The organism is Clostridium sp. D5 (assembly GCF_000190355.1).
Classification (GTDB): Bacteria; Bacillota; Clostridia; order Lachnospirales; family Lachnospiraceae; genus Faecalicatena; species Faecalicatena fissicatena_A.
The window spans coordinates 191,342-249,012 of sequence record NZ_GL870809.1; the positions used below are offsets into that span (position 1 = coordinate 191,342).

Consider the following 57,671-nt stretch of genomic DNA (forward strand, 5'->3'; position numbering starts at 1 on the left):
GTACACAGAATAAGGGATCAGCAAATCAGGGAATTAAGACAGGAGACGCTGCAATAGTATTTGTGCCGATCATCGGGATCATGCTGAGTTTTGGCGCAGCAGCTGTGGCTGTCAGTATGTTTTTCAGACGGAAACGCAGATAAGAAAGGATACTAAAAGCCAAAATAAATGAACCAACTACTAAAAAAACAACCCCTGTGTTAGAATTGTATTCATTATAATTTATATTAACAAATAACGGACCGAAGATCCGCCGCAATTGTGGCGGATCTTTTTGCCAAATATAAAGGCATATAGGTAATAAAAGGGAAATTCCATATATACCAAGAGCAAAGGCAAAAGAAAAAGGTGGAGCATTCGCTGTAAAAGCTGGAAAGGAGGGCGCTATACAGGCAACTTGTCAGAGAATGAAAGATACTGTCAAGGCTGAGGATGTCACAGCGATGCCCCTTTTTATAAATAAAGTGAAACATTGCAGGAGGATGGGAATGAAGAAAAAGAAAGCACTCACAAAAACAGCAGCGGCGGCTATGGCCTGCTGTATGCTGGGCAGTACGGTCTTTTCGGGCGCAGGAATAGGTACAGTCCGCGCTGAAGCAGAGGGTGATTCAGAATGGAATGAAATTCAGTCAATCGTATCACGGTACTATGGGGAATGGAATGACACCAATTACAGCGGAGCTATTTCGGATCATATACCTGATACAGCGTTGCTTGGGAATGGAGATGTTGGCGTTACATCTGCAGGAAATGGGGACGAGAAAAGTTTTTACATATCCAAAGGGGATTTCTGGACATATGAAGGAACGCCTCTCACAATCGGTAAGGTAAGGATTGGCGCCAGTCAGAAGGTGATTGAGGAAGAGACAGGGAATCTTGCACCTTCATTCAAAGAGGTAACTGTGAGCAGCCGGGATATAAATCCGGATTTTAAACCAGAGGATGCTGTCAGCGGAAAGGCGGAACAAAATAGCAATGGTTACGGCTGGGTGTCCAGTATTCCTGCCTGGAATGATCAGGACAGAAATGATTACTGGATGAAGCTTGAATTTGAGAATCCCATTACAATCGGGAGATGGGCAGCAAAGTGGGACGGGTATGTACGGCCCGGTCAGGAACAAAATAACCCGAAAAGCTTTACCCTGCAGATTAGCGATACCGGAAACGAATGGCAGGATGTAGATACGGTTGAAGAGAATACAGCAAGTGTATCAGATCGGAATCTGGAAGAGGCGGTAACGGCAAAATTTGTAAGGCTCCATATTCCGTATCCGGAACAGAATGATGGCGACTATGCCCGTGCAAGAGTCGGACAGTTTGAATTGTATACAGAGCCGAAAGAAGCAGCAGAAGAACCTTCGGATAATCTGGCATTTCATAAACCGGTAAAGGTGTGTTCTTCATTTACGGACCAGGGAGTACTGTATCCGGGAGAAAACATTGTAGATGGAAAAGATTCCACAAAATGGTGTTCACTGCACGATAATGAATCTACTCATTGGGCAATCATTGATCTGGAAGCGGTGGAGACCATAAGCTATTATGATTTGGTACATTCAGGAATTATAGGGGAAACTGACCATAATACGGTAGACTACCAGCTTCAGTACCTGGATTCGGCAGAGGAAGACTGGGAAACAATCGAAACCCTGGATGACAGCCTCTGGAAGGATATGGACACAGTAACAGGCAATACCGCTACGGTTACCAGTAAAGTTCTGGAGAATCCCGTCAGTGCAAGATATATTCGTCTGTATATAACAAAGCCTGCCTCAGGAAATAAAGCAGCAAGGATTCATGAACTGGATTTGAGAGCAAAGGCTCCAGCAGCATTTTACGAAAAGCAGGATATTTTAAATGCAGAAATCCAGACAACTCAGGAACTGGCGGAGGTTCCGACTGAGATGAAGACCTGGCTTTCTTCCGATAAAAACATTATGGTAACGGAGCTTAAGTCAAATGGAGCACAGGACGCAACATTCCAGGTAGAAACATCTGCAAGTGATAAGAATAAAGTGAATACTCCGATCACTGCTGAGAATACTGACAGCAGCGTAACTGTTACCCGTTCAACCCAAAACAAAGCACCGGATAATCCGCAGTCTCATGTATCAAAAGCTGCGCTTTCCACAAAGATTATCGGCGCTGACGATGTTACGGCTGCTTCTGATAATGAAGCGGGAAAAGGGAATCTGGAATTTACTTTAAAAGCAGGACAAACAGTGTATATCGTGACTTCAGTTGGAGGCGGCGGCAGAACTTACCACAACGATATGACCTTGTGGGACGGTGTTGCAGAACCGGTTGAAGATGCACAGGAACTGCTGGCCGGTGTTGCTGATGAAAGTGCAGTGTCAGCGCTGAATGACGCACGGCAGACATGGTGGAAAGATTTCTGGAGTGCATCTTATGTGGATCTGGGAACAGAGGATGAAAACCTCTCCAAGGTTCAGAAATACTATTACGGAGCCCAGTATCTGCTGGGAAGTTCCACGAAAGAAGGCGAGGTTGCACCGGGAATCTATGCACTCTGGCATACAACAGATTCCGGATGGTGGAATTCCGATTATCATCTGAATTATAACTTTATGTCTGCATTTTATGGAACGAATACAAGTAACAGAACGGAGCTGTCCTTACCGGGAATCAAGGCATTGCTGGAATTTGTACCGGAAGGTCAAAAGCGTGCAGGTTCTATCGATGAACTAAAGCGAATCAAGTCAGATTTTGTGGAAGCAAAGATTGCCAAAGGTGATATAGATCCGGAAAAAGGGATTGAAAATGCATTACTTTATCCTGTAGGAATCGGTCCATGGGGTATGACGCTCGATAATAATTATCATAATGAAGCGCTGAATGCTTCGTATAATTCATATTTGTTTACACAGTATTACGACTATACGATGGATGATGAGTTCCTGGCAAATGATATGTATGAATACTTGAAGCAATGCGTGGCATTTTATGAGTCATGGCTGGAAAAAGAGGGGGATGAATATGTATTGTATGCAGGTTATAACGAAGGATCCTGGGCAAAGAATCCAGCGGTAGAGCTTGCATCATTAAAACATTGCCTTAAAAATCTGATTCAGGCAAGCGAGGCATTAGGGAGAGACGAAGACAGGAGAGCAGGCTGGAAGGAGATTTATAATGGCTTAAGCGCGCAGCCCACAACAGTTGTAAATGGGAAAACGGTTCTTGCACTGGGCGAAAAACAATGGGACGGAAGCAACTGGATAGACCTTCCAAGCCCAATTCCAGGGGACGGAAATGCACTTCCTTTAGATTCAATCATTCCTGGCGGCGTTTATAATTATTTTTCATCACCAGAGGATCTGCAGATGGTACAGGATACGATTGATGTGTTCTCACAGAGAGGTGGCTGGTCACAGGCAAATAACTTCCCGAGACTGTTTCCGGATGCTGTGAAAGCCAGATATGATACGAATACAATAGTAACAAAGCTGGTGGATGTGATTAACAGACAGATGCAGCCAAATCTGAAAATTAAAGATGGAATGCATGGTATTGAAAAATCCGGTTCCACGGAAACGATCAACAGCATGATGCTGATCAGTGAAGAGGGAATAACAAAAATTTTCCCGAACTGGTACGCAGACAAGAGCGCAAAGTTTGCACATCTTCGTGCAAAAGGAGCATTTACAGTATCGGCGGAATATGATGGAAGCGCACAGGAAGCAAAGAATGTTATAGTTACAAGTGAAAAGGGCAAAACAATGACACTGGTATCTCCATGGGCTGAGGGCGCTACTGTCCGTGATTCCGCAGGAAATATTGTGAAAACGGCAGATGGAACAGTTCCCAACTGGGAAGACGAAAAAACAATCACTTTTGATACCGTAGCAGGCGAAGCCTATACGGTAGAAAAAGGTGAGGCTCCGGTCGAGCTTGATTACGAAGCAATTGATAAAGTAATCTCAGAGGCGCAAGCAATTAAACAGGACGGATACACACAGGAGAGCTACCAGACACTGCAGGATGCATTAAAGAATGCAATGGATGCGCGCCAGAATGCAACAACCCAGGACGAACTGAATCAGAAAAAAGATGGACTTCGTGCAGCAATCGATGGCTTAAAGGGAAGCAAGAACGTATTGGAAACCTTCCTGAACAGAGCGAAGCAGCACGTAGCGAATGGCGATGTAGAAGGCCTGGTTGAATCTGTGCAGAAGCTTTTCACCGAAGCAATTGCCGAGGGTGAAGCTGTTATGAATAATGAGAATGCCAAAAAGGAAGATGTGCTGAAAGCAAGCCTGAAGCTGATGAAGGCGATTCAGGCATTGGATATGAAGGCAGGAGATAAGGCGGATCTTGGAATGGCACTGGAATTGACGGACATGATTGACCTTACGAAATACGTTGAGGCCGGACAGAAAGAATATCTGGAAGCGAAAACAGAAGCAGAGCATGTAATGGAAAATGGAGATGCGATGCAGCCGGAGGTTGACACAGCCTGGGAGACACTGGTAGAAACCATGATGAACTTAAGGCTGAAAGCGGACAAGTCCACACTGTCAGATTTATTAGACAGTGTAAAGAATCTTGACCTGGACAAGTATACTGATGAAACAGCTGCAGTTTATAAGGAGGCCTTAGCAGCAGCGATGGCTGTCATGGAAGATGATACTTTGTCCCAAGATGACCAGACGAAAGTGGATGAAGCAGTTATGAACCTGATGATTGCAAAAGCGGACCTGAAAGAAAAAGAAGGCGGCGGGAACAATAACGGCGGAAATAACAACGGCGGGGATAATAACGGCGGAAACAACAACGGCGGAAATAACAATGGCGGGAATAATAACGGTGGTAACAGTAATGGCGGAAGTGGTAGTCAAAAGGGGAACAGTACTATAAAGACAGGCGATACGGTACCTCTGTTCATTCCGGTATTAGGCATTCTAATGAGTATGGGTGCTGCAGTTATTATTGGAGTAGCCGCTTATAAAACTAAACGCAGATAAAATTTATAGTACCGGATCTTTCATTTTTAAGAGATGAAAGATCCGGTATTTTTTATATCTAAATACAAAATTATATGTGTTATATAAATTCGCCATACCAGGTAAAAAAAACCAAAATAATTGAACCAACTGCTAAAAATTCCCACCCTGAATAACCAGAGCATTTACTATAATCTATTTAATATATAACTGAACGGAGGGCCGCTGCTATTGAGGCGGCCATTTTGGTAAATTCTCCATACAAAACAAGTAAATATAAAAAAGTATCTTGTCTGGAAGTACAGGAGGCGGGGAAAAAGGGAGGAGTATCAGCAGCCAAAGCTGGTAAGGAGGGACGAGTATCCTCAGTCAGAGCTGGAAAGGAGGGCGTTATACTGCGAATTACTGAAGGATACAGTCAAGGCTGTGAATGCGATGTACCTTTTTGATAAAAATAAGATTTATTTGAGGAGGAAAGGAATGAATAAAAAGAAAGTACTTGCTAAAATGGCCGCGGCAACAATGGCCTGCAGTATGCTGGGAACTACTATTTTGCCGGGAATAAGCATGAAAGATGTCCAGGCGGAAGAGACAGCTGTTTCGGATTGGGATAAGGTTCAGTCTATTGTATCTCGGTATTACGGAGAGTGGAAGGATACGACCTATTCAGGGGTAAAGTCAAATACACTGCCCAATACTGCACTTTTAGGGAATGGTGATGTCGGAATTACTTCAGCAGGAAATGCAGATTCTAAAAGCTTTTATATTTCAAAAGGAGACTTTTGGACCTACAATGGCAGTCCAATGCCGATTGGAGGGGTAACGATTGAAAAGCAGAAAGAAGAAGTAATCGAGACAGATGAGAACCTTGCTCCTAAGTATAAGGCAGTGACAGTGAGCAGCCAACATAAGGATTTCCCACCGGAGGCAGCAGTAAGTGGAGAAATGCAGCAAAGCCCATCAGGGTATGGCTGGGTAACACAACGTCCGCAGGATCCGGAACAAAATGGTAATAAGGACTTCTGGCTTCAGTTGGAATATGAAGAGCCAATTTCAATTTCAAGATATGTAGTGAAAAGTGACGGGGCTGTACGTCCTGCATATGGAGCTGAAAATAATACAAAAGACTTTGAACTGCAGATAAGCGAAACGGGAGTGGAGGACAGCTGGATTCCGGTTGATACAGTGACCGGCAACACAGCAGATATTTTCGACAAGAACCTGGATGAAGCAGTGAGTACGAAATTTGTACGTCTTTATATTACAAAAGCGACACAGGAAACAACGGCTGACTCCAGAAATAATCCGCGTGCAAGAATCGGACAGTTTGAGCTGTATGCAGAGCCAAAGGCTGAGGGAGAAGTGCCGGCAGCAGATTCTAAAAATCTGGCATTAAATAAGCCGATCAAGGTCTGTTCCTCCTACATAGACAAGGGAGTAGATTATGTCGGAAAATTTGTTGTAGATGGCGATACTTCCACAAAGTGGTGTTCTCTGCACGACAATGAGTCTACTCATTGGGCAATTATAGATTTGGGAGACGCAAAAGATATCGGATATTATCAGCTGACCCATTCGGGAATTGTCGGAGAGACAGTGCATAATACTGTAGATTACCAACTCCAGTACTTAGCTTCAACGGAAGAAAAAGACTGGGATACGATTGAAAATGAAACTGAATGGCTTGATATGGATGCTGTTACAGGAAATAAATCGACGGTAACCAGCAAGGCATTTGAGAATCCGGTGAATGCCAGATATGTCCGTCTGTTAATTACGAAGCCTGCATCAGGAAATAAAGCAGCAAGAATCCATGAATTGGAGCTGCGGGAAGAAGCACCGTTTGCATTCTATGAGAAGCAGGATATCCTGAATGCGGAAATCCAAACGAGCCAGGAATTGGCAGAGGTTCCGACAGAGATGAAAACCTGGATTTCAGACAGCAAGAATATCATGGTAACAGAGCTTACCTCTAATGGTACTCAGGATGCAAATTTCCAGGTAGGGGTCTGGGCAGAGAATAATGACAGGGCTAATAAACCTATTACGGCGGAGAACGATGAGAGTTCTGTCACAGTTACCCGCGCTACTCAGAATACGGCTCCGGACGATACTAATGCGCATGTATCCCAGGCAGCCATATCCACCAAGATTATCGGCGCAGACGGTGTGGCTGCGGCTTCTGATGAAAATATCGGGAAAGGTACTCTTAAGTTTACATTGGGTGCAGGCCAACGTGTCTATATTGTTTCGGCGATTGGCGGCGGTGGAAGAACCTATCATAACGATGGCAGCTTATGGGCTGACACAGAACCGGTTCAGGATGCTAAAGGATTACTTGCCAGTGTGGCGGATGCATCTGTAATTGAGAGTTTAAATGCAGAGCGCCAGGCATGGTGGAAGGATTACTGGAGCACATCGTATGTAGATTTTGGAACAGAAGATGAACAACTGAACAAGGTACAGAAATACTACTATGGTGCACAGTACATATTAGGAAGTACGGCGAAAGAAGGCGAGGAGGCACCGGGTCTGTATGGTATCTGGCATACAACAGATACACCCAATTGGAAGTCTGACTTTCATTTAAATTATAACTTTATGTCTACGTTCTATGGCACAAACTCAAGCAACAGACCGGAAGTTGCACTACCGGCGATTCAGGCACTTCTGGATTTTGTGCCGGAAGGACAGCGAAGGGCTTCAGATATCAGCGAAATCAGAAGGATACGTGAAGATTTCGTAAATGAAAAGATTGCAAAAGGTGATATCAGTGAGGAGAACGGCATCCCAGGCGCCATTTTGTTCCCGGTAGGTATCGGGCCGTGGGGAATGACACTTGATAATAAGTACCATAATGAGGCATTGAATGCCTGCTATAACGCATATTTAATGACACAATATTATGAATATACCATGGACAAGGATTTCCTGAATGCAGGCGCTTATGATTATATGAAACAGGCTGTTGCATTTTACGAGTCATGGCTGGAAAAAGAAGAAGGCCAGTATGTTCTTTACGCGGGATACAATGAGGGGTCATGGGCGAAGAATCCGGCAGTGGAACTGGCAGCATTCAAAAATACGCTCAGAAACGTAATTTCTATGAGTGAGTTTTTGGGAGTAGATGAAGATAAGAGAGTGAAGTGGAAAGATATCTACGAGAATCTGGGCGACCAGCCAACAACTGTTGTGAATGGGAAAACGGTTCTCGCATTAGGTGAAAAGCAGTGGAACGGCAGCTCATGGGTGGATCTTCCAAGCCCAATTCCTGGAGATGGTAACGCATTGCCATTGGATGCAATGATTCCTGGAGGCGTGTATACCTATTTCTCATCACAGGAAGACCTGCAGATGATACAGGACACGATTGATGTATTCTCACAGCGGGGAGCATGGGGGCAGATTAACAACTTCCCAAGATTATTCCCGGAGGCTGTGAAATCCAGATATCCAATTAATACAGTTGTAACAAAGCTAGTAGATGTAATTAACAGACAGATGGCAGCAAACCTGAGAATCAATGATAATACACATGGAGTAGAAAAATCAGGTTCAACAGAGACAATTAACAGCATGATGCTGATTAGTGACGAAGGAATCACAAAGATCTTCCCGAACTGGTATGCGGATAAGGATGCAGAATTCGTAAATCTTCGTGCAAAAGGTGCATTTAGTGTTTCTGCTGTCTACGATGGAACAGCTCAGGAAGCAAAAAATGTAGTAATCACCAGCGAAATGGGACAGCCAATGACATTGGTTTCACCATGGGCTGAGGGTGCATATGTGCGTGATTCTTCAGGAAATGTAGTGAAGGCAACAGCAGGAACAGTCCCGAATTGGGAAGATGAAAAAACAATCACTTTTGATACTGTTGCAGGCGAAACCTATACGGTAGAAAAAGGTGAGGCACCGGTTGAACTGGACTACGAAGCAATCGATAAAGTAATCGCAGAGGCAGAAGCGATTAAACAGGACGGATACACACAGGAGAGCTATCAGGCACTGCAGGATGCATTAAAGAACGCAAAGGATGCACGCCAGAATGCAACGACTCAGGACGAACTGACTCAGAAAAAGGACGAGCTTCGTGCCGCAATTGACGGGTTAAAAGGAAGCAAGAATGTCCTGGAAACCTTCCTGGACAGAGCAAAACAGCATGTAGAGAACGGAGATGTGGACAAGCTTGTTGAGTCCGTACAGAAGCTCTTTGCCGAAGCAATTGCAGAGGGCGAAGCAGTCATGGAGAACGGGAATGCTACGAAAGACGATGTGCTGAGGGCAAGTCTGAAACTAATGAAAGCGATCCAGGCACTGGATATGAAAGCTGGCGATAAGGCAGACCTTGGAATGGCCCTGGAACTGACGAATATGATCGACCTTACAAAATATGTGAAAGCAGGACAGACGGAATATCTGGCTGCGAAAGCAGAAGCTGAGGGCGTGATGGGCAACGGAGATGCAATGCAGCCTGAAGTTGATGCAGCGTGGACAAAGCTGGTGGATACGATGATGAACCTGAGATTAAAGGCAGATAAAGCAGCACTGGCTGATCTTCTGGAAAGCCTTAAGGATCTGGATCTGAATAAGTATACAGAAGAATCTGTAAAAACTTACAACGACGCACTGGCCCTGGCAAATACGATCATGAATGATGACGGTTTATCCGTTGATGATCAGGCGAAAGTAGATGAAGCAGTTGTAACACTTATGGCTGCAAGAGATGGGCTGACAGAAAAGAAAGGTTCCGGCGACGATAATAAAGACGATCCGAACGGAAACGGCGGCCAGAATGGCAATGGTCAGAATAATAATCAGAACGGAAATGGCCAGAATGGAACCAGCCAGAATGGAAACAGCGGAAAGCAGACCATAAAAACAGGCGATACGGTACCTCTGTTCATACCAGTATTAGGAATCGTGTTAAGCTTAGGTGCAGCAGCGGTAATAGCAGGTGTTGCTCTTAAGAAAAAGCGTAGATAAAGACTATTTGGGGCTACTGCACAAAATAATGTGCGGTGGCCCTGGATTTTTTTGTGCTTTATGATAAGATTCCACTGTCTGTATTCCGTGTTATTGCATGATTTTGGGGGATATAAACAAATTATTTGCGTAAAAACAAAAAAAAATGAACTAACTGCCAAAAAGAGTATCCCGGCGAAACGGGGATATAAATTACAATAAAAAGGACAACGGATTTAGTAGAATACTCCGTGTAAAAAGGAAATCTTTTATCGTTATTTTGGGCTTTGTGATATGAGCGATAAAAAGCGCCGTGAGCGCTGGAAAGGAGGCAGTAGGATATTTTGTACAAAGCCTTGAATGAAATATACATTTTGGAGGAAAAGGATGAGGAAGCAGAAAACGTTAATCAGAGCAACGGCAGCGGCCATGACCTGCTGTATGCTGGCCGGACCGGTCTTTTCTGGCGCGGGGATCAGTACAGTCCGAGCCGAAGGAGAGGGGGATTCCGAATGGAACCAGATTGAGTCGGTTGTATCCCGGTACTATGGGGAGTGGAATAACACGACCTATAGTGGGGCGGTATCAGACAAAATGCCAAATACCGCTCTTTTGGGAAATGGAGATGTCGGTATTACTTCAGCAGGAAATGATTTTTCTAAGAGTTTTTACATTTCAAAAAGTGATTTCTGGACTTATGGGACAGGAAACTATTCTTCACCATGTCCACCAATCCTTATTGGTGGCGTAACGATTGGGGAACAGACAAAAGATCAGAAACCGGAAATTGAAACAGATGTTAATCTTGCACCCACATACAAAAACGTCACAGCAAGCAGCTGGCATGATGCTTTTACGCCGGATAAGGCAGTGAATGGAGCTATGGAGGAAAGTTCCAGCGGCTATGGCTGGGTATCAAAACGTCCGCAGGATACTGAAGAAGGCGGAGTGGCAGATGTGCAGGATTTCTGGCTGCAGTTAGAATTTGAAGAAGCCATTACCATTTCAAGGTATGTTGTAAAAGGTGATGGTGCGGTAAGAGATACCGATGAAGGCAGAGGAAATAATCCGAAAGCCTTTGAACTGCAGGTAAGCGAAAATGGTATAGACGGCTGGACATCAGTTGATACTGTGACAGATAATTCAGAAAGTGTTTTTGACAAGGATCTGGATTCTGCCGTGACGACAAAATTTGTCCGCTTATATATTACAGAGGCTACACAGGGACTGGATGAAAATTCCCGGAAAAATCCCCGTGCCAGAGTCGGACAGTTTGAGCTTTATGCGAAGCCAAAGGTAGAGAATCTCGCCCCTCTTCATGAAGAAGTCACAGCAAGCAGCTATCATGATGCATTTGCTCCTGACCTTGCAGTTAACGGAATCATCGAAGATAACGCAAATGGAAATATGTGGGTGTCTAAAGTTCCGGCCCAACAGGGGAATGAATACTGGTTAAAGTTAAAATTTGCAGAACCTGTTACCATCGGCAGATATGTAGTGAAGAGTGATGCTTTTGTAAGAGGTTCAGCACAGGACGAAAACACTTCAAGTAATTTCGAATTGCAGGTAAGTGATACAGGGGAAGATGGAAGCTGGAACACAGTAGATACAATTGAAGGCAATAGTGAGGCCAACTTTGATACGAATCTGGATGAAAAGGTACAGACCCAATGGGTGAGACTGTACATTACACAGCCGCATCAGGGACATACAGGTAAAAATGATGAACGTGCACGAGTGGCAGAGTTTGAACTCTATGCGAATGCAAAAGATGCAGCTGAGGAGCCGCCGGTAGAAGAACCGGAGTCAAAAAATCTGGCATTAAACAAATCGATTCAGGAAAGCGGTTATATTAATAATCCGGGAACTCCTTACCATTCACCTGGTACAATGCTGATTGACGGAGACGCATCCACAAAATGGTGCTGTACGAAAAACGAAAATGCAGACGGATCAGAGAGATACTGGGCAATGCTTGACTTAGGCGAAGCAAAAGATATATCACGCTGGATTGTAAAACATGCCCAGGCGGGCGGCGAGGGCTCAGGCTATAATACGAAAGCATTTAAGCTGCAGTATACAACAGCAGAGAATCCGGACCCGGCTAATGACGAGATATGGGTAGATGCAGATGCGGTAGATAATAATTCGGAAGCAATTACAGACCGGAATCTGGAAACAGCGGTTAATACGCGTTATGTGCGTTTACTTGTTACGCAGGCGGAGCAGAATTCGAGCAAAGCAGTCCGTATTTATGAGCTGGAGTTATATTCCGAGCCAAAAGACCCGAATACCGTATTCTATGAAAAACAGGATATCTTAAATGCTGAGATCCAGACAAGACAGGAACTGGTGGGAACTCCTACCGAGATGAAGACCTGGTTATCAGCAGACAAGAATGTTATGGTAACAGAATTAAAATCAAATGGAACCAACGATGCAGCTTTTCAGGTAGATACCTGGGCATCACTGAATGATAAAGCAAACAAACCGATTACAGCTGCAAATGATGATACAAGTGTAACTGTGACACGATGCACCAGGAATACAGCACCGGATAATGAAAAAGCCCATGTTTCACAGGCAGCATTGTCTACAAAGATTATCGGTGCAGACGATGTAACGACATTTTCCAATAATGAAGACGGAAAAGGTAACTTAAAGTTTACATTGAAAGCAGGAGAAACTGTATATATTACAACAGCCATTGGCGGAGGCGGAAGAACCTATCATAATGACGGGGTTACGCTGTGGGATGACACAACAGCGGTACCGGCTTCTGAAGCACAGGAATTATTGGCAGGGGTTACAGGTGTGGATGCTGTAGCAGAACTGAACAGTGCCCGTCAGGATTGGTGGAAAGGATTCTGGAGCGACTCTTATGTTGATTTTGGGACAGAAGACGAAAAGCTGAATAAAGTACAGAAATATTACTATGGTGCGCAGTACTTATTGGGAAGTGCTTCCAAAGAGGGGGAACTGGCTCCGGGACTTTATGGAATCTGGCATACAACAGACAATGCAAGCTGGAGTTCCGATTATCATCTGAATTATAACTTTATTTCTACTTTCTATGGAACCAATTCAAGTAACAGACCGGAGCTTGCACTTTCAGGAGTACAGGCACTTCTGGACTTTGTGCCGGATGGACAGAGACGTGCAACTTCTACAGATGAGCTGAGAAGAATCAATAAAACTTTTGTAGATCAAAAAGTTGAAAAAGGCGATATTGATGCTACAAATGGTATCGAGGGCGCAATTTTATTCCCTGTAGGAATCGCTCCATGGGGTATGACAACAGATAATGTATATCTGAATGAGGCGCTGGATGCAGCATACAACTCTTATTTGATGACACAGTACTATGATTACACTATGGATACCGAGTTCCTTGAAAATGGTGTTTACGATTATATGAAGCAGTCGGTTGCATTCTATGAAGCATGGCTGGAAAAAGAAGACAGTGACAGAAATGAAGACGGATATGAATATGTACTTTACGCAGGCTTCAACGAAGGATCCTGGGCAAAGAACCCTGCAGTAGAGCTGGCAGCATTAAAGAATACAATCAAACATCTGATTCAGTTTAGCGAAGACCTGGGAAAAGACGAAGATAAGAGGGCAGACTGGATTGATATTTATGAACATCTTGGAGACCAGCCTACCACAAACGTGAATGGAAAGTCGGTTCTTGCATTAGGTGAAAAGCAGCAGAGCGGCGGTAACTGGGTAGACCTTCCAAGCCCGATACCGGGAGATGGCAATGCAATCCCATTGGATGCCATGGTTCCAGGAAACGTATATAATTACTTTTCTTCTCCGGAAGATTTACAGGTGGTTCGCGATACCATTTCTGTATTTTCAGACAGAGGTGCATGGGGACAGATTAACAACTTCCCGAGACTGTTCCAGGAGGCTGTAAAATCAAGATATGACATTGATACAGTTGTGACAAAACTGGTAAATGTAATCGACAGCCAGATGGCGGCAAACCTGAGAATCAACGATAATGTACACGGAATTGAAAAATCAGGTGCAACAGAAGCAATTAACAACATGATGCTGGCAAGCGAAGACGGAATTACAAAAGTATTCCCGAACTGGTATACTGATAAAGATGCAAAATTCGCTAACCTGCGTGCAAGAGGTGCGTTTACGGTTTCCGCTGAATTTGACGGAGCTGCACAGGAAGCAAAGAACGTTGTGATTACAAGCGAAAAAGGCAAAACAATGACATTGGTAACACCTTGGGCTGAGGGCGCTACTGTCCGTGATTCCGCAGGAAATGTTGTGAAAACGGAAGCAGGAACAGTTCCGAACTGGGAAGACGAAAAAACAATCACATTTGCAACTGCAGCAGGCGAGACTTATACTGTAGAAAAAGGTGAGGCTCCGGTTGAACTGGACTACGATGCAATCGATAAAGCAATCGCCGAGGCAGAAGCAATTAAACAGGACGGATACACACCGGAGAGCTGGCAGGCACTGCAGGATGCAATAAAGAATGCAAAGGATGCACGTCAGAATGCAACGACTCAGGACGAACTGACTCAGAAAAAGGACGAGCTTCGTGCCGCAATTGACGGGTTAAAAGGAAGCAAGAATGTCCTGGAAACCTTCCTGGACAGAGCAAAACAGCATGTAGAGAATGGTGATGTGGACAAGCTTGTTGAGTCCGTACAGAAGCTCTTTGCCGAAGCAATTGCAGAGGGCGAAGCAGTCATGGAGAACGGGAATGCTACGAAAGACGATGTGCTGAGGGCAAGTCTGAAACTGATGAAAGCGATCCAGGCACTGGATATGAAAGCCGGCGATAAGGCAGACCTTGGAATGGCCCTGGAACTGACGAATATGATCGACCTTACAAAATATGTGGAAGCAGGACAGACGGAATATCTGGCTGCGAAAGCAGAAGCTGAGGGCGTGATGGGCAACGGAGATGCAATGCAGCCTGAAGTTGATTCAGCGTGGGCAAAGCTTGTAGATGCGATGATGAATCTGAGATTAAAGGCAGATAAAGCAGCACTGGCTGATCTTCTGGAAAGCCTTAAGGATCTGGATCTGAATAAGTATACAGAAGAATCTGTAAAAACTTACAACGACGCACTGGCCCTGGCAAATACGATCATGAATGATGACGGTTTATCCGTTGATGATCAGGCGAAAGTAGATGAAGCAGTTGTAACACTTATGGCTGCAAGAGATGGGCTGACGGAAAAGAAAGGTTCCGGCGATGACAATAAAGATGATCCGAACGGAAACGGCGGTCAGAATGGCAATGGTCAGAATAATAATCAGAACGGAAATGGCCAGAATGGAACCAGCGGAAAGCAGTCTATAAAAACAGGCGATACGGTACCTCTGTTCATACCAGTATTAGGAATCGTGTTAAGCTTAGGTGCAGCAGCGGTAATAGCAGGTGTTGCTCTTAAGAAAAAGCGTAGATAAAGAGCCTTTGGGGCTACTGCACAAAATAATGTGCAGTGGCCCTGACTTTTTGTGCTTTATAAGGAGATTTCCTGTTTGTATTCTGGAATATTGCAACATATTTTAGGATGTAAACAAAATATGAATAAAAAAACAAAAAATATGAACTAACTGCCAAAAAGTGTGACCCGATAGAAAGTGGAGATAGATTACAATAAACAAAACAATAGATTCAGAAGAAAGCTCCGTAAAAGGAACCTATTCAATCGTTATTTTTGGCCTTGTGATAAGAAAAATAAGGAGCGTCGTGAGTGCTGGAAAGGAGGATATGAAATATTTCGCACAAAGCCTTGAATAAATATACTTATTGGAGGAAAAGGATGAGGAAGCAAAGAAAGTTAGCCAGAGCAACTGCAGCAGCCATGGTCTGCTGTATGCTTGGAAGCATGTGCTTTTCAGGTTTGGGCATGAGTGAAGTACAGGCAGAAGGGCAGGAGGATGCAAAGTGGAATGAAATCCAATCGGTGGTATCACGCTATTATGGAGAATGGAATGATACTTCATATTCGGGTGCAGTCTCTGATAAGCTGCCTAATACGGCTTTATTAGGAAATGGAGATGTCGGTATCACCTCAGCTGGAGACGGAAATTCCAAAAGTTTTTATATATCTAAAGGAGACTTCTGGGCATATAACGATAAACCGCTGCTGATTGGTGGTGTTACCATAGGGAAACAGAAGGAAGAAGCAGCAGACAATAGTACGAATCTTGCCCCAAACTATAAAAATGTAACGGCAAGCAGCTATCATGACAGTTTCAGCCCGGATACAGCCGTAAATGGAGAGATGCAGGAAAGTTCCAGCGGATATGGCTGGGTATCCAAGCGGCCGCAGGATACTGAGCAGGGCGGAAATCCAGAATTTTGGCTTCAGCTGGAATATGAAGAGCCGATTACCATTGGCAGGTACGTAGTAAAAAGTGATGGAGCAGTCAGGCCGCAATATGCTTCTGAAAACAATACAAAGGATTTTGCACTGCAGATTAGTGATACAGGAGAAGTGGATTCGTGGCAGTCTGTTGATACAGTGACAGATAATACGGCAAGTGTCTATGATAAGAATCTGGACTCTGCGGTAAGTGCAAAATTTGTTCGCCTGCTTATTACAAAGGCAACCCAGGAAACAACAGAGGATTCCCGAAGTAATCCGCGTGCCAGAATAGGGCAATTTGAACTTTATGAAGAAGCAAAAGTAGAGGAATCCGAGAATCTGGCATTGAATAAGCCCGTAAAAGTATGTGCAGCATTAACAGACGGAATTGAGCATGCTGGTTCACATATCGTTGATGGAGATAATAATACGAAATGGTGTTCGTTACATGATAATGAATCAACACATTGGGCAATTGTCGATTTAGGCGAGAAGAAAAATATTGGCTACTATTCATTAGTTCATTCTGGAATTGTTGGAGAGACCGAACATAATACTGTAGACTATCAGCTCCAATATCTGGAATCTGATACAGAAGAGTGGAGCAGTATTGAGAATACAGATGAATCTGCATGGTTGGATATGGATGCGGTTACAGGAAATACAGAGACAATTACCTCAAAAACATTTGAGACGCCTGTCAGTGCCCGTTACATCCGCCTGTTGATTACCAATCCTGCACCGTCAAATAAAGCAGCAAGAATCCATGAGCTGGAGCTTCGTGAAAATGCTCCTGAGATACCAGATGAAGGAGAGCCGGGCTCATTCTATGAAAAACAGGATATTCTGAATGGAGAGATACAGACAACCCAGGTATTGGCAGAGGTTCCGACGGAAATGAAGACATGGCTTTCCGCAGATAAGAATGTGATGGTAACGGAATTGAAGTCTAATGGTTCAACTGATGCGCTGCTCCAGGCAGATGTATGGGCATCAGCAAATGACAAGGCGAATAAGCCGATTACGGCAGAAAATAGTGCAGATACTGTAACAGTTACCCGTACTACACCGAACAAAGACTCAGGCAATCCCAATTCGCATGTATCAAAAGCTGCAGTATCGATGAAAGTTATCGGAGCAGATGATGCAGCAGCGGTATCGGACAACAAAGCCGGAAAAGGAAACTTAAAGTTTACGCTGAAAGCAGGCCAGAGTGTTTACATTGTGACCACAATAGGCGGAGGCGGAAGAACTTATCATAATGATGGCACCACTTTATGGGAATGTGAAAAAGAGCCGGCTCAGGAAGCGCAGGAATTGCTGGCAGAAGCAGCAGATGAAGCAAGCGTTGCAGCGTTGAATGAGGCCCGTCAGGCATGGTGGAAAGATTTTTGGAGTACATCTTACGTAGATTTTGGAACAGAAGATGAAAATCTGAATAAAGTCCAGAAATATTATTATGGAGCACAGTACATACTGGGAAGTACCGCAAAGGAAGGGGAGCTTGCCCCAGGTCTGTATGGAGTCTGGCATACAACAGACAATGCTACCTGGCATTCAGACTATCATTTAAATTATAACTTTATATCTACCTTCTATGGTACAAATTCAAGTAATAGGCCGGAAATAGCGATGCCGGGAATCCAGGCACTTTTAGATTATGTGCCAGAAGGGCAGAGAAGAGCCTCAGACATTAATGAAATCAGAAGGATTAATTCGGATTTTGTAAACAAGAAGGTTCAAAAAGGCGACATCAGTGAAGAAAATGGAATACCAGGAGCTATTTTGTACCCGGTAGGTATCGGACCATGGGGTACGACAACGGATGATGTCTACTTAAGCGAAGCGCTGGATGCAGCGTATAACGCCTATTTGATGACACAGTATTATGACTATACGCTGGATGAAGAATTTTTAAATGCCGGTGCATACGATTATATGAAACAGGCAGCAGCATTCTATGAAGCATGGCTGGAAAAAGAGGGCGATGAATATGTACTTTATGCAGGCTACAATGAAGGCTCCTGGGCAAAGAACCCGGCAGTTGAGCTTGCAGCAGTGAAGAATCTGTTGAGACATCTGATTTCTGCCAGTGAAACATTAGGCAGGGATGCAGACAAACGTGAAACATGGACAGACATTTATAATCATTTAGGGGATCAGCCGACAACAGTAGTGAATGGAAAGAAAGTTCTTGCACTGGGAGAAAAACAGTGGAACGGCAGCAGCTGGATCGATCTTCCAAGTCCGATTCCGGGAGATGGCAATGCACTGCCTCTGGATGCAATGATTCCGGGAGGAGTATACAATTATTTCTCAACACCAGAAGATTTACAGATGATTCAGGATACCATTGATGTTTTCTCGGAAAGAGGAGCATGGGGACAGATTAATAACTTCCCGAGATTGTTCCCCGAGGCTGTAAAATCCCGGTATCCGATCGATACCGTTGTAACAAAGCTGGTAGATGTAATAGACAGCCAGATGGTAGCAAATTTAAGAATTAATGATGGTGCACATGGAGTTGAAAAATCAGGCTCTACAGAAACAATCAACAGTATGATGCTGATCAGTGACGATGGAATGACAAAAATATTCCCGAACTGGTATGCAGACAAAGATGCCACATTTTCCGGACTCCGTGCAAAAGGCGCGTTTATTGTATCCGCATCCTACGATGGAGCTGCACAGGAAGCAAAAGATGTAGTAATCACCAGTGAAAAAGGGGAGACCATGACATTGGTAACACCTTGGGCTGAGGGCGCTACTGTCCGTGATTCCGCAGGAAATGTTGTGAAAACGGAAGCAGGAACAGTTCCGAACTGGGAAGACGAAAAAACAATCACATTTGCAACTGCAGCAGGCGAGACTTATACTGTAGAAAAAGGTGAGGCTCCGGTCGAACTGGACTACGATGCAATCGATAAAGCAATCGCCGAGGCAGAAGCAATTAAACAGGACGGATATACACAGGAGAGTTATCAGGCACTGCAGGATGCAATAAAGAATGCAAAGGATGCACGCCAGAATGCAACGACCCAGGATGAACTGACACAGAAAAAAGACGAACTGCGTGCAGCGATTGACGGATTAAGGGGAAGCAAAACCATACTGGAAACCTTCCTGACCAGAGCAAAACAGCATGTAGAGAACGGCGATGTGGACAAGCTTGTTGAGTCCGTACAGAAGCTTTTTGCAGAGGCAATTGCAGAGGGCGAAGCAGTCATGGAGAACGAGAGCGCTACGAAAGACGATGTGCTGACGGCAAGTCTGAAACTCATGAAGGCGATTCAGGCGCTGGATATGAAAGCCGGAGATAAGGCGGACCTCGGAATGGCACTTGAGCTGACGAACATGATTGACCTGGCACAGTATGTAGAAAAGGGACAGGCTGAATATCTGGCAGCAAAAGCAGAGGCAGAGCGTGTAATGGGCGACGGGGATGCTATGCAGCCTGAAGTTGACGCTGCATGGGCAGAGCTGGTAGACCGGATGATGGACTTAAGGCTGAAAGCGGACAAGTCCACATTGTCAGATTTATTAGACAGTGTAAAAGACATTGACCTGAGCAAGTACACAGACGAATCTGTAAAAGTATTCACGGATGCGCTGGCAAAAGCAAATGCAGTAATGGATGATGAAACCTTATCTGTAGAAAGCCAGGCAGAAGTTGACAAGACTGTAAAATTACTTGCAGATGCGCGTGACGGACTGACAGAGAAAAAAGGTTCTGGCGGAAACAATAATAACGGAAACCAGAATGGGAATAATGGAAACCAGAACGGCGGCGGTCAGAATGGAAATAACGGAAATGGTACTAACAATAATGGATCGGCAAACCAGGGAATTAAGACCGGGGATGCAGTCAGAGTTTTTGTACCGATTATCGGACTTGTGCTGAGCCTTGGCGCAGTGGCAGCAGTTGTCGGTGTGTTCTTAAAGAGAAGACGCAGATAGTGATGATCTAAAGGCAGTATTGAATAGTTACATATTTAAGAAGGACAGTCCCGAATGATTTCAGGACTGTCCTTTTTGGGAAGCTTGTGTTAGAATGATAACCAAAGTTGCTGCTTATAATATCCTCTATATTATACGTATCTTTGATGTTCTTCTGAGTCCCTGCCAGACATACTCCAGAAGACGTACCGGCTTATCCGGAATAAAACTCAAGGTGTTATGAAATGAAGAATAAAAATTTGAGAAAAACTAGCCTGAATACCATGCAGAAGATTGCTGTTGGATTTCTGGGTGTGATTCTGCTGGGGGCGGTACTCTTATGGCTTCCCATCAGCAACCAGCAGCCAATTGCATTTGCGGATGCACTGTTTACTGCTGTTTCTGCCGTATGCGTGACCGGGCTTGTCACAATTACGCCTGCGGTACAGTTTACCGTGATTGGCAAGGGAATACTGCTGGCGCTGATACAGATCGGCGGGCTGGGCGTGATTGCCTGTATGGTTGCTTTCTTTCTTATTATAAAAAAGAAGATTACGATGAAGGAGCGGGTGCTGATCCAGCAGACTTACAATCTGGATACGCTGACTGGAATGGTACAGTTTGTGATCCGCATTCTGCGGGGAACATTTCTGGTGGAAGGAATCGGAGCGCTTCTTTATTCAATCAGATTCATTCCGGAATTCGGACTGGTCGAAGGAATCTGTTATTCGGTCTTCCACGCGGTGTCGGCGTTCTGTAATGCCGGAATTGATATTCTGGGAAGCAGCAGCTATATGGCATATGTGAAATCTCCGATTGTCAGTTTAACGACCATATTTTTGATTGTAATCGGCGGCCTGGGGTTCCCGGTATGGCACGATATTTACACAAATACGAAGCGGGTTATAACGGAAAGGCAGCCGGCAAGGCGTCTGTTTATGCGTCTGAAACTGCAGACGAAGATTGTGCTGACAATGACGGCAGTCCTTCTGATCACCGGTTTCCTGGGATTTTTTATTCTTGAATACAAGAACCCGGAGACTATGGGTGGACTGAATTTCTGGCAAAAACTTATGGCATCCGGCTTCCAGTCCGTGACAACCAGGACGGCGGGATTTGCCAGCGTGTCCCAGGCAGGGCTGACATCGGGTTCCAAACTGCTGGCATGTATTCTGATGTTTGTAGGAGGATCTCCGGCGGGAACGGCCGGTGGTGTAAAGACAACAACGGTGGCCATGCTTCTGCTTACCTGTTTGGGAGTGCTCAAAGGAAAGCGGGATACGGAATGCTTCGGCAGAAAAATTGAGCCGTCTATAGTACGGTCCGGAATTGCGATTATCCTGCTGACATTTTTATTCTGGCTGTCGGGAGTGACACTGATCACCGTGCTGGAGCCCCAGGTGGATTTCCTGCGGATTATGTATGAGGTTACGTCGGCTATGGCAACGGTAGGGCTGACTGCGGACCTGACGCCCGAGCTGGGCCGTGCAAGCCAGGCGGTGCTGATGGTTCTGATGTATGTGGGGCGTATCGGTCCGATTACCATGGCGCTTGTATTCGCAGGACGTGCCAATTCGGGCACACAGCTGCGGGATCTGCCGGAAAAACGGATTATGCTGGGATAGTAATTGCTGGACTGAGGCAGAGGCGCGGTAAAGCGCAGCTCCACAGAGAGATTAAAGTTAAGACAGGAGAAAATAAAATGAAGAAGCAGTATGCAGTATTTGGCCTGGGGAGTTTCGGGCGCAGTGTGGCGCTGACGCTGGAAAGCCTGGGCAGTGATGTGATTGTGGTGGATAAATCTTATGAAAAGGTACAGGAGATTTCTGATTCCGTATCCTATGCCATGCGCGCCGATGTGGCGGACCCGGATGCCCTTCTTTCTTTGGGCGGAAGGAATCTGGACGGCGCTGTGATTGCGGTCTCCGAGAGCCTGGAGGCCAGTATTATGGCGACGATAGCATGCAAGGAGATGGGGATCCCCTATGTACTGGCGAAGGCGAGGGATGAGCTGCAGGGTATGATCCTGGAGAAGATCGGGGCGGATGCCATTGTGTATCCGGAGCGTGATATGGGCAGCAGAGTTGCCAAGAGCCTTGTCTCTACTGCATTTTCGGACTGGATAGAGCTGTCTTCGGAGTACAGTATGGCTGAGACTGTGATACCGGACAGATGGGTAGGGAAGAGCCTTGCGGAATTGAAGGTGCGTGAACATTATGGCATTAATGTGGTCGGAGTTATGCAGCGTGAGGAAGTGGATGTTACGTTCGATCCGCACAAACCGCTGCCGCCGGAATGTATCATCATTGTAATCGGTGCGAACTCCGTACTGGCAAAGTTTCACGACAAGCAGTTTTAGTATAGCGGGCGGGAATCTCCGGTTACTCAATTGACGGAGATTTGATAATAACGATGATAAGGAAGTTATGGTGAATTGAGATGATTACAAGTACAGGCAATCAAAAGGTAAAGGAGCTGCTGCAGCTTCAGAAGAAGAGCAGGATCAGGAATCAGGAGGGCGTTTTTATAGCCGAGGGAAGCCGTATGGTGGGGGAGACTCCGAAAGAGAGCCTGGTCAGGCTGTATGTATCGGAAACTTATTACAAAAAGCATGAAGAAGAATTAAAAAAATACAACAGACAGCCGGAAGTGCTTACAGATACCGTATTTGCGTACGTGTCGGACACGAAGACTCCTCAGGGGATTCTGGCAGTTGTACGGCAGATGGAATATACGATGGAAGAGATTACGGGAAAGGGGAATCCGCACATTCTGGTGCTGGATAACCTGCAGGATCCGGGTAATCTGGGAACCATATTCCGGACGGCCGAAGCCGCCGGAGTTACGGGGATTCTGATGAGTGGGGACTGTGTGGATATTTATAATCCCAAAACGATCCGCTCTACCATGGGGGCAGTATATCGGATGCCATTTCTTTATGTGGAAGATATGATAGAGGGGATTGACAACCTGAAAAAGAATAATATCCGTGTCTATGCTGCCCATCTGGATGGGAAAAATTCATATGATAAGGAAGATTACTGCGGCGGGACTGCATTTCTGATTGGAAATGAAGGGAACGGGCTGCGGCCGGAAGTGGCAGAGAAAGCGGATGTCTGGGTGAGGATACCGATGGAAGGGCAGGCGGAATCTCTGAATGCTGCTGTGGCGGCCGCGGTACTGATGTTTGAGGCGAGCAGGCAGCGGCGGTAAAAACGAAAGAATATCCGGCACTTGCCTTTAGTTATACTTTGGATAATTATGTATTATATAAGCTATATTATGTGATTATAGCCATTACAATGAATAATTCTTGATTATTCATCGTAAAAGCTATATAATTAGGTCAAAGGAGGTGCTCTATGTTTTTTATCTTCAAATATAGACCATATATAGCTATTATAGGCGATATAAAGGGTTCCAAAAAACTTTCAGACAGAAAAAAGATACAGGAGAAATTGAAAAAAGTTTTGGATGATATCAATGAAACATATGCCGTGGATATTGCATCTAAATTTATGATTACTTTAGGCGATGAGTTCCAGGGACTGCTAAGTAAGGGGAATCATGCGCTGAAGATTATTACAGAGATAGAAAATAAGATGTATCCAGTAAGAATCCGCTATGGGATTGGAATAGGAGAGATTATTACTGATATTAATGCTGAAATGGCAATTGGCGCAGACGGACCGGGCTATTATAAAGCGCGGGAAGCCCTGGAAGTATTAAGAGAAAACGAAAAGAAAAAACAGACGGATTCAGCCGATATACGCCTTGGGGTTGAGGGCGGGAATGAGTCGTCAGTAATGATGCTAAACACAATTTTAACTTTGATGACAGCTATTAAAGATTCCTGGAGTGACAGGCAGCGAGAAGTTATTTCAGATACACTGGAACATCAGGACGGCCAGGTGAATGTGGCGCGGCGTATGAGTATTCAGCAGCCCACAGTGCAGCGTATCTTGGCTAAAGGAAGATATTATGCATATAAAGAGGCTATGGATATAGTAGGAAGGGCATTAGGGGAAATTACGCAGGATGATATTTAGAGAATACTTTATATTATTATTGTTATCTCATGTTATTGGGGATTTTTATTTCCAGACAGAAATGATGGCTGATAAAAAGGCAAACAGTCTGAAATGGGTTTTTATACACTGTCTGAGTTATTGGGGGGCCATTATGCTGGTTTCCGTATTTGTAATATCCTGTGAGATATTACTATATGGGACTGTTGCTGCAATTGTACATATGATAATAGATCTGATAAAGTACTACTATAATATTAGAATTAAAAATAAAGAATCAGTAACTATATATCGTGAACAGAAACTCTTTTTAGCAGACCAGGCTTTACATATCATTGGCCTGATTTTCATTGCATATCTCTTTACAGCGTATGGGGGCACATTAAGTTTAGTTTCCGGTATGGCCAGATTCACTGAGATTACAAATGTGTCCGGAATAGCGTTTGCGTCGTGGATTACAGCAGTGCTTATCATACATAAGCCTGCTAATATTGCGATATCTAAAATGTTAGCGGTTTACAGGCCGAAAGATAAAGAACGGGGAAGAAAACAGGATAATAATGCCGGAAGGTTCATTGGAACAATAGAACGTATCATTATGTTGATTTTCTTATCCATAGGGCAGTATTCAGCAATAGGGCTGGTTCTGACAGCCAAGTCGATTGCAAGATACGATAAGATTGCGAAGGAACCGGAATTTGCGGAGTATTACCTATTGGGAACCTTATTAAGTACCTTGGCTGTGGTGATCACTTCTTTTATCATTTAATTAACTTAACTTTACATAAGAAACACTCTTGCGTGATCCATGTCTTATTGGCATTTAAGGATTTATGCAGGGGTGTTTTTTATGATACAGGACATTCCTCTGGAATGTCCTGTCAAAAAAACATATGGAGTTGAAAGCGGTGTGCCTGCTTTGTTCTTTGAACGGAGTTATCAAAATTGTTAAAATGTTAGAAATTAAACAATAAAATCGAATAATGTTAACAATTCAACTAATTTTATGAAATAAACCGGTCATTTAAAGGCAGAATAAATGTAATAAAAATAACAAATGTTATTGACAAAACAAAAAAGGCGTGATATATTAACATTGTAACAAACAATATATTGAATATGCGCATCAATATAACAGAACACCTCTGTCACTGAGGTTCTAAAGGATCATAATCTGAGCAGACAGGTGTTTTACATTATTAGGAGGAGAGACAATGTTAACAGTAAATGAGTTTGCGAAACATTTGGATTTGGCCTATCTGGCACCGGACTTACAGAAGGAAGATATCATCAAAGCATGTGATATTGCAAAGAAATATAATGTAAATGCGGTAAATGTGAATTCCTGCTGGGCAGAACTGGTTGTGGAAGAATTAAAAGGTACAGATGTAGGGCCGAGTGCAGTTATTGGATTCCCATATGGCGCGATGTGCACGGAAGCAAAGTTGTTTGAACTTGAGAAGATGGTAGAGCTTGGTTGTACCGCATGCGATATGGTGGTAAATATCGGAGCTATGAAGGATAAAAATTATGAACTGGTACGCCATGAGATCAGTGAGTTTGTGAGGATCTGCGGCGAAGGCTGTGATACAAAGCTGATTTTCGAAGTGGGATTTCTTACAGATGAAGAGATTGCAGAGCTGACCAGAATCTGCTGTGATTGTGGGGTTACCTATGTAAAGACTGCCACCGGTTCACAGGCATTTCCAACTTTGGATCAGGTGCAGATAATGAAGGACAATCTGTCAGGTGATACGAAGATTAAAGTTTCCGGAGTGCCGAGAACATTTACGCTGCCGGCTGCGCTGTATATGTTTGAACATATGGGTGTAAGCCTTGTGGGGACAAGAAGCGCAGGCAAACTGGTAGAAGAATATAGTAAGTACTTAGAAGAAATCGTATAGGGAGGATGTTATGCAGACAGTGAATTATAGTTTAGCTTCCCTGGTGGGCAGTGAGATTCAGATTATTTCTTGCGATGCGGGGTATGTAAGAAGAGCCCTCCATCTGAATATCAGTCTTGAAGAATATGAATTTCTGCAAAAGGCCGTGAAATACATAGGCGTAAGTGACAGATTTAAAGATGTCATTGATTTATTCAAGGTTCCAGAAGGGGAGACCCCGGCAGGCTTCAAGATTGAGTACAATATGAAAGAGAATCAGATATTGGAAATTGACCTGGTGAGAAATATATCGTACGATAAAAACGGTAAAAAAAGGCCGACAAAGTTTATCTTTTCAGCCGATACTGCGAATCCATATGAAGTCGAGCCAATCAAGGATTTAATTGGTAACCTGACCTGCAACCCGGGAATCATTTATGACCTGTTTATCAACAACCCACAGGCAAATATAGGGAAGAAGTTCAAGACGAGAAATGAAGTCATGGCAGAGATTTCGAATATCCTGGGACCAGGCTGTGATATCAGCGTGGAAGTAAATGATCCGTTTGCTGATTTTAATAAGATACTGGAAGAGGCAGAGGAATTCAGAGAGATGTTTTCAGATTACCGGATGGTTATTAAAGTTCCCCATACAGGTCCGGTCAATGCAGGCAATGTGGGGGAATTGCTTTCCGGGGACAAGAAGCTGTCCACACGCTGGAATCAGGCTGCTACAAGGGACTATCTCTATGGTCATAACCTTGCATTAAAATTAAAGGAACATGGATTCAGGGTGAATTACACACTGATGTTTGAGCCGTGGCAGACGGGGATGGCATTGCAGGCTAAACCGTACTTCATTAATAGTTTTGTGCGTCAGCGTTTTGGTGTGACTACATATATTAATGGGTTGCTGAATGCATATCAGCAGACATATGATGACAGATTCCTGCAGGATCTCCGCAGCTTTATGATTGAATGGGATTTTCTGTCTAAGAATGACCAGGATGCGGACTTACATATGGTTGAGAGAATCGCCCGTGAGACGGTAGAATATAGAAAAATCAATGAACGCGAAGGATTTGACGGCATGGATGGTGTAAGGCATAATTTACGGATGCTGCGCAACTCCAATTTAGAGGACACCAGATTGATTATTTGCAGCATTGAAGGCTCCAGAATGTATCCGGAACTTGACAAACTGATGGCAGAGGATGAGTTTAAGGATATGACAGACAAGATTGTTATAACAACAGAACCGAGTTATTTAGCACAGAATACATCAGCACCGCAAGTTATTACATATCAAAGAAGGTTTATGAATGCTGCCAATGGTGAGAAGTAATGTGGGAAGGAGGCACCAGAGCAGAAAGGGTGCCTCCTTTCTGATATTTGCAGTCTTTGTAGGGGTGCAGTCCTTTCTGCTGCAGCTGGCGGACCAGCTGATTGGCACACGGCTTGTAGCCGGGGGGCACAGTGGGTTTGTATTTATAGCATTCCAGGGCTGGGCGTTGTATTTTCTTCTGGGAAGCAATCTAAAAGGTGCGGTAAAAGGTTTCTGCGGATATGTGCTGGGTATCATTTTTGCGGTAATCATGATCAGGTTGTCAGCTTTGATTCCTGGGATTGGGATATGGACGGTGCCGGTTGTTGCACTGATTGTTGTCCCATTTATGATGTGTTTTGAATTAGCTCCGTGGTGTATCAGCAATGTGGCTGTGTTTTTTGTAGGAGCAGGTGCATTTTTCGGAATTAACAGCTATGTGGAGGGGATCAGGATGATCCAGTCAGCAGGAGTTGTCCTGATGTATTGTGTATTCGGGCTGGCAAGCGGCTGGATGAGCATTGTTTTCAGAACATGGCTGGAAGAAAAATTTTTAGTGGGAAAGGAAACATAAATGAGTAAATTAGAAAAGCTTACAAAAATAAACGATATCTGCTTATTTGTTAAGGACTTTCAGGGCGCACTTCAATTTTATACGGAGAAATTTGGGTTTAAGGTAAAACGTCTCCAGCCGGATGCGGAGCACGCGAACTATGCGGAATTTGAATTCCATGGGACAGCCATAACGCTTTGGGATAAAAAAGGGCTGTGCGAGGTTGTAGACCACAAATATATTGACGGGGACGGCCATCATTTTATGATTGCGGTTAAGGTTCCGGCGATACAGGATGTGGATGATATTGCGAAAGAGCTTATAGACAACGGGGTGAACTGCATTAAAGAGCCGTATACCTATGTGTTTGGCTCCCGTGCTGCGTATTTCCAGGACTTTGAAGGAAATGTGTGGGAAGTGTTTGCCTGGGAGGAAGGAAACGGACCGGGGCTTTTGGAGGAAAAGTAACATAAGCAGATGAGGTGAAAAATATGCCCAGATTTACGATAATTGTGTTGGACAGTGTGGGAATCGGCGAATTACCGGACGCGGACGAATTTGGAGATGCCGGAACCAATACTTTAAAACATGTGAATGATTTCCGGGGAGGGTTAAATATCCCCAATTTGAAAAAGCTCGGAATCTTTAATATCAGAGGAACCGGGCTGCCTGCTGTCGATGATCCCCAGGGGTGCTTTGGCAAAGCGGCAGAACGTGGAAAGGCAAAGGATACTACAAATGGGCACTTCGAGATTGCAGGTCTGACGGTTAAGACTCCGTTTAAAGTCTTCGGAGAATCATTTCCGCCCCGGATTATAGAAGAACTGGAGAAACGTATAGGAACCAGGGTCATTGGGAACTATCCGGCATCTGGAACGGAGATAATCAAAGTGCTGGGAGATGAGCATGTAAATACAGGGTATCCTATTGTTTATCTTTCTGCTGACAGCCTAATGCAGATTGCCATGCACGAGAGTGTTATCCCACTGGAACGTCAATACGAAATATGTAAAATAGCCAGGGGGCTTCTTACAGGAGATGACACAGTAAGCCGCGTTATCTGCAGGCCATTTACCGGGGAGAGCGGTCATTATTACCGTACAGAGAACAGAAAAGATTTTTCGATTGATCCGCCCGGGGTTACGGTACTGGATTTGTTGAGTGAGAAAGGGAAAGATGTCATAGGCGTTGGTAAAATAGAGGATATCTTCAACAGGAGAGGGCTTACAGAAATTAACCATACAAAGAATAACAGAGAAGGAATACAGGCGGTGCTTTCCTACTTGAAGACAGGGTTTGATGGGCTTCTGTTTGTGAATCTGGTTGATTTTGATATGCTCTATGGACATAGGAATGACCCGGAGGGGTATGCAGAAGCACTTGAATACTTTGATTCTTATATACCTGACATCACGGGACTGATGGGGGAAGAGGATATCCTTCTGGTCACAGCGGATCATGGATGCGATCCCACAACACCGGGTACCGACCATACACGGGAATACATTCCTATCGTAGTTTATGGAAAACAGCTGCAGGCAGGAACGGATTTGGGAATCCGAAAAACTTTTTCCGATATAGCGGCAACGGTTGCTGAATATTTCGGATATCAATTTCAGTCGGGTACTTCTTTTCTGAAGGATATGAAAGGATAGGTAAAATTATATGGATAGTTTTGAATTTATGTCACCGACAAAGTTTATTCTTGATAAGGATGCAGATAAACTTTGCGGGCAGGAAATAAAGAAGATATCAGATCATGTTTTGTTTGTACATTATGGAGATGGATATATATATGATTCAGGACTTCATGGAAGAATTGTAGAGGCGCTGGAATCAGCAGGTGTAACATATTTTGAACTGCCGGGAGTTGAGCCAAATCCCAAAGTGGACTTGGTTAGGCAAGGGGTTGCAATATGCAGGCAGCATCCGATTGGATGCATTCTCGCTGTAGGCGGAGGAAGCGTAATTGATACTGCAAAGGCGGTTGCACTTGGCGCTAAATATGATGGAGATGTATGGGATTTTTATTCGAAGAAGGCAGTTCCCATGGAAGCGCTTCCCGTAGGTACAGTCATGACACTGCCGGCTACCGGAAGTGAAGGAAGCAACGGAAGTGTACTGAACAATCCTGAGACAGGTGAGAGTGCAGATGTGATGGCAGACTTTTTAAGACCGGCATTCACACTAATGAATCCGGACCTGACCCTTTCAATACCGAAAAGGCAGACTGTATTTGGGATTGTGGATATGTTTTCACATGTATTGGAACGTTATTTCTCCAGTTCTAAAGATGTGAATCTGACAGATTATATGTGTGAAGGCGTTATGAAAGCAATTCTGGTGAATGCCCGTGCACTGATGGAAAATATGGATGACTACAATGCAAGGGCAGAATTTATGTGGACAGCGATCGTGGCGCATAATGGCCTGCTTGCAGCAGGAAGGAACCAGGATTGGGCAACACATGCAATGGGGGCTCAGTTAAGTGCACAGTATAATGCGGTGCATGGATCCACGCTCTCCGTACTGTTTCCAGGCTGGGCAAGATATGTATACAAGGAAAATCTCCCCAGGTTTGTCCAATTTGCCAACAGAGTATTTGGCGTAGAGGTTGATTTCTACAATCAGGAAAAAACGGCTTTGGAGGGAATTCAAAGGCTTCAGGACTTTTTCAGGTCCATGGGGGCACCGACAACTCTTAAGGAAATAGGTGTTGATACAGACGAGAAGTTTAGGAAAATGGCAGAGGACGCATGCAGATTCGGTAATATTGGAGGGCTGAAAGTCCTGAATGCCGATGATGTGGAAAGAATTTATCTGGCATGCAGATAGCCGCCGGCGGATGGCAAAGGCACACATATGGATGATGTCATGCAGAGCACGACGTGTGCCGCGCCGCAAATACGCCGGGGCGTACTTGATAGAAGGGCACAGTAGGTGGGTATATGAAATATGAGACAGGTATCAGCGGGGCAGTCATCGTCTCAGCGCACAATGGATACCGGCCGTTTATTGGTTCGGTAGGTGTGCTGCATGGACGGATAGAAACCGTGGCAGAAGGACAGATAAAGAGTGAGGAATGCGAAGTATTTATAGATGCAGACGGGAAAATTCTGATGCCCGGACTTGTCAACGGTCATTGCCATGGCGACATGACTATGGCCCGCGGGCTGGGGGATGACCTGACTTTGCTGGAACAAAATCATAAATTTGCTGATACCGGATGGTTTTATACCCTGATTCAGGATGAGGACAGATATTATTCCAGGCAGCTGACTTACTGCGAAGCGCTGCTGTCCGGTACGACATTTATTATGGAAAATATGTACTGGGGGCTGGGTGCAGACTCTGTCCGGGCAATGAAGGAGGTTGGTATAAGAGGCGCGTTGGCAGAGGATGTCCGTGTAGATTTTCAGAAACCGGATGAATTCATTTCGGAAGAAGCTCTTACTGATTTTATAAATCTGTGCAGAGAAAATGATCTGATTCCGGTATTGGGCGGGATTTCAGAGGAGGATTATGAAACCAAAAGGCTGAAAAAAATTCAGGCTATTGCAGAAATAAGGGGGATATCCATAACCAGCCATATGGCTGAGAATACCTGGAGGCAGGACATTGTGAGGGAGAAATATGGGACATCTGCCATAGACTATCTGCACAAGAACAGTCTGCTTGGGAAAAAGGTGATAGGCTCCCATGTGGTTTATGCATCAGCAGAGGAGGTTTTTCAGCTGGCAGATACGCAAACGAAAGTTGTAAATACGCCATTGTGTGAAATGAAGATTCAGGATGGTATCGCCCCGATCCCTGAAATGGTTAGAAAAGGCGTAACTGTCTGCCTCGGGACGGATGGGGCAATGTGGAATAATTCAAATGATATATTCCGGGAAATGAAAGGGATGTCGCTGCTTCATTCTTTAAACAGCGGAGTCCGCAGCCTGAAAAAAACGGATATCCTTGATATGGCTACGAGGAACGGGGCAAAATGTTTTGGACTGGAAAAAGAATACGGAACAATCGAAGCGGGAAAAAAAGCAGACTTTATTTTGATCGAAACGAAGGTACCCCATATGCAGCCCATGCTGATCGGGGAAAAGGAAACAGTGACATCTGCACTTGTTTATAATGCGACAGGGCAGGATGTGACGGACGTATTTGTGGATGGAAGACATGTTGTAAAAAACAGAGAAATACAAACAGCAGACGTTTCCGTAATCATGAAAAAAGTGCAGGAGACATCCGAGAAGATTGCAAAGCACTTCCTTCATAAAGAAACTGAAACATCTATGTCGCTAAGGTCCGGAAAGACTGGACCAAAGTCGGCAGGATGTACTTAACAACGAAGGTTCGAAAAGACCAAACCTTAGTTTTTATAAGCAGGGAAAGGAAAATGATATGAAAAAAAGAGTATTGGCAGTTATGCTGGCAGCAGTGATGGTAATTGGACTTGTAGCAGGGTGCGGGAAAAAAGAGGAATCATCATCTTCTGATAATGGCGGGAATGACGATGGTAACAAGAAGTTAAAGGTTGCACTTGTTGTAAACCAGAAATTTGGAGATAAGGCTTCAATGGATGATCTTGCGAAAGGTGCAGATAAGGCGGCAGAAGACTTTGGCGTTGAGATTAAAAAACTGGAATCAGCAGAGGCGTCTAAGTTTGAAGAAGATGTCCGCGCGATGTCCAAGGCTGGATATGACCTGATTGTTACCACATATCCATATATGACAGATGCAACAAAGCTTGTGTCTAAGGAGTATCCCGATACAAAGTATGCGGCTGTATTCCAGACAATTAACCAGGGAGATGAAAAGTTTGAAAATGTATGGGATACAGAATTCCATGGTGAGGGCGCATTTTATCTCGGCGGCTATATTGCTGGAAAGCTCACAAAATCAAATCATATAGGTTTTGTGGTAGGCGGTGAGGAACCAACTCCAAATGCAGAAGGAAACGGATTCATGCTCGGGGTAAAAGCGGCAAATCCGGATGCGACTGTAGAATTTTCTTATGTAGGAAGCTATGAAGATCCGGCGAAAGCAAAAGAGATCACAAGCGCAATGATTTCTAAAGGCTGTGATGTCATTCAGACAGATTCAGGCGCATCTAACGCCGGGGTAGTAGAGGCGAGCAAAGAGGCTGGTATTTTATGTGCAGGCGAAATTTCAGATTATTATGATACATACAATGGATTTTATGGGATTGAGGGAATTGGATTTGGAGATACCGTCTATAAAGCAATTGAAATGGTGTTGAATGATGAATTCACAGGCGGAGAGCACGGTATCCGTGACCTTACTAACGGCGGATATTTTATGGATTGGGATTCCTTCAATAGATTTGCTGATGACAACGCAGAATATAAAGATGTGATGAAAGCGGCAATTGAAGAAGCGAAAAAAATGGAAGAGCAGATTAAAGATGGTTCATTAGTAATACCTTTCAATACAGATGTTCCGAATTGGGATAAAATTAAAGCTTCGGCAGAGTAAGTAACGCGAAAACCTCCAAGCCGTATGAGTGTGACTGCTCATTCGTGTGCCTGACTGTCCCGCTTAGCGGGGCAGTACAGGCACGATGAATGATTGGGCAGGCTCGGGGAATAGTTTATCGTAAAGGCGGGGCTCTAACCGAAAAGCTAACATGGCAACTGCGTAAGGATGAGAAAGGAGACAGTTATGGAAGAAAAAGTAAACAAGGCATCAGCTCCTAAAGCTGAAAACGAGGGTGTATACCACCTTCAGTTAAAACCAGGTGATGTACCGCCTTATGTGATTCTTCCGGGAGCACCGGAACGGACACTAAAAATTGCAAAAAACTGGGAGGATGCAAGGGAAGTAGCGTCCTACAGAGAATATAAAACAGTGACAGGAAAATACAAAGGCATGGAGATGGCATGTACTTCAACCGGCATCGGCGGACCAAGCTCAGAAATCTGCCTGCACGAGCTGAATACCTTAGGTGTTCACACCTGTATAAGGGTTGGCACAACAGGCTGCATTGTGCCGCAGTTTGATTTAGGTGACCTTATTATACCGGTAGCATGCGTGAGAAAGGATGGCACGTCAGCTACTTATATTGAACCGGAGTTCCCGGCCTTTGCGAATACTTATGTAGTGATGGCCCTGATGGAAGCCTGTGAGCGGCTTGGTTTCCGTTACGGACTGGGGCTTGATTATACAGTAGGATCCTTCTATATCGGACAGGGACGCCCGCTGGAGGAAGACGGGAGCGGATATTGGCCGTCATTCGCAGAGAAGATTGTGCCTGATCTTCAGACTGCAGGTGTTACTAATATTGAGATGGAAACATCCGGACAGTTTGTGGTAGGCCATCTGCATGGCATGAGGATGGGCGCAATCCTTTCTGTTATTTCTAACAGGGTTCTGGACCGCTGGGGGGATAACGGCGGTGAAGAAAAAGCGTGCCTGGCAGCGGCTGAGGCAATGAAGATACTGAAAGAATGGGACGATACAGGCAAAGTGGAACTGAAGTTAAAAAAGTAGAGGATGAACATTATGGCAGTAGCAGTTGAAATGTTGAATATATCAAAATTCTTTCCCGGTGTGGTTGCAAACGACGATGTTTCTCTCAGTGTGAAGGAAGGCGAGATACTTGGCCTTATTGGAGAGAACGGCGCCGGAAAATCTACAATGATGAATATGCTATATGGAATGATGGAGCCGGATCTGGGTGTAATCAAATTATTTGGAAAGGAAGTCCGGATACAATCCCCAACTATGGCAATCAAATTGGGTATTGGAATGGTACATCAGCATTTCATGCTGATGCCCAATTTAAGTGTGCTGCAGAACATTATCTTAGGAAAAGCACCGACGAAAAACGGCCTGATTGATACGAAGGCAGCAAAAGACAAGATAACAGAGATTATGGATACGTATGACCTTCCGGTTAAACTGGATGAAAAAGTATATCAGTTATCTGTAGGGGAGAAACAGAGGGTGGAGATTATCAAAGCGCTGTACAGAGAAGCTAAAGTGCTGATCATGGACGAGCCGACAGCTGTGCTGACACCTACAGAGACAGATAAACTTCTGGATGTTTTAAGGCTGCTGAAATCAAAAGGATGCGCAATTATTTTTATTACCCATAAGCTGCGCGAGGTTATGGCCATTACCGATAAGATAGTGGTCATGAGAAAGGGGCTGGTAACCGGCAGCCTGGACACAGCAGAAGCAAGCACGGAAGGGCTTTCCAATATGATGGTAGGGCGCAAAGTAAATCTGGAAATCCCAAGGAAAGATTATAATCCGGATGAAAATGTTTTGGAAGTGGAAGCGGTCAGGGCATTGAACCAGAGAGGGCTTCCGGCATTAAACGGAGTCAGCTTCCAGGTCGCAAGAGGTGAAGTTGTTGGTATTGCCGGAGTAGAAGGAAACGGGCAGACGGAATTGATTGAAGTGGTTTCCGGAATGTTAAAGCCAACTGCAGGCCAGGTACATTTTAAACATCAGGATATTACTGCACATACTGTCCGTCAAAGGAGGGAGGAGGGCATGTCCCATATCCCGGAGGACCGGTTAAAGATGGGAAGTGCTGCAAACTGTACTATCCGTGACAATCTGATCCTGAACCGTTACTATCAGAAACCATATTGTAATGGAGGGATTCTTGATAACAAAAAACTTCATGCCCTTTCTGAGGATTTATGCAGGGATTTTGAAGTAAAGACCCCGGACTCTGACTATAAATTAGGAACTCTTTCCGGCGGAAATATGCAAAAGGTTATTTTTGCCCGTGAGATGGAAGCAGATCCCGATCTGCTGATTGCGGCACAGCCTACCAGAGGAGTAGATATCGGTGCGATTGAATCTATTCACCACAAAATCATAGAAGTCCGTGATTCGGGAAGGGGCGTGCTGCTTGTCAGTGCTGAGCTGGATGAGATTCTTTCCCTTTCTGACAGAATCCTGGTCATGTATGAAGGTGAGATTATGGCAGAGTTCAAACGCGGCGAAGCAGATGAAAAAACCATTGCAGTCTATATGACAGGTGCAAAGAGACAAGGCGGTGACCATGATGAAAAATAAAGGGAATAACAGAATTTTATCTGCAGCAGGTGTCGTGGGCAGGCAGGCGGGCCTGATAATTATAGCATTGTTACTTGCAACACTTTTCCTTGCAGTTTCAGGCTATGAGCCGCTGGCAATCATAAATGGTATTATTGACGGACTGACGCTGGATATCGCAGGAACCATTCGTTGGGCAACCCCGCTGATACTTGCCGGTCTTGCAATTTGTGTTACTTATAAGGCCGAGGTGTTCAATCTTGGCGTTGACGGCCAGTTATATATGGGGGCTGCCGCTGCCACTGCAGTTGCGGTTAATATCCCCAAATCCATGAATCAGGCTGCATCATTGGTGCTGATATTTCTTGCGGCAATGGCTGCAGGTGCATTATTTGCCATGATCCCTGCATTGATGAAGGTGTATCTGAATACAAACGAGGTGGTTTCCACGCTGCTTCTGAACTTCATTGCGGCGTTATATATTGAATATCTCGTAATAGGCCCTTTACGTGATCCTGAGGCAGGAACCAACCTGAATGCAAGTGCTGTCTTAAATGAGAATACATGGCTGCCGCGTATTTCATTTTTTGAGCCTTCTTCTGCAAATATTGGATTTTATATTGCAATCGTCGTTATGATTATCCTGACATTTGTTTTCTTTAGAACTGCATTCGGACATGAAATTAAAATTGTAGGCGCCAATCCAACTCTGGCAAAATACGCTGGTATGAAGCCGAAGAAGACGATTCTGCAGGTTATGGCAATGAGCGGTGCTATTGCAGGAATCATAGGGGCTGTAGAAGTGACTGCTGTGCAGCACAGGCTTCTGGCAGGCTTCAATCCTGATTTTGGTTTCGATGGCATTGTTGTTTCTCTGCTGGCAAATAATAATCCGATTGGAGTTCTGTTTTCCGGGATTTTCTTCGGTGCATTAAAGAACGGTGGAATCAACATGGAGCGTATTACAGATGTGCCGTCTGCGGTGACGGACATTGTGACTTCAATTATATTTATCACAATCAGTGCAAAGTTTGTACTGCCGAAACTAAAGAGGAAATTAGCTGGAAAGACACCGGCGAACGAAGGAGGTAAATAAGATGAGTATAGCAGTTATTTCGGATACACTGGCATCTATGATAAGAATTGCCACTCCTTTGATGCTGATGGCGCTTGGCGGTCTTTTGTGTCAGCGTGCGGGTGTCTTCAATATCGCTTTGGAAGGATTCTCGCTGGTAGGGGCTTTTGCAGCAATTGCGGTTGTACAATATACTGGAGGTAGCGTGTGGGCAGGACTGATTGGTGCAATGCTGATAGGAACGATTTACAGCGCGCTGTTTGCATTATTTGTAACCAAATTCAAGGCGGATAATATTATAGCCAGTATTGCGATGAATACATTGGGAGCCGGGCTTACTTCTTATCTGCTGCGCGCGATGTTCGGAGTGCAGGGAGCATACAGTCCGGATCAGATTCATAAACTTGCGATGATTCATATCCCGGTGATCAAGGATATCCCTATCCTGAACTGCATCAGCGGACAGAGCATTGTCACTTATTTTGCCATTATTTTAATTGTTGTGATTTACGTTATGCTATTTAAAACAAAGATGGGGCTTGCTATCTGTGCTGTTGGTGAGTCGGAGGTTGCGGCTAAAACAGCAGGCATCAGGCCCGCACTGATAAAATGGCAGGTGGTTCTTATATCAGGTGCACTTTCGGGGCTTGCAGGAGCGTATTTGTCAACAATATCTGTTTCCCAGTTTTCAGAAGATATGATTCAGGGGCGGGGCTTTAATGCTTTTACAGCTCTTGTATTCGGCAATGCACATCCAATATTCTCTTCACTGGTTACATTAATGTTCGGGTTTGCAGATGCTATTGGAATAAGGATTGAACTGGTGGGAATGAATATTTCACCATCCATCATTAAAATGTTCCCGTTCCTGTTTGCAATTGTGGCACTGGCAATCAGCTCATACACCACAAAGCTGAAGGTAAAGGGAGTGATCGGACATAAGCAGAGAAAGGTAAAAGAATAGAATGAATGAACAATTAGAACAATTAGCAGTAAATGCGATCAGAATTTTATCCGCAGACATGGTTCAAAAAGCAAATTCCGGGCATCCGGGCCTGCCTCTGGGGGCAGCGCCTATTGCCTATGAGGTGTGGGCACATCAGATGAGCCATAACCCTGCGGATCCGAAGTGGATGAACCGTGACAGATTTATTTTGTCGGCAGGACATGGCTCCTCTATGTTATATTCACTTTTGCACCTGTTTGGATATGGAAATCTTGGGATTTCAGACCTGAAGGATTTCCGGCAGTTAGATTCCCTGACCCCGGGGCATCCGGAATATGGGCATACGGCAGGCGTGGAGGCGACGACAGGTCCCTTGGGGGCCGGGCTTGGCATGGCAGTAGGGATGGCAATGGCAGAGAAACATCTGGCAGCCAGGTTTAACCGTGAGGGGTATCCCGTTTTTAACCACTACACATTTGCATTATGCGGAGATGGATGTTTGATGGAGGGGATTTCCTCCGAGGTGATGTCCCTGGCAGGTACAAACAAGCTGGATAAGCTGATTGTGTTGTATGATTCCAATTCTATAACTATAGAAGGAAGTACGGATATTGCATTTACCGAGGATGTGGAAAAAAGGTTTGAGGCATTTGGATTCCAGGTTCTTGCTGTTGAAGACGGCAACAATCCGGTGGAAATCGGGAAGGCAATTGAACAGGCGAAGGCAGAAAAAGAGAAACCATCGTTCATCAAAATAACAACCAAAATCGGTTATGGAGTTCCTGCAAAAGAAGGAAAAGCAAATGCGCACGGGGAACCTCTGGGTGAAGAGAATGTGAAAATATTGAGAGAATCTTTGGACTGGCCGTTAAGTGAAGCATTTGCAGTGCCGCAGGAGGTATATGAGCATTACCATACCCTGGCACGGGGCGGTGCAGCCAAAGAGCATTTTTGGCAGCAGATGTTCGAAGAATATTGTAAAACATATCCTGGCCTGAAATCTGAACTGGATGAGTATTATAATGAAAGCAGCCCGGCAGGACTGCTTGAAGATGAAGCATATTGGGCAAAAACAGGAAAAGCAGAGGCGACCAGGAGTATTTCCGGAAAAGCACTGAATTATATCAAAGATAAGCTGCCGAATGTGATAGGCGGTTCTGCGGATTTAGGCCCATCCAATAAAACAGTTATGGAGGGGGAGGCTGATTTTTCAGCAGACTGCCCGGAGGGACGGAATATCCATTATGGCGTCAGGGAATTGGGAATGACCGCCATAGCAAACGGAATTCTGCTGCATGGAGGGCTGCGTACCTATGCTGCAACATTCTTTGTGTTTGTAGATTACATGAAGCCGATGCTGCGTCTTTCTTCTCTGATGGGGCTGCCGATGATTTCTGTACTGACCCATGACAGCATTGGCGTGGGGGAGGATGGACCAACCCATGAACCTGTAGAGCAGCTTACTATGCTTAGGGCGCTTCCGAATATGCATGTATTTCGGCCTGCTGATGAGGCTGAGACGAAGGCAGCCTGGTACTCTGCCCTTACTTCGCTGCACACACCGACATGTCTTGTACTTTCCAGACAGAACCTTCCGGTATTGGAGAATACCGGGAAAGATGCCCTTAAGGGTGGATATGTCCTGAAAAGGGAATCGGGTGAAATTGCAGATATCATTTTGATTGCCACTGGCTCAGAAGTCGGAATCGCCTTGGAGAGTGCTGAGAAATTAGAGCAGGAGGGGGTATCAGTCAGGGTAGTGAGTATGCCGTGTCTGGATTTATTTGAGGAGCAGGATGAGGCTTATAAAGAGGCTGTCCTGCCGGAAAATGTGAAAAAACGAGCGGTTGTAGAGGCCGGAAGCAGTATGTCATGGGGAAGATATGTCGGCCTGGATGGCTGTTATATAACGATGGATGGATTTGGAGCCTCCGCACCGGCAGCACAGCTGTTTGAAAAATATGGGTTTACTGCCGGGAACGTTACTGAGCATTTGCGGAAAGAACTTTTATCATAACAAGTATTTAAAACAAGTATTTATATATTTTCGGGTATTTTTTGTATACAGTAAAATATAGTTATAGTTCAGCCTTATGACTGAACTATAACAAGATGTATCCTAAAACACATGGCCAAGTCTTTTCCGGGGCATAAGTTTATGCTATAATAGCAGTGGTGTGATAACGCAATCTCGGTAAGAAATGAAGAGTGAGAGGTAATTCTTTGTGAGTAAAAAAGATGAGAGATTAAACCGGTTAATAGAAATTTTAAAAATACAGAACGGTGCTACAATCCGGGAACTGGCACAACTGTTGGATGTGTCGGAGATGACAGTGCGCAGGGATTTGGATACGCTCAAGGCGAAGAATATGATTTTGGACATTCCGGGAGCCGCTGTTCTGAATACCCAGTATGTATATGAGGGGGAAGATGACGGATATCAGCTGTCTATGGCAACCCACGCCCATGTGAATGAAAAGGAACGCATAGGAATGTTTGCGGCATCTTTGATTCAGCCAGACGATTGCGTGATTATTGATAATGGCTCTACTGTGGAATATTTGGCAGATAACATCGCGAAGGATACGAAGATGACTATCTTTACTTGTAATCTGAATATCCTGAATAAGATATGTAATAACCACAATATCTCGATTATTTTTGGGGGTGGGTACTATCATCCGGACACGACATTGTTTGAATCCTCGGAGAATATTACTTTAATTAAGAATATCAGGGCAACGAAGGTATTTGCATCTGCGGCAGGTGTCCATGAGACAATGGGGGTTACCTGCATGAATAATTATGAACTGGAGATTAAGCAGGCAATTATCCAGTCTGGTGCAGAGAAGATACTGTTGGCTGACTCCAGTAAGTTTGGGGTGATAAAACCTTGTTTTATCACAGATATTGATATATTTGACAGAATTATTACTGATACAAATATTTCCGAAGAATGGATACAGCTTATTCGGGATAAGGGAATACATTTGGATATCGTCTGATGTAATGAAGGGCATTATGATGCACCGGAGGATCCTGATAGTAACAGAAGGCTGTATATATAGAGATACGCTGGGGATAGTAAGTATAACCAGATGATATTAAGGAACCGCATTTTATGGGAAGCCGGGATTTAACGGGGGTGGACCATGGGATGCGGTGTTTTTGGATGTGGATTATTGCAAAGGACGGTTTTTATGGGAACAGCAGGCAATTTCTGCACGTATTCTGCGTATAAAGTTGCATTTTTAGCCCGGAATATAGTATACTATCATAAATCGAGGTGAGCATATGGAACCATTATTGGACTTATCGAAGGAATATGGGATTGTACTGGACGGAGGAGGAGCCAGAGGGGCTTATCAGATCGGAGCCTGGAAGGCGTTGAAAGAAGCTGGTGTAAAGATTAATGCAGTCGCCGGTACTTCGGTTGGCGCTTTAAATGGAGCGCTTATCTGTATGGATGATGTTGAGAATGCGGAAAAGATATGGACCGGCATGACATTTTCCAAAGTGATGGATGTAGATGATGATTGGATGGAGAGCCTGTTCAACCACGAGAATAAGTTTACGGAAGTGATAGCAGAGATTTGGAAGCGTCTCTCAGACGGCGGTGTGGATGTTACTCCATTGCGCCAGCTGATCCACGAGGTGATCGACGAGGAGAAGATCCGCAGTTCCGGGAAGGAATTCTTCCTTTTGACCTTTTCACTGACAGATTTTAAAGAACTGGATCTGAGCCTGGACGATATTCCTGAAGGGATGCTGGAAGAGTTTCTCCTGGCAAGTGCTTATCTGCTGGGATTCAAGAATGAGAAGCTGCATGGAAAGCGCTATATTGATGGCGGTGTTGTGAATAATGTGCCGTTAAAGTCCCTGGTTAAACGTGGATATACTAATATAATTGAGATCCGCATTTACGGACCGGGCAGAGAACCGAGAGTGAAGCTCCCGGAAGATGCCCAGAAGTACCAGATCGGCCCTCGGGTTGGCTTGGGAAGTATTATTGAGTTTGAGAGTAAGCGGAGCCGCCAGAACATGAAAATCGGTTATTTTGATGCCAAACGGGTGCTCTATGGCCTGGAAGGTTTCATTTATTATGTGGAGCAGACACATAAGGATGACTGGTTTGAGGAACAGCTGGCGGATATTCCGGATATAGAGAGAGCGGAGATGGCATTTGTGCTGAAGCTGCCGCTGACATTTAACGTTAAGGAACTGTATATGGCGATGCTGGAGGCCAGTGCAAAACAGCTGCGTATTCCAAAGTATCAGATATATACGACGGATGAATTATATGACCTGACAGCCGGGCGGTATGAAGAGCTTGCTGACAAGATTCATTTGCCGAGATTTACACACGTACTAATGAATATAGGGAGGGACAACACAATGAACTTAAAAGGAAGAAACTTTTTGACGCTGAAGGATTTTACCCCGGAAGAGATTACCTACCTGCTTGACCTTGCGGCGGACCTGAAAGAGAAGAAGAAAAACGGAGTACCTGTAGATTATTATAAAGGGAAGAACGTAGCTCTTATTTTTGAAAAGACAAGCACCAGAACACGCTGTGCATTCGAGGTGGCTGCCCACGACATGGGAATGGGCTCTACTTATCTGGATCCCAGCGGCTCACAGATCGGGAAAAAGGAAAGTATCGAAGATACGGCCAGGGTACTGGGCAGAATGTATGACGGTATTGAATACCGCGGATTCGGACAGGATATCGTGGAAGAGCTGGCAAAATACGCAGGAGTCCCTGTGTGGAACGGCCTGACAAACGAATACCATCCGACCCAGATGCTGGCAGATCTGCTGACCATCCGGGAGCATTTCGGCAGACTGGAAGGAATCAAACTGGTATATATGGGAGATGCAAGATACAACATGGGCAATTCCCTGATGATCGCGTGTGCAAAGATGGGAATGCACTTTGTAGCATGTACGACATCCAGATATTTTCCGAATGAGGAGCTGGTAGAGACATGCAGAGGATATGCGGCTGAGTCCGGTGCCACGATTACACTGACTGAGGACGCTATGGCCGGAACAAAGGATGCAGACGTAATATACACAGATGTCTGGGTATCCATGGGTGAGCCGGATGAAGTCTGGGAAGAGCGCATCAAGGAGCTCTCCCCATATAAAGTAAGAAAAGAGATCATGGATAACGCAGGAGAGGGAGCAATCTTCCTGCACTGCCTGCCGGCATTCCACGACCTGAAAACAAAGATCGGGAAAGAGATGGGAGCAAGATTCGGTATTACAGACATGGAAGTCACAGACGAAGTATTTGAATCCGCGCAGTCTAAAGTCTTCGATGAGGCAGAAAACAGAATGCATACCATCAAGGCAGTCATGGTTGCAACACTGGGAGAATTTTAAGAATATTCAGAAAACGGAGAGCAAAGGGGTCAGACCCCTTTGCCAAAGGGGTCAGACCCCTTTGCTCTCCGTTTGAATTTGGGGTGAAGTTTTGAAAGCAGAAATATTAAAAATGCTGCGGGAAAGCAACGATTATGTTTCGGGCCAGCAGTTATGTGAAAAACTTGGAGTTTCCCGAACTGCTGTCTGGAAGGCAATCAACCAGCTAAAGGAAGAGGGATATCAGGTGGAAGCGGTGCGTAACCGTGGTTACCATATCGTGGAAAGTCCGGACGTGATCTCAAAGGAAGAGATCGTCAGTATGATCGACACGAATTGGGCTGGACAGGAAGTCTACTATTATAATATAACGGACTCTACCAATATCCGGGCAAAGCAGCTTGGAGATGAGGGGGCCCCCCACGGGACTCTGGTTACAGCCGATCAGCAGAGCGCCGGCAGAGGACGCCGCGGGAGAGGCTGGGAGTCACCGCCGGGATGCAGCGTTTATATGTCAATTCTGCTCCGCCCTGATATCCCTCCGGTAAAAGCTCCCATGCTGACTCTGGTAATGGCCTTAAGCGTTGCCGGAAGCCTGAAGGATTGCACCGATCTGGACGTACAGATTAAGTGGCCTAACGATATCATCCTGAACGGAAAAAAACTGGTGGGTATTCTGACAGAAATGAGCACGGAAATTGATTATATCAATCATGTGGTAATCGGCGTGGGTATCAATGTGAACATGGAATATCTTCCGGAAGGAATACGGGATAAGGCAACTTCTCTCCGCCTGGCAACCGGACATGTTGTAAGACGCAGTGAACTCATTGCGTCCACAATGAAACAATTTGAAAGATACTATGGATTATTTCTGGAAAGCCGGAATCTCGAAAGTATGCGTGAAGAATACAATCAGCTGCTTGTAAACCGCGGGAAAGAAGTGCGGATTCTGGGAGGAAAAGAAGAATATAACGCTGTGGCGCTTGGAATAAACTCAGAAGGCGAATTATTAGTCCGCCGTGAGGATGGATCTGAGGAGGCTGTTTTTGCCGGAGAGGTATCCGTACGCGGCGTGTATGGGTATGTATAAATTTTAAGAATATTCAGAAAATGGAGAGCAAAGGGGTCAGACCCCTTTGCAGGAAAGGACGAATCATGGAAGAGGAAGTTGTTCTGTGCGGGGCCAGTTCGTATGAGCAGAAGTTCTATCTGAACCCCGAGTTTGAGACGCTGCCGGATAATATTCAGCAGGAGCTGCAGATTATGTGTGTGCTGTACACAGAGGATGTGGGCGGTGTGCTGATGGTAGTATATGATGAACAGGGAAACCTGGAACTGAGGGTGGACCACCGGGAGGATGATTTTACGTTTGATGAGATAGGCAGCGTGTTGAAGATCAAAGAACTCCAGCGTACGAAGTCAGAGCTTTTCGAATCGCTGGAGCTGTTCTATAAGGTATTCTGCTTAGGGGAGGATATGGATGTTACTGACGATTGATGTGGGAAATACAAACATTACATTAGGTATATTTAATAATGATAAGCTGCTCGGAACTTTCCGCATGACCACGAAGCGGTCAAGGACTTCGGATGAGTACGGTTTTACGATCTGCGGTATACTGGAGCACCGGGATGTGGGGGCGAAAGATGTAGACGCTGTGATCATAGCGTCTGTAGTGCCGGATATTATGCATTCGCTGATGAATGGAATTATCAAGTATCTGAATGTAAAACCGCTGGTTGTTTCTGCCGGGATCAAGACCGGAATTCGTATCGTGACCGAGAATCCGAAGGAAATCGGACCTGACCGTATTGTGGACGCAGTAGCTGGATATGAGCTGTTCGGCGGCCCGGTGATCGTTGTGGACTTCGGGACGGCGACAACCTATGACCTGATCGGGCCAGGCGGTACCTTTGAAGCAGGTATCACTGCACCGGGGATCGAGACTGCGGGACGTTCCCTCTGGGGCGGGGCTGCCATGCTTCCGGCCATCGAGATCAAGAAGCCATCGTCCATCCTGGCAAAAGAAACCATCTCCAGTATGCAGGCGGGCCTTGTCTACGGGGCAATCGGTCAGACTGAGTATATCATTCGAAAAATCAAAGAAGAATCCGGTTACAAAAATGCTGCTGTAGTAGCCACAGGCGGCCTTGGCAAAATCATTGCAAAGGAGACCGATAGTATAGACGAATACAGGCCTGATCTGACACTTGACGGACTTCGCCTGATTTATAATAAAAACAGAAAATAGTGAGATAATAGTCATGAAACAATTGAAAATCGGCAATGTGCAGTTACAAAATTCTTATATACTAGGGCCCATGGCAGGAGTAACAGACCTGCCATTTCGCTTGCTCTGTAAAGAGCAGGGCGCTGGCCTTGTCTGTATGGAAATGGTAAGCGCCAAAGGGATCCTTTATAACAATAAGAATACAGAAAGCCTTCTGGAGATCCATCCGGATGAAATGCCCGCCTCACTGCAACTGTTTGGTTCCGACCCTAAAATCGTCAGTGAGATGGCAAAGAAGATTGAGGAACGTCCCTTCGCTATTCTGGACATAAATATGGGATGTCCCGTGCCAAAAGTAGTCCGCAATGGAGAAGGCTCCGCATTAATGAAAAATCCAAAGCTGGTCTACGAGCTGGTGAGCGCGGTTGTAAAGGCGATCAAAAAGCCGGTGACCGTGAAGATCAGAAAAGGCTTTGACGAGGATCATGTCAACGCAGTCGAGATTGCAAAAATTATTGAGGAAGCCGGAGCAGCCGCCGTAGGTGTTCACGGACGGACAAGAGAACAGTATTATTCTGGGAAAGCAGACTGGGAGATTATCCGAAAGGTAAAAGAAGCCGTCTCCATCCCGGTTATAGGGAACGGTGATGTTACATCAGGAGAAAAAGCCATAGCCATGCGGGAACAGACAGGCTGCGATGGAGTCATGATTGCCAGAGGCGCCCAGGGCAACCCGTGGATATTCTCTGAGCTGACAGTGTATGAACAGTCAGGTACACTTCCTCCCAGGCCCTCACTTGAAGAGGTTAAGAAAACCATGCTGCGCCATGCAGCCCTCCAGCTGGAGTACAAAGGTGAGTATCTTGGAATCCGGGAAATGCGGAAGCATGTTGCCTGGTATGTAAAAGGCCTTCACGGTGCTGCAAGACTGAGGGATGCTATTAATAAGGTAGAGACGTATGAAGAACTTGAAAATATCTTGACATCGTTATAGGGATTGGGTATAATATTGAAATTGTGAAATATAAATTTAAACAGGACAAGAATCAGCGTATTGTGATGCTGATCGGAAGCAAGCTTAATAAATAAAAGAACAGAACGAGAAGAAAGAAATAGAAAGGAAAGGGAGCAGTTAACATGGCAGAAGCAAAGAAAAGATTACTTACTTATGCAGGCCTTAAGTCACTGGAAGACGAGTTGGAGAATCTGAAGGTTGTCAAACGAAAAGAGGTCGCAGCTAAGATTAAGGAAGCGAGAGAGCAGGGAGATTTATCTGAGAATGCAGAATATGATGCGGCAAAAGATGAGCAGCGCGATATCGAGGCCCGTATCGAAGAGCTGGAAAGCATCCTTAAAAATGCAGAGGTAGTTGTTGAGGATGAAGTAGACTTCGACAAAATCAATGTAGGATGTAAAGTAAAAGTATTTGATATCACATACGATGAGGAAATGGACTTTAAAATTGTTGGTTCAACAGAAGCAAACAGTCTGGAAGGAAAGATCTCCAATGAATCTCCGGTAGGGCAGGCATTAATGGGCAGGAAGACAGGAGACTTAGTAGAGGTAGAGACACAGGCCGGACAGATTCAGTACAAAGTGCTCGAGATCAGCCGTTCAATGTAATAAACCAATGAAATGCAGACCCCTTATCTACAAGGGGTCTGAATTCGCATATAAAGGAAGGAGAGAAAACAGTGTCCGAACAGAAAAATAACAAGAACACACAGCAGAACAACGCACAGGAGCCAGACCTGAATCAGCTGAGAAAGGTCCGCCGTGAAAAGCTGGCTGAACTGCAGCAAAACGGCAAAGACCCGTTTGTAACCACAAAATATGACCAGACACACCATAGCCAGGAAATCAAAGATCAGTACGAGGAACTGGAAGGAAAGACCGTATCAATCGCAGGACGAATGATGTCCAAGCGTGTCATGGGAAAAGCTTCCTTCTGCAACGTACAGGACCTGAAAGGCAACATCCAGTCATACGTAGCAAGAGACAGTATTGGTGAGGATGTTTATAAAGAATTCAAAAAAATGGACGTGGGCGATGTCGTGGGAATTGTGGGCGAAGTGTTCCGGACAAAGACAGGGGAGATGTCTATACATGCATCCTCTGTTAAACTGCTTTCAAAGAGCCTTCAGATACTGCCGGAGAAGTTCCACGGCCTGACAAACACAGACATACGTTACCGTCAGAGATATGTAGACCTTATCATGAACCCTGAAGTAAAAGACACCTTCATCAAACGTTCCAAAATTCTGAGCGCCATCAGAAGATACCTGGATGCAGATGGTTTCATGGAAGTGGAGACTCCAATGCTCGTCAGCAACGCCGGCGGCGCTGCGGCAAGACCGTTTGAGACACACTTCAACGCATTGGATGAAGACTTCAAACTCCGCATCTCTCTTGAGTTGTACCTGAAGAGACTGATCGTGGGCGGTATGGAACGTGTTTATGAAATTGGACGAGTCTTCCGCAACGAGGGACTTGACACAAGGCACAATCCGGAATTTACGCTGATGGAGCTGTATCAGGCATATACAGATTATCACGGTATGATGGACCTGACAGAGAACCTCTACCGCCATGTGGCACAGGAAGTTCTGGGCACAACAACAATCGTATATAACGGTGTTGAGATGGATCTGGGCAAGCCATTCGAGAGAATCACAATGGTTGATGCTGTTAAAAAATATGCGGGCATTGATTTCAATGAGATCCAGACAACGGAAGAAGCAAAAGCGCTTGCAAAAGAAAAAGGCATTGAGTTTGAAGACAGACATAAAAAAGGCGATATTCTGAGCCTGTTCTTTGAAGAATTTGTAGAAGAACATCTGGTGCAGCCTACATTTGTTATGGATCACCCGATTGAGATCTCACCCCTTACAAAGAAAAAACCGGAAAATCCGGACTATGTGGAGAGGTTCGAATTCTTTATGAACGGATGGGAGATGGCAAATGCATACTCTGAGCTGAACGATCCCATCGATCAGAGAGAAAGATTCAAAGCGCAGGAAGAACTGCTGGCGCAGGGGGATGAAGAAGCCAATACTACAGATGAAGATTTCCTCAATGCGCTGGAAATCGGAATGCCTCCTACAGGAGGGATTGGATTCGGAATTGACAGAATGTGTATGCTGCTGACGGACTCGGCTGCTATACGTGATGTGCTGCTGTTCCCGACAATGAAGACACTGGGTGGTTCTGACACAGCTAAAAAAGTTGAAAAAGCCGAAACACCAGTAGAACAGACCTCTGAAAAGATTGATTTTTCAAAGGTGCAGATTGAACCACTATTTGAAGACATGGTTGATTTCGAAACTTTCAGCAAGTCGGATTTCAGAGCTGTTAAGGTAAAGGAATGTACAGCGGTACCTAAGAGCAAGAAGCTCCTGAAATTTATTTTAGATGACGGAACAGATACTGACCGCGTAATTTTAAGCGGTATCCACGATACCTATGAACCGGAAGAACTGGTAGGAAAGACATTGATTGCAATCACAAATCTGCCGCCTCGTCCGATGATGGGAATTGATTCCTGCGGTATGATAATCTCTGCTGTTCATCACGAAGATGGTGTGGAAAAGCTACACTGCCTGATGGTAGATGAACATATTCCGGCGGGGGCAAAGCTGTACTAATTCATCTTCAATAATAGGGTGAAAAAATACATCTTACATCAAACGATGCAGCAATTTGTACCAAGATAAAAAAACGCATAATCAGTATAGAAGACCTTGAAAGATACAAATCTTTCAGGGTCTTTTTTGGGGCTGTCTCTAATTTGCAAACTATACATCATTACAAAATCCTCTTATACTATGGGCAGAAAAAGGGCTCAGGATTTGGTATGAATAACAGTTTAGCAGCAGTTCATCCGGAACTGATAGTGGAATGGTCATGGATAATATTAAAAACGTGCAATTTCATTGTTGATACATTCCATATGTATTGAATTAGCAATAACTGTATAGTATAATATAAAAATGGAAAAGGAGGAGTTTAAGATGGCTAGTACAATTCAAGTGCGTGTTGATGATGAGTTAAAGAAGAAGTCAGAACAGTTGTTTAGAGATCTTGGTACAGATACAACGTCCGCAATCAGAATGTTTTTAACACAAGCTGTTGCCAATAATGGATTTCCATTTGAAATAAAAAAGGTTGAGCGTAATCCATTTGTTGCAATGTCAGAAGAAGAGTTATTAAAGAAACTTGAGTATTCGAGAAACTCTGTTACACAGGGAAACTATAAATCTGCGGATTCTGTTATTTCAGATATAAGGAAAACATATGGACTATAATGTGGTTTTAACAGCAGATGCAGAAGAAGACTTAAACCTATATATCAGATATTTATTTGTCGAGAAGAAAAGTGAGCAGGCTGCAAAAAATATTATTGATGATTTTGAGGCAGCAATACAATGTTTAAAGAGTGTTGCAGGCAGTTTGAAATTATGTGACAATCCAAGACTTAAAGCGTTGGGATATCAGCGAATGAATTTCCTTGGTCATAGATATTTTATGCAGTATCGAATTGTGGAGAAGGTTGTATTTATTGATAATATTTTTCATAAACTGCAAGACTATGAAAATAGGATGATGTAGTTTTTAAATCAACTACTGCAATGTTCACAAGACGCTGTAGTGGAGGAACTAAAGGACAGGGAGAAACGGCAGTGCAGCCATTTCTCCCTGTTTTCTTTGTATTAGCAGTAAAAATAAACCACCTGCTATGCAGGTGTGTTCTGGAACCGGGGGAAGAAAAGATATACACATTTATTCTCAGCTGGTATTTTCCAAACCGACCAAAAATGTGGATTGAACTGGACAAGGATAGAACCGATATCAATGCGGGCAATTACAAGGTAACAAAAAACTATTATGCGACTCTTTTTAGTGATGCGTGGGAAGTAGCTTCTTATATGGGAAATGAAAGAGAGCGGCTGTTTCATGAGAGTAAAACATTTTCAAAAGCCTTTTTTGATACCACTTTACCGGGATATCTGCTGGAGGCGGTGGCGGACAACATAACGGTTATGCGCAGCCCGACCTGCTTTAGAATCGAGAATGGTGACTTCCTTGGATGGGAAGGGGTGATCAGCGGTGACGATGCAATTGTCAAAGAATGCTGGCCAGGAGTAGAAAAGACCATGAAATATACCGCAGAAATGTGGGATCGTGACGGCGACGGATTGTTGGAGGAGCCTCAGCATGTGACTTATGCTACTGAATTATACGGCATATCCAGTATGACCGGCAGCATCCATTTTCAAGTATAACTTTGTTGAGCGTGCAAAAGAGAATGTTCTCGCGGAGCGGGCATACATTTTAAATGACGAAAAAGGTCTGACGCCCTGCACCTGGCCGAATGGCGGCCGGCCCATATTTCCTTTTGTCTATTATGGGGAGGTCTGGACCGGAATTGAATACGAAGTGGCAGCATTACTGGCGAGAACCGGGCAGGTAGAAGAAGCCTTGACAATCGTGAAAGCGATTCGTGAACGGCACGACGGCTTTAAACGGAATCCTTTTAGTGAAAATGAAAAAGTCCGAAAAGAAGTCTATGAGATGATGAACTGGTGGGTGAAAAAAGGTGTAGACGGCTTTCGGATGGATGTAATAAATTTTATTTCTAAAGTTCCGGGTCTGCCGGAAAGTGCAGATGTTGAAGTGGGGTATGGTGAGTATGGAAAATGGTCCGTCAGTCCCTGGAAACTTACAGAGCTTAAAGGTATCTTTGGCAAGTGGCAGAATGAGTTAAATGAAGAAGGGTGGAATAGCCTTTACTGGTCCAATCATGACCAGCCCCGGGCAGTATCAAGATTTGGTGACGACAGAGAAGAATATCGGGAGGTCTCGGCAAAAATGTTAGCCGTGTGCCTCCATATGATGAAAGGGACTCCTTTTATTTTCCATGGAGAAGAGCTTGGGATGACAAACACCAGATTTACATCGATTCAGGAACACCGGGATATTGAAATCCTGACGGGGTATAAAGAATACTGTAAGACTGGTCTTAGTTCACCTGATCGTGATTGTACCTTTTGATCAGCTGCCAATTCCGTGCATATGGGCCGAATAATTCATTTATAAATGGCACCACAATCGTTTCACCTTCCAGTTCCCACAGCGCAGAAGCGATTTTGAGAGAAGCCGGTGGTCCGGGTAAAGCGCGGCATAAGTGCTATGAGACTGAATCTGACGGGAATGGATACCGGGAGGAAGATTTTGATATTCACAGGGCGTGAAAAGAAAATCATAATGCGTCAGCAGCTTCTCAGGAGTTCCATTACTGCAGATTTTATTAAAGCAAATTTAGAATAGCATTTGCTGAAAATACAGCGTAATGAGACAGGCACCATTGCATGTGAAAAGCAAAGAAATTCTTGACTTATTATGGAAAATAGGCTATCATACATCTATAATCTAAAATTTCAGTTGCACATATGTAATGCGAGGTAATTTATGTTTAACAGAGTAAAATACAGCAGTCTAAACGAGTTGATTTACGATGAAATAAAGAGTAAAATTCTCACCAACGAATTAAAACCAAATGAAAAGCTGGATATTGACTATTTGAGTACATCCCTGGGAGTGAGCCGAACACCTGTGACCAATGCCCTGAAGTCTCTGCAGAAAGACGGTTATGTAGTCATTAATCCCCGGAGCGGAAGTTATGTAAGGGAACTGACAAAGGAAGAGCTGGAATATATTTTTGATTTTCGTGAGGTATTAGAGGGCCAGGTCATCCGCAAGGCGATTACCAAATTAGATAAGAAGAAGCTGAAAGAATTCGGGGAAAAGTTTAAAGTTATCTTAAGTGTGTCTTCCGTGGAGAATCAGGAACAGATTCTGGAGGTAGTGGAGAAGTTTTTTGAAATTGAAATTACCTTTCATGAATATTTAATCGATGCCTGCCCCTCCATTATAGGGGCGGAAATTATGAATCTGGTGGATTTAACCAAACGGATCCGTAAGCTGCATATCATATATAAGCTGCAGAAGGCAGGCTGGGAGTGTTTTAAAGAAGAGATTGAAATTCATGTCCGCCTTATAGAAACATTGCTGAATGAGGAGTTAGAAGAGAGTATTCAATGGATTACCACAGATATACGTAATACAAAGGAAGAGATTATGGAATGCTTTGATATTATTAATCAGTGGTGATCAGCTGGTGTTGGCCAGAAGTGCCGGCACCTTTTTTAAACAGTAATGTGAAATTTTAGATTTCAATTCACTGGGAATCGACAGGAAAAAAATTGGAGGACAATATGTACAGGATAGAAAAGGACGGGAAACGGATCCGCTACATTGACGAAGAAGAAAAGAGAGAAGCTGCTCTGCCTTTGGAGAATTTCATGGGAATATATGAAACGGGAAATCCACCGCCTGTGAAAGAAGAAGATATTGAAAAGGCCGTTATATCTCCAGCTGGAAGGGGGGAGTGTTTAAGGGATTTAGTCAGCAGAAAAGGGGCGGAGACGGCGGCTATTATTATTTCGGACGCCACTCGTGGAGTCCCTACGGATAAGACTGCACCCTATATTATAAGGGAACTTACAGAGGCTGGAATAAAAAAGGAAAATATAGTTTTTGTTGTGGCTTTGGGGGTCCACAGGAATGCTACAGAAAGCGAAATGAAAGAATTCCTCGGCCCTCTTATGGGGAAGATTGCCATCGAAAACCATGATGCTTTCGACGAGCAGAAGCTGGTATATCTCGGTATGACATCAAGGCATACACCGGTAAAGGTGAATAAGAGAGTATACGAAAGCGATGTGGTCATAACGATCGGCAAGGTAGAGCTTCATGATATGGCAGGATTCTCCGGAGGAAGAAAATCAATATTACCGGGGATTTCTTCTGAGGAGACGATTGTAATCAACCATAGGCCGGAGATGATGGTACATCACGGAAGCCGTGCAGGTAATCTGGAGGGCAATCCCATTCACGAAGATATGCTTGAGGCCGCTGAAATGTGCGGCGTAGATTATTCTGTAAACATTGTTATGAATCAGGAATATGAGATTGCAGGTATTTTTTCAGGAGGGCTCCGGGAATCTCATGAAGCTGCCGCCGAATTTTTAAAGAGCTTTTGTATGGCCGTCCTTCCGGCAAGACCTGATATCTACGTTGTGTGTCCGGGACAGCCCTTAAGCATTGATATGTACCAGGGGGTAAAGCCATTGATAGCCCTGCACACAATGGCAGATGAGAACACTACGGTGATTTTGTACGGTGAATTTAAAGAGGGGATCAACGCACCTGATTTTATAGAACCCTTCCGGAATTATCCGAATTTGGAAGAGCTGAAAACCTATGTATGGAATCACTATAAAATCCAGATGGATCACATCGTTCCTATCAGGGAGATACTGAGTAAGGGGACAAGAATCATGGTAGTTTCCGAAAATATTTCCGCAGAAGATGCGGCAGCTATGCATATGGAAAAATACCATACCCTTCAGGAAGCGCTTGAAAAGGCGATAGAAGAGCATCCGGCAGCCTGTCCTCAAGTTGCATTGTGTCCGCAAAGTTACCGCAGTCTTTTTACAGTAGGGCAGGAGCAGACCCAGAGCAGCAAATGAGGCATACCAGAAAGGCATCCAATAACACTTAGCACGGGGTAAATATTGCTTCAACTGAAATATTAGATATAAAATTATAGAAAGCGGGAGGGAATCAGGATGAATGAGGAAAGAGCGTTATACGCAGTAGTAGAAAAAGAGTATCCCGAGGTGGATTATGGAAAAGGAATGTATATCTACGATAAACTGGGAAAAAGGTATATGGACTGTGCCGCCGGAATCGGAGTGGTGAATATCGGACATGGCATTAAGGAGGTCATCGACAGGATGACAAATCAGGCAGAAAAAATCAGCTTTGTATACGGCGGCACCTTTACCAGCGATGTCAGAAGGCGGCTGGCGGAGAAAATTATTTCTATTGCACCAGAGGGGATGGATAAAGTTTTTTTCTGCTCAGGCGGTTCCGAAGCGATGGAGTCCCTGATGAAAATTGCCAGGCAGTATCATCTGGAAGCCGGAAGACCAAAAAAGAACAAGATTATTTCACGGTGGCAAAGCTACCACGGTAATACAATCGGAACGCTGGCTTTAGGGGGAAGGCCTTCCTGGAGAGAAAAGTATGAAGATTTCTTTCCGAAGAATATTTCACATATCCCGCCATGCAACTGCTACCGGTGTCCGTATGGTCTGGCTGAAGAGAGCTGTGACTGCCAGTGTGCTCTGGAGCTGGAGCAAAAAATCAAATACGAAGGTCCTGATACGGTGGCAGCATTCGTAATAGAGCCAGTCACCGGGACTACTGCGGCAGCTGTTATACCACCTCGTAAATATATGCAAAAAGTCAGGGAAATCTGTGATAAGTACGAGGTACTGTTCTGTGTGGATGAGGTAATTACCGGCTTTGGCAGAACAGGCAGGAATTTTGCCGTAGACCATTACCAGACAGAACCGGACTTAATTGGGTTTGCGAAGGGTTTGGGCAGCGGCTATGTGCCCATTGGCGGGGTCATCGTACATAAAAAAATAGTAGATGCAATCGCAGCAGGCAGCGGAGCCTTAACCCATAGCTTTACCTTCTCGGGGAATCCCCTGGCCTGTGCAGGGGCGGAGGCAGTGCTGGATTATCTTTTGGAAAATGGTTTGATTGAACGAAGCCGGGAAATGGGGGAAGTCTTTTGGAAAAAACTGCAGCCTCTGAAAAAATATCCGGTTGTGGGGGATATCAGAGGGATCGGGTTACTGTTAGGTGTGGAGTTTGTAAAAGATTTAAAAACAAAGGAACCGCTGGATTTCAATTTTTCGGCAGAAATATCACAATATTGTTTTCAGCATGGAATTATGATAACGGGAGGTGTAACAGGAAGTGCTGATGGTATTTCGGGTGATGCATTGCAGATTGCTCCCCCTTTTATCATTAGTGAGGAAGAAATCAGTCAGGTGACAGCCATGCTTGCAGAGGCAATCGAAGAAATTATGCGCAGACATCAATTATGAGGAAAGAGGTGTGAGGAATGGATTTTACAAGACTATGGGAGAAGATTGACAAACAGGAACTTACCGATTTTTTGCAAAAAGCAGTCCAGATTCCCAGTCATATTGAGATGGAGAGCCAGGAAAAGGAAATCGGGAATTTTATTGCGGAGAAACTGCTTGCGGAAGGGATTGAAACGGAACTTCAAATTGTAGAAGGAGAGAGGGCCAATGTGATAGCTACTATTCATGGTACGGGTGAGGGCAGTAGTGTTACTTTTAACGGGCATATAGACAGCATCCCTCCTATCGACATGGAGGATCCCTATTCAGGTAAAATAGTCGGGGATGATTTGTACGGGAGGGGCGCCTGTGATATGAAGGGCGGTATTATTGCCATGGCATATGCGATGATAGCCATCAAAAGAGCGGGACTTATACCTAAGGGAGATATCGTATTGTCCGCTATGATAGGAGAGGAGTATGGCAGCGATGGGGCCACCTACTACGCAAAGCACGCAAGGCTTACCGATTATGGAATCTGCGGGGAGCCAACGGATATGAAAATCGGTTCCGCACAGAAAGGCCTTCACTGGTTCCAGTTTGATATACCGGGAAGGCGTACTCACTCCAGTGTTTCTGCCACAGGTATCAATGCATTGAAGCGGCTCAATGAGCTGATGACCTGTATCAATGAAGAACTGGAGCCAAAACTAAAAGAAAGAACTCATCCGCTTCTGGGCTCCTCCCTGGTAAATCTGGGAAAAGCATGGGGCGGAGAGCAGCCGAACGTGGTTCCCGGAGACGCTCATCTCCAGGTAGAGAGAAGATATATCCCCGGGGAGACACTGGAGAGTGTAAAAGCGGAACTGGATGAAGCGGTAAAAAAATGCAACAAAGGATATGATGAGGTGTTTGCCATTACTTATGAATCCATGCCCTATAGTCTGAAGGTAAGTAAAACACCGCTGGATATTCCAGAAGGGCACCCCATTGTACAGGGGATGAAAAAAGCAGGCCGGGAAGTGCTGGGAGAAGAACCGGAAATATTTGGTGTACCATTCTGGGGGGATGCGGGGGTTTTATATGACGCGGGATGTGACTGCATTTTGTTCGGGCCGGGAAGCATTAAAGATGCTCATTCAAAATGTGAAAAAGTCAGTCTGAGGAATGTTTATCAGGCATGTAAAATATATGCGGTGCTGCCTTTCGTATTGTAAGATGTCTCTTTGAATAAGTGAGGAGGGAAGTTATGTCAAGTCAGGATACTGTAGTAAAAAAGAAGAAAAAATTTTCAATGCCTCCGGCATTTGCGCTGCTGGCCGTTATGATTCTAATTGGGGTTATAGCCACCTGGATATTGCCAGCGGGAGAATTTGACCGGGAAATGAATGACGCCGGGAAAACGCTGGTAGTTGCAGGTTCTTACCACAATGTAGAGGCCAGTCCGGTTAGCGTCTGGGAAGGGTTTATGGCAATCCCCCAGGGCATGGTAAAATCAGCCACTATTATTTTTGGTGTACTGCTGATCGGAGGAGCGTTTACGATTATTGTATCTACAGGTATGATTCAGTCTGCCTTGGGAAAAGTTGAGAAGATATTTAAAGGGAAAGAGTTGTTAATGATACCTATTATCATGGCAGCAGCCTCCGTAATGTGCTGTTTCATCGGTCTGCTTGAGCTTTCTATGGTAATCATCCCCATTTTAATCCCGATTTGTCTGATTCTGGGATTTGACTCTCTGACGGCTATTGCAATGGCACTGGTTTCTACTGCGGCAGGCTTCGGCGCTGCCGTGGCCAATCCCTTTACAGTAGTTGTGGCCCAGCCCATCGGGGAACTGCCTTTGTATTCCGGCGCAGGATACCGCACGATCTGCCTTATAATTATCACGACTATCGGGATTCTGTATGTAATGCGTCATGCAATAAAGGTTCGGAAAAAACCGGAACTCAGCATAACCTATGAGACTGATATCGAGCTGAGAAAAGAATATGGTGTCGGCAAGACCATAG

General features: G+C 44.7%; 39 protein-coding genes and 1 pseudogene (1 of these 40 cut by a window edge). All 40 read left to right on the forward strand.

The features are described from left to right. The first annotated feature begins 488 nt into the window (after positions 1-488). Positions 489-4,982 carry a discoidin domain-containing protein gene (locus HMPREF0240_RS00815; protein WP_148486259.1) on the forward strand — a complete coding sequence of 1,498 codons (4,494 nt, stop codon included), beginning with the start codon at positions 489-491 and terminating at the stop codon, positions 4,980-4,982. 459 nt (positions 4,983-5,441) lie between these two features. Continuing rightward, complete coding sequence (locus HMPREF0240_RS00825; RefSeq protein WP_009001560.1) at positions 5,442-9,944, forward strand: discoidin domain-containing protein; 4,503 nt, start codon at positions 5,442-5,444, stop codon at positions 9,942-9,944. Between the two features lie 366 nt (positions 9,945-10,310). Next, positions 10,311-15,371, forward strand: a complete 5,061-nt coding sequence (locus HMPREF0240_RS00830) for a discoidin domain-containing protein (RefSeq protein ID WP_035312187.1) — start codon at positions 10,311-10,313, stop codon at positions 15,369-15,371. 359 nt (positions 15,372-15,730) lie between these two features. After that, on the forward strand, positions 15,731-20,236 hold the full coding sequence (locus tag HMPREF0240_RS00835; protein ID WP_035312188.1) for a discoidin domain-containing protein: 4,506 nt from the start codon (positions 15,731-15,733) through the stop codon (positions 20,234-20,236). Between the two features lie 224 nt (positions 20,237-20,460). Beyond that, positions 20,461-21,840, forward strand: coding sequence for a potassium transporter TrkG (locus HMPREF0240_RS00840; protein ID WP_009001563.1), 1,380 nt, complete (start codon positions 20,461-20,463; stop codon positions 21,838-21,840). 77 nt (positions 21,841-21,917) lie between these two features. Next, positions 21,918-22,574 (forward strand): TrkA family potassium uptake protein, encoded by a 657-nt coding sequence (locus HMPREF0240_RS00845; protein ID WP_009001564.1) that lies wholly within the window; start codon positions 21,918-21,920, stop codon positions 22,572-22,574. A gap of 80 nt (positions 22,575-22,654) precedes the next feature. Further along, positions 22,655-23,428: an RNA methyltransferase gene (locus tag HMPREF0240_RS00850; protein WP_009001565.1), complete on the forward strand. Its 774-nt coding sequence runs from the start codon at positions 22,655-22,657 to the stop codon at positions 23,426-23,428. A gap of 149 nt (positions 23,429-23,577) precedes the next feature. Beyond that, the gene (locus HMPREF0240_RS00855; RefSeq protein ID WP_009001566.1) at positions 23,578-24,264 is read left to right on the forward strand and encodes a SatD family protein; all 687 of its coding nucleotides are present in this window, start codon (positions 23,578-23,580) and stop codon (positions 24,262-24,264) included. Continuing rightward, complete coding sequence (locus HMPREF0240_RS00860; protein WP_009001567.1) at positions 24,254-25,012, forward strand: DUF3307 domain-containing protein; 759 nt, start codon at positions 24,254-24,256, stop codon at positions 25,010-25,012. Before HMPREF0240_RS00855 ends, HMPREF0240_RS00860 begins: the two co-directional genes overlap by 11 nt. 445 nt (positions 25,013-25,457) lie before the next feature. Continuing rightward, positions 25,458-26,147, forward strand: a complete 690-nt coding sequence (gene deoC / locus HMPREF0240_RS00865; RefSeq protein ID WP_009001568.1) for a deoxyribose-phosphate aldolase — start codon at positions 25,458-25,460, stop codon at positions 26,145-26,147. Positions 26,148-26,157: 10 nt separating this feature from the next. After that, positions 26,158-27,471, forward strand: coding sequence for a transaldolase family protein (locus HMPREF0240_RS00870; RefSeq protein ID WP_009001569.1), 1,314 nt, complete (start codon positions 26,158-26,160; stop codon positions 27,469-27,471). Then, entirely contained in the window at positions 27,449-28,024 is a 576-nt protein-coding gene (locus HMPREF0240_RS00875) for a DUF1097 domain-containing protein (RefSeq protein ID WP_009001570.1), read from the forward strand. Before HMPREF0240_RS00870 ends, HMPREF0240_RS00875 begins: the two co-directional genes overlap by 23 nt. After that, positions 28,025-28,471 carry a VOC family protein gene (locus HMPREF0240_RS00880; RefSeq protein WP_009001571.1) on the forward strand — a complete coding sequence of 149 codons (447 nt, stop codon included), beginning with the start codon at positions 28,025-28,027 and terminating at the stop codon, positions 28,469-28,471. A 23-nt stretch (positions 28,472-28,494) separates the two neighbouring features. Further along, positions 28,495-29,658 (forward strand): phosphopentomutase, encoded by a 1,164-nt coding sequence (locus tag HMPREF0240_RS00885; protein WP_035312190.1) that lies wholly within the window; start codon positions 28,495-28,497, stop codon positions 29,656-29,658. A gap of 10 nt (positions 29,659-29,668) precedes the next feature. Then, positions 29,669-30,838: an iron-containing alcohol dehydrogenase gene (locus HMPREF0240_RS00890; protein ID WP_009001573.1), complete on the forward strand. Its 1,170-nt coding sequence runs from the start codon at positions 29,669-29,671 to the stop codon at positions 30,836-30,838. A gap of 113 nt (positions 30,839-30,951) precedes the next feature. Further along, positions 30,952-32,343: an amidohydrolase family protein gene (locus HMPREF0240_RS00895; RefSeq protein WP_009001574.1), complete on the forward strand. Its 1,392-nt coding sequence runs from the start codon at positions 30,952-30,954 to the stop codon at positions 32,341-32,343. Positions 32,344-32,401: 58 nt separating this feature from the next. After that, positions 32,402-33,496 (forward strand): BMP family ABC transporter substrate-binding protein, encoded by a 1,095-nt coding sequence (locus tag HMPREF0240_RS00900; RefSeq protein ID WP_148486261.1) that lies wholly within the window; start codon positions 32,402-32,404, stop codon positions 33,494-33,496. Between the two features lie 186 nt (positions 33,497-33,682). Next, positions 33,683-34,510: a nucleoside phosphorylase gene (locus HMPREF0240_RS00905; protein WP_009001576.1), complete on the forward strand. Its 828-nt coding sequence runs from the start codon at positions 33,683-33,685 to the stop codon at positions 34,508-34,510. 12 nt (positions 34,511-34,522) lie between these two features. Further along, positions 34,523-36,055 (forward strand): ABC transporter ATP-binding protein, encoded by a 1,533-nt coding sequence (locus HMPREF0240_RS00910; protein ID WP_009001577.1) that lies wholly within the window; start codon positions 34,523-34,525, stop codon positions 36,053-36,055. Next, on the forward strand, positions 36,042-37,130 hold the full coding sequence (locus HMPREF0240_RS00915) for an ABC transporter permease (RefSeq protein ID WP_083806093.1): 1,089 nt from the start codon (positions 36,042-36,044) through the stop codon (positions 37,128-37,130). The genes HMPREF0240_RS00910 and HMPREF0240_RS00915 overlap by 14 nt, the downstream gene beginning before the upstream one ends. 1 nt (position 37,131) lies before the next feature. Then, positions 37,132-38,073 (forward strand): ABC transporter permease, encoded by a 942-nt coding sequence (locus HMPREF0240_RS00920; protein WP_035312193.1) that lies wholly within the window; start codon positions 37,132-37,134, stop codon positions 38,071-38,073. 1 nt (position 38,074) lies between these two features. Next, the gene (tkt, locus tag HMPREF0240_RS00925; protein ID WP_009001578.1) at positions 38,075-40,072 is read left to right on the forward strand and encodes a transketolase; all 1,998 of its coding nucleotides are present in this window, start codon (positions 38,075-38,077) and stop codon (positions 40,070-40,072) included. Positions 40,073-40,280: 208 nt separating this feature from the next. Continuing rightward, a complete protein-coding gene (locus tag HMPREF0240_RS00930; protein WP_009001579.1) occupies positions 40,281-41,060 on the forward strand; it encodes a DeoR/GlpR family DNA-binding transcription regulator in 780 nt (259 codons plus the stop codon). Between the two features lie 289 nt (positions 41,061-41,349). Continuing rightward, positions 41,350-41,925: pseudogene (locus HMPREF0240_RS25255) on the forward strand (patatin-like phospholipase family protein); the annotation flags it as partial. A 525-nt stretch (positions 41,926-42,450) separates the two neighbouring features. After that, positions 42,451-43,443, forward strand: a complete 993-nt coding sequence (gene argF, locus HMPREF0240_RS25260) for an ornithine carbamoyltransferase (protein ID WP_035312479.1) — start codon at positions 42,451-42,453, stop codon at positions 43,441-43,443. A 91-nt stretch (positions 43,444-43,534) separates the two neighbouring features. Next, on the forward strand, positions 43,535-44,515 hold the full coding sequence (locus HMPREF0240_RS00940; RefSeq protein WP_009001581.1) for a biotin--[acetyl-CoA-carboxylase] ligase: 981 nt from the start codon (positions 43,535-43,537) through the stop codon (positions 44,513-44,515). 65 nt (positions 44,516-44,580) lie between these two features. Then, a complete protein-coding gene (locus HMPREF0240_RS00945; protein ID WP_035312194.1) occupies positions 44,581-44,922 on the forward strand; it encodes a DUF6145 family protein in 342 nt (113 codons plus the stop codon). Continuing rightward, on the forward strand, positions 44,906-45,676 hold the full coding sequence (locus tag HMPREF0240_RS00950) for a type III pantothenate kinase (RefSeq protein WP_009001583.1): 771 nt from the start codon (positions 44,906-44,908) through the stop codon (positions 45,674-45,676). Before HMPREF0240_RS00945 ends, HMPREF0240_RS00950 begins: the two co-directional genes overlap by 17 nt. Positions 45,677-45,689: 13 nt before the next feature. Beyond that, positions 45,690-46,649, forward strand: coding sequence for a tRNA dihydrouridine synthase DusB (dusB, locus tag HMPREF0240_RS00955; protein ID WP_009001584.1), 960 nt, complete (start codon positions 45,690-45,692; stop codon positions 46,647-46,649). Positions 46,650-46,792: 143 nt separating this feature from the next. After that, on the forward strand, positions 46,793-47,278 hold the full coding sequence (gene greA / locus HMPREF0240_RS00960; protein WP_009001585.1) for a transcription elongation factor GreA: 486 nt from the start codon (positions 46,793-46,795) through the stop codon (positions 47,276-47,278). Positions 47,279-47,349: 71 nt separating this feature from the next. After that, entirely contained in the window at positions 47,350-49,299 is a 1,950-nt protein-coding gene (lysS, locus tag HMPREF0240_RS00965; RefSeq protein ID WP_009001586.1) for a lysine--tRNA ligase, read from the forward strand. 366 nt (positions 49,300-49,665) lie between these two features. Next, positions 49,666-49,959 carry a type II toxin-antitoxin system RelB/DinJ family antitoxin gene (locus tag HMPREF0240_RS00970; RefSeq protein ID WP_009001587.1) on the forward strand — a complete coding sequence of 98 codons (294 nt, stop codon included), beginning with the start codon at positions 49,666-49,668 and terminating at the stop codon, positions 49,957-49,959. Next, positions 49,949-50,263, forward strand: coding sequence for a type II toxin-antitoxin system RelE/ParE family toxin (locus tag HMPREF0240_RS00975; protein ID WP_009001588.1), 315 nt, complete (start codon positions 49,949-49,951; stop codon positions 50,261-50,263). Before HMPREF0240_RS00970 ends, HMPREF0240_RS00975 begins: the two co-directional genes overlap by 11 nt. 71 nt (positions 50,264-50,334) lie before the next feature. Beyond that, the gene (locus HMPREF0240_RS00980; RefSeq protein WP_035312195.1) at positions 50,335-50,937 is read left to right on the forward strand and encodes a GH116 family glycosyl-hydrolase; all 603 of its coding nucleotides are present in this window, start codon (positions 50,335-50,337) and stop codon (positions 50,935-50,937) included. A 46-nt stretch (positions 50,938-50,983) separates the two neighbouring features. Beyond that, the gene (locus HMPREF0240_RS25160; protein ID WP_347462557.1) at positions 50,984-51,706 is read left to right on the forward strand and encodes an alpha-amylase family glycosyl hydrolase; all 723 of its coding nucleotides are present in this window, start codon (positions 50,984-50,986) and stop codon (positions 51,704-51,706) included. 417 nt (positions 51,707-52,123) lie between these two features. Beyond that, on the forward strand, positions 52,124-52,825 hold the full coding sequence (locus HMPREF0240_RS00990; protein WP_009001589.1) for a GntR family transcriptional regulator: 702 nt from the start codon (positions 52,124-52,126) through the stop codon (positions 52,823-52,825). Positions 52,826-52,929: 104 nt separating this feature from the next. Beyond that, positions 52,930-54,246 (forward strand): nickel-dependent lactate racemase, encoded by a 1,317-nt coding sequence (gene larA / locus HMPREF0240_RS00995; RefSeq protein ID WP_009001590.1) that lies wholly within the window; start codon positions 52,930-52,932, stop codon positions 54,244-54,246. Positions 54,247-54,345: 99 nt separating this feature from the next. After that, positions 54,346-55,680 (forward strand): aspartate aminotransferase family protein, encoded by a 1,335-nt coding sequence (locus HMPREF0240_RS01000; protein WP_009001591.1) that lies wholly within the window; start codon positions 54,346-54,348, stop codon positions 55,678-55,680. A 17-nt stretch (positions 55,681-55,697) separates the two neighbouring features. After that, positions 55,698-56,876, forward strand: coding sequence for a M20 family metallopeptidase (locus HMPREF0240_RS01005; protein ID WP_009001592.1), 1,179 nt, complete (start codon positions 55,698-55,700; stop codon positions 56,874-56,876). 32 nt (positions 56,877-56,908) lie between these two features. Then, positions 56,909-57,671, forward strand: the 5' portion of a protein-coding gene (locus HMPREF0240_RS01010; RefSeq protein WP_009001593.1) for an AbgT family transporter. It continues 647 nt past the right edge of the window; the window shows 763 of its 1,410 coding nt (coding positions 1-763); it begins with the start codon at positions 56,909-56,911; its stop codon lies off the right edge, out of view.

Excerpts from the sequence above, each read along its gene's own strand:
- HMPREF0240_RS01000 (WP_009001591.1), top strand. The coding sequence starts at position 54,346 with ATGAATGAGGAAAGAGCGTTATACGCAGTAGTAGAAAAAGAGTATCCC.
- HMPREF0240_RS00870 (WP_009001569.1), top strand. The coding sequence starts at position 26,158 with ATGCAGACAGTGAATTATAGTTTAGCTTCCCTGGTGGGCAGTGAGATT.
- HMPREF0240_RS00895 (WP_009001574.1), top strand. The coding sequence starts at position 30,952 with ATGAAATATGAGACAGGTATCAGCGGGGCAGTCATCGTCTCAGCGCAC.
- HMPREF0240_RS00840 (WP_009001563.1), top strand. The coding sequence starts at position 20,461 with ATGAAGAATAAAAATTTGAGAAAAACTAGCCTGAATACCATGCAGAAG.
- HMPREF0240_RS00815 (WP_148486259.1), top strand. The coding sequence starts at position 489 with ATGAAGAAAAAGAAAGCACTCACAAAAACAGCAGCGGCGGCTATGGCC.
- HMPREF0240_RS00830 (WP_035312187.1), top strand. The coding sequence starts at position 10,311 with ATGAGGAAGCAGAAAACGTTAATCAGAGCAACGGCAGCGGCCATGACC.
- HMPREF0240_RS00885 (WP_035312190.1), top strand. The coding sequence starts at position 28,495 with ATGCCCAGATTTACGATAATTGTGTTGGACAGTGTGGGAATCGGCGAA.
- HMPREF0240_RS00905 (WP_009001576.1), top strand. The coding sequence starts at position 33,683 with ATGGAAGAAAAAGTAAACAAGGCATCAGCTCCTAAAGCTGAAAACGAG.
- HMPREF0240_RS00910 (WP_009001577.1), top strand. The coding sequence starts at position 34,523 with ATGGCAGTAGCAGTTGAAATGTTGAATATATCAAAATTCTTTCCCGGT.
- HMPREF0240_RS00945 (WP_035312194.1), top strand. The coding sequence starts at position 44,581 with ATGGAAGAGGAAGTTGTTCTGTGCGGGGCCAGTTCGTATGAGCAGAAG.
- deoC (WP_009001568.1), top strand. The coding sequence starts at position 25,458 with ATGTTAACAGTAAATGAGTTTGCGAAACATTTGGATTTGGCCTATCTG.
- HMPREF0240_RS00845 (WP_009001564.1), top strand. The coding sequence starts at position 21,918 with ATGAAGAAGCAGTATGCAGTATTTGGCCTGGGGAGTTTCGGGCGCAGT.
- HMPREF0240_RS00950 (WP_009001583.1), top strand. The coding sequence starts at position 44,906 with ATGTTACTGACGATTGATGTGGGAAATACAAACATTACATTAGGTATA.
- HMPREF0240_RS00915 (WP_083806093.1), top strand. The coding sequence starts at position 36,042 with ATGATGAAAAATAAAGGGAATAACAGAATTTTATCTGCAGCAGGTGTC.
- HMPREF0240_RS00835 (WP_035312188.1), top strand. The coding sequence starts at position 15,731 with ATGAGGAAGCAAAGAAAGTTAGCCAGAGCAACTGCAGCAGCCATGGTC.
- HMPREF0240_RS01005 (WP_009001592.1), top strand. The coding sequence starts at position 55,698 with ATGGATTTTACAAGACTATGGGAGAAGATTGACAAACAGGAACTTACC.
- HMPREF0240_RS00890 (WP_009001573.1), top strand. The coding sequence starts at position 29,669 with ATGGATAGTTTTGAATTTATGTCACCGACAAAGTTTATTCTTGATAAG.
- HMPREF0240_RS00860 (WP_009001567.1), top strand. The coding sequence starts at position 24,254 with ATGATATTTAGAGAATACTTTATATTATTATTGTTATCTCATGTTATT.
- larA (WP_009001590.1), top strand. The coding sequence starts at position 52,930 with ATGTACAGGATAGAAAAGGACGGGAAACGGATCCGCTACATTGACGAA.
- HMPREF0240_RS00880 (WP_009001571.1), top strand. The coding sequence starts at position 28,025 with ATGAGTAAATTAGAAAAGCTTACAAAAATAAACGATATCTGCTTATTT.
- dusB (WP_009001584.1), top strand. The coding sequence starts at position 45,690 with ATGAAACAATTGAAAATCGGCAATGTGCAGTTACAAAATTCTTATATA.
- HMPREF0240_RS00900 (WP_148486261.1), top strand. The coding sequence starts at position 32,402 with ATGAAAAAAAGAGTATTGGCAGTTATGCTGGCAGCAGTGATGGTAATT.
- greA (WP_009001585.1), top strand. The coding sequence starts at position 46,793 with ATGGCAGAAGCAAAGAAAAGATTACTTACTTATGCAGGCCTTAAGTCA.
- tkt (WP_009001578.1), top strand. The coding sequence starts at position 38,075 with ATGAATGAACAATTAGAACAATTAGCAGTAAATGCGATCAGAATTTTA.
- HMPREF0240_RS00855 (WP_009001566.1), top strand. The coding sequence starts at position 23,578 with ATGTTTTTTATCTTCAAATATAGACCATATATAGCTATTATAGGCGAT.
- argF (WP_035312479.1), top strand. The coding sequence starts at position 42,451 with ATGAACTTAAAAGGAAGAAACTTTTTGACGCTGAAGGATTTTACCCCG.
- HMPREF0240_RS00920 (WP_035312193.1), top strand. The coding sequence starts at position 37,132 with ATGAGTATAGCAGTTATTTCGGATACACTGGCATCTATGATAAGAATT.
- HMPREF0240_RS00990 (WP_009001589.1), top strand. The coding sequence starts at position 52,124 with ATGTTTAACAGAGTAAAATACAGCAGTCTAAACGAGTTGATTTACGAT.
- HMPREF0240_RS00975 (WP_009001588.1), top strand. The coding sequence starts at position 49,949 with ATGGACTATAATGTGGTTTTAACAGCAGATGCAGAAGAAGACTTAAAC.
- HMPREF0240_RS00875 (WP_009001570.1), top strand. The coding sequence starts at position 27,449 with ATGCTGCCAATGGTGAGAAGTAATGTGGGAAGGAGGCACCAGAGCAGA.
- HMPREF0240_RS00825 (WP_009001560.1), top strand. The coding sequence starts at position 5,442 with ATGAATAAAAAGAAAGTACTTGCTAAAATGGCCGCGGCAACAATGGCC.
- HMPREF0240_RS00850 (WP_009001565.1), top strand. The coding sequence starts at position 22,655 with ATGATTACAAGTACAGGCAATCAAAAGGTAAAGGAGCTGCTGCAGCTT.
- HMPREF0240_RS00970 (WP_009001587.1), top strand. The coding sequence starts at position 49,666 with ATGGCTAGTACAATTCAAGTGCGTGTTGATGATGAGTTAAAGAAGAAG.